Origin of the sequence: Limimaricola cinnabarinus (assembly GCF_047631075.1) — a bacterium.
Taxonomy (GTDB): Bacteria; Pseudomonadota; Alphaproteobacteria; order Rhodobacterales; family Rhodobacteraceae; genus Limimaricola; species Limimaricola cinnabarinus.
In genome coordinates, this window is sequence record NZ_JBLHYX010000012.1 from 53,588 (window position 1) to 109,839 (window position 56,252).

A 56,252-nucleotide genomic window follows, 5' to 3' on the forward strand; every position below is an offset into this window, starting at 1 on the left:
CGTGCCAGATCCGACAGCGCTCTTGGATCGAATCCATCGGCGTCAACGACTGCACGCCAAGCTCGGTGTCGATCCAGCGCCGGCTCAGATTGTCGACGATGTGGATCTCGTGGCCTTGTTCCGACAGGTGCAGGCAGGTCGGCCAGCCGACGAAACCGTCGCCGCCGAGGATCGCGATCTTCATGTGGTGCCCCCTTGTTCATGCCCGGAGCCTGACAAGCGCCGGTGACAGGGCGACGACGCCCCGTGCTATCGGATTGGCATGATGCATGGGCCGCGGCGAAACGCCAGTCCGCCTCGGCGATGCTCCGCTTACACAGGAGCCTGCACCTCGAGATGGGCGACGGCGACGGTGAAAAGGAAACGGATCGAGAGAACGATCAGCGCCAACGCGACCGCGACGACGCGACAGTAGTTCAGGGTCCTGCCGGTGATCGAATCCGCCACCACCGACTCGACGATCAGGATCTTCTCGTATGGTGCCGTCGGTCACCTATTCGAGGCCGAGCATCAGCCCCTCATGTGATTGCACGGCAGCAGCCTCAAGCGAGCGGGCCGGTCCTGCCATTGACATTGCCGGTGGGAATGTCGGCTTGGGCAGGCAAGGCACTTCCCGAGAGGATGCTCGTTGCCACGAGCATTCGTGTCAGTCTTGGTCTCCTTCCCGGTCGAAACAGGGCCCTCCTCAAGACCCGTCATATGGGAGAAGGTCAGGCTTGGCCGCCGTCACCGGTCGAGCATGACGGCGGCCAAGCCTACGGCATTCCGAGCGATTTACCTTCTGCGTGCAGGCTTTCGCAGGGCCGAGAGCGCGCCGACCAGCGCCGTGGCCCCAAGCCCGATGGTCGCGGCGGCCGCCGCCGTGCGCAGGTGCGGCGGCAACGGCTTGTAAAGATCCGCGATGCGGGCCAGCGCGGCCACCGGCGGCGCGGCCTTCCACAGATCCGCCTCGGCGCGGCGACCCGAACGCTGCGTAACCTCGCGCATCACACCGATCCCCGCCGCCATCGGCTTGAGCCGCGACGTGCTTTCGCGCTTTTTCGGCAGCCGGCCCTTGGAGACCGCCTCGAGTGCGTCGCCCAGCGCCTCGTCATCGCCTGCCCAGAGGCCGCGATAGACGATGGTGCCCTCGCGATCAGTGAGCCAGACGGCGTTGGGCTTCTCGTCGAGCAACCGGTGCAGTGTGCCATGCGTGTCATCCACCGCCACGGCCCAAGGCAGCTTGTCGCGCGACTTGAGAATGCCGGCGTTGCGGATCTTGGTGTCCATGTCGTGTGGCTGATCGAAAAGCTCGCCAGGATGCGCCTCGCGCACATGAAGCATCACGAAGACGATCTGACCGCCATAACGGCGGTGCAGCCGCTTCAGCGCCGGATTCGAGGACGCCGTCATCGGGCAGGTGTAGGACCCCGTGACGAGCAGCATCGGCTTGTTGCCGGTGATCGCGCTGCTACGGATGTGACCGCCATTGGCGGCAGGAAGATCGAACACGGGCAACCGGTCTCCCGGCCCCGGCGTGCCGGGTTGAAAGGCCATGTCCTTTTGCAGGGTGCTGCTCTGGACGTGGTCGTAGACATATTCGCTGGTCGAGGTCATCGCTGGTCTCCGCGTCTGGTGTGGCATCTGTCGAGGATACAACACACGAAAGCCTCAGCCGTTCGATCCGACCTCGTCTTGCCGCTCTTGCGTCTCGGCGGCGCGCGCTTCGAGCGCCGTGTTGAGGTCGAACACCGCGCCGATCAGGCCTGCATGGGCGAAGGCCTGCGGGATGTTGCCCAGCATCGCGCCGGAGCGCGGGTTCGCCTCCTCGGACAGGAGCCCCAGATCGTTGGCCTGCGCGATCCCGGCCTTGATGATCGCCTGCGCGCGCTCCAGATCGCCGCGCATCACCCAGTATTGCGCAACCCAGAACCCGGCGGCGAGAAACACCCCCTCGTCATGTCCGTCGGCGCATTCGAGGCGACGGTGATAGAGCAGCCCGTCGGGGCTCCAATCGCGCTCCAGCGCCGTCATGGTGGCGCGCATTTCGGGCGTGTCGGCGTCGCAGAAGTTCCAGACCGGGAACAACGCGGCGGTGACGTCCACCTCCTCCACCCCCGGATAGACGGCATAGGCCCCCTCCGAAGTCAGCCCGTGTGCCGTGATCCAGTCACGGATCTCGGCGGCCACCCGGCGCCATTGGGCGGCCTCCGCCGCGCTGCCATATTCGGCGGCCGATTCCAGCGCGCAGGCGGCGACGACCTTGCCCGAGACATAGTGCCGGGGGGGTGTCTCCTCCCAGATGCCATGGTCGGGCTCGGCCCAGTTCGCGCAGAGAAAATCGCAGATGTCCTGCACCACGTCCCAATGGGCGAGGCCCTCGGCGCTGCCCTCGCGGTACAGAAGCTTGGCCGCCAGCACCACGTTGGCATAGGCATCGAGTTGTAGCTGATCGGCCGCCCCGTTGCCGACGCGCACGGGCCGCGCACCGCGCCAGCCCTCGAGCGGCAGCTCGGTTTCGCGCGGCGCAGTTTCGCCGTCGAGATCGGTGAAGACCGCCATGGGATAGCGATCGGAGCTGCCCGAACCGCGGCAGATGAAGCGCAGATAGGCCTCGCCCTCACGGTCCCGGCCAAAGAGGCGCAGCAGCGCCGAAACGATCATGCCCGCGTCGCGCAGCCAGACATAGCGGTAATCCCAGTTGCGCGTGCCCCCCGGCACCTCGGGCAGGGAAGTGGTGACGGCAGCGACAGTAGCGCCGCTTTCCTCATGGGTGCACAGGCGGATCGCCCGGAGCGAGGCCGCTATCTCCTCGGCGAAGACGCCGGTGTAATCCAACGCGGCGTCCAACTCCTCCCAATGGCCCAGCGTGTGACCGCGCCAGTTGTCGATTGTGGCGCGCTCCGGGCGCGAGAGCGGCCCGTCCGACAGCGCCATCCAGCCTGCCTCGCCCTCGGGCAGCGACATGACCACGCTGTCACCCTCGGCCTTCAGCGGGTGCGAGCCGTGAAGCGCCATGCCCTCGATCGTCACGGTGTCGGCCTCGACCTTAATGTTGGGACGGCGGCGGCCATATCCGGGGCGCGGGTCGAGAACGATCCGCACCGGCGCGGGGGCGGTCGAGATCTCGCGCACCAGCACGCCCGTCGGGGCCTGCGGACCGGATGTCATCCAGTCGCACAGCAGCAGATTGCCATCGGCCGAAGTGAGCGTGGTCTCCAGCATGCCGCTGCCGTCGATATAGCGGCGCGGCCCTGCTTCGGCGCCGGCCATCTCGATGCGCCATTCGCCGCCTTTCGGGTCAAGCAATCCGGCAAACAGGCTCGGCCCGTCGAAACGGCAGGGGCAGTACCACAGGATACGGCCCATCCGGTCGAGCACGGCGGCAGATCGGCGATCGCCGATCACGCCGAGGTCTCGGATCGGCACGGTGTTGGAGGCCACAGCCCCGATCTGGTCTTCGGGGCGGTAACGGGTGTCGGTCATGCGGCTCTCCTTCCCGCAACAACCGAAAGCGTACGAACCGGGTTCCTGTGACGTAGCGGCGCGGCGTCTGGCTCGCCTAGAGCGGCACGTCCGTCGTGTTCTTGATCTCGCGCAGCGTCACGCTGGTCGAAATCGACAGTACATGCGGCAGCTGCACCAGTGCGTTCTTCACCGTGCTCTCGTAATGGCGGATCGAGCGCGCCAGCACGCGCAGCAGGTAATCGTGATCGCCAGAGACGGTGTAGCATTGCACCACCTCGGCAATACGCACCACGGCGGCCTCGAACTCCTCGAGATGGGTGCGGGAATGGCCGTTCATCCGCACCGCGCAGAATACGGTGATATCAAAGCCCGCCGCCACCGGGTCGACGATGTGGCGCCGCTCCTCGATCACGCCCGCCTCGCGCATCCGCGTGAGCCTGCGCCAGCACGGCGTATGCGACAGCCCCAGCCGCTCGCCGACCTCGCGCAGTGTCAGGTCCGGTTCGGCCTGCAGCAGGCGCAGCAGGCGGCGGTCGGTCTCGTCCAGCGTGATCTCGGTACCGCCCATCATGCCCCATCCCCGGCGGCGATCCTTTCGTCCGGCGGGGACCACGTCAATGGGCGCTCGCGTCATACCCAACGGGCCGGGCGTTTTTCGAGAAAGGCGGCAATGCCTTCCTCGGCCTCGGGGCTCTCCCATGCTTCGACCAGCCGGTCGATGCTGGCTTCGATCACTGCCTCGTCGATCCGCGGCCCGAGGCTGCGCGCCAGCGCTTTGGCCCGCGCCGCCGCACCGCGCGCGATCTTCAGATAGGGGACGACCTCGGCCTCGACAGCGGCGTCGAGATCGGCCAGCGGCACGGCGCGCGCAACGATGCCCAGACGCACGGCTTCGTCCGCGTCGAAAACCCGCGCCGACATGAAGACCTGCCGCGCCCGCCCCTCGCCCATCCGCGCCAGTACATAGGGGGAAATGGTCGCCGGGATGATTCCCAGCCGGGTCTCGGTGAACCCGAAAAGCGTGGTGTCGGCGGCCACCGCGACATCGCAGATGCAGGCCATCCCGATGCCGCCGCCATAAGCCCCGCCCTGTATCCGTCCGATCAGCGGACTCGGCATGGTGTTGAGCGCATCCAGCATCCCTGCGAGCCGCCGCGCCTCGACGCGCCGCCCCTCGCGGTCGGCCCGGATCTGCGCCTGCATCCAACTAAGGTCGCCGCCCGCGCAGAACACCTCCCCCGCCCCTTGCAGGACCACGGCGCGCGCACTGGCCCCTTCGGCTTCGGCCAGCGCCGTCAGCTCATTTATCATCCGCGCCGAAAGCGCGTTGCGCCGGGCCGGCGCGTTCAGCGTGACCGTGAGAACGCCGCGATCGTCCGTGGCGAGGGCCAATGTCTCGTAGTTCATGCCCCGAGCCCTCTTGCATAGGCCGCCGCTTGGGCGATCCTCCTGTGGTCGAGCCCGGTCTCGAAACCCCGCTCGGCCAGCATCAACGCCAGCGCCTCGGTCGCGACGTTGCCCGCGGCACCCGGCGCGAAGGGGCAGCCACCCAAACCGCCGATACTGGCGTCGAACACGCGCAGGCCCCGGTCGAGGCAGACGCCCACGTTGTCGAGGGCACGGCCCGAAGTGTCGTGGAAATGCCCGGCGAGCTTTTCGGCGGGCGCCCGCGCCAGCACCGCGTCGAGCATCGCGCCGGTATCCTTGGGCAGCGCTTGGCCCAGCGTCTCGCCAAGGGATATCTCAAAGCACCCCATGTCGAGCAGCCACATCGCGACATCCGCCACGGCCTCTGGCGCGACTTTGCCGTCATAGGGGCAATGCGTCACGCAGGAGACATAGCCGCGCACCGGCAGACCGGCGGCTTCGGCCGCCTCCATGATCGGCGCGAAGCGCTCCATGCTCTCGGCGATCGAGCAGCCGATATTGGCCCGGCTGAAGCCCTCCGAGGCCGAGGCGAAGACTGCGACCTCCCCCGCACCTGCCTCGCGCGCCGCCTCAAAGCCGCGCAGGTTCGGCGCCAGCGCCGCGTAACGGATCGCCGGGGCACGCGCGATAGCCGCCAGCACCTGGGCCGCGTCAGCCATCTGCGGCACGCGCTTGGGGTTCACGAAGCTCGTCACCTCGATCCGGGCGAAACCGCAGGCCGAAAGCCGGTCGACCAGCGCGATCTTGTCGGCAGTGGGGATGATCCGAGCTTCGTTCTGCAACCCATCACGGGGGCCGACCTCGACGATCTCGACGCGCTCACCCATCCTGCGCCTCCAATGTCAGCAGCAGGTCGCCATCGGAGACCCGCGATCCCTCCCGCGCCAGCACCTCGGCCACCACCCCGTCGCGCGGCGCGGTGAGGGTATGTTCCATCTTCATCGCCTCGAGGATGGCGAGCGGCTGTCCCTTTTCGACCTTCTGCCCGGCTTCGGCGCGCATGCGTTTCACGAGGCCCGGCATCGGCGCGGCGATGGCGTCGCCACCCGCCCCCGCCGCCTCTGCCTCTGCCGCCGAGAGTGGATCGGGGATGGCGAAGGTGAACGCCCGGCCTGCGTCCCAAACGGTGACTGCTTGGCCGTGCCGCGCAGCCTCCGCCCGGAAGCGGTGGTCCGCGACTGTCACTTCCAATCCCTTGGTGTCACGTGAAACGCCCGTTTCGGTGCCTTCTCGGTGCCAGCTTCCCGGCCCGTCCCGCAGAAGTGCCACGTCCAGCGTCTCGCCCTCGTGCTCAAGCGACACGTGGATCTCGGAGGCGCCCCAGTTTCGGAACCCCCTAAGCGTGTCCCATGGCCCCTCGCCCGCAGGCGGGTGGTCCAGCCCAGCGGCGGCGAGCGCGGCCAGTACCGGCACGTGATCGGGCATCGCCAGCTTGGCGGTCAGCGTGTCGAGATCCCGGCCGATCAGTCCGGTGTCGACCTCGCCCGCGGCGAAGCCCTCGTGGCGCAACAGCGCGGCGAGGAAGCCGAGATTGGTGACAGTGCCACCGACCTGCGTGGCCTCCAGCGCGCCCAAGAGTCGCGTCATCGCCTCCTGCCGCGTGGCACCATGCGCGATCACCTTGGCGATCATCGGATCGTAATGCGGGGTGATTGCGTCTCCCTCGGTCACGCCTGCATCCACCCGCAGCGCGCCGCGTTTGAAGCAGGCGGCATCGGGAAAGCGCAGCCGCTCCAGCCGCCCGGTGGCGGGGAGAAAGCCGCGCTCGGCATCCTCGGCATAGAGCCGTGCCTCGACGGCGTGACCGTCGATCCGCAGATCCTCCTGCGTCAATGGCAGGGTCTCGCCCCGCGCCACCCTGATCTGCCATTCGACGAGGTCGAGCCCGGTGATCGCCTCGGTTACCGGATGCTCAACCTGAAGCCGCGTGTTCATCTCCATGAACCAGAACCCGTCCTCGCGCAGCCCCTCGGAGCCGTCCGCGATGAACTCGATCGTACCCGCGCCCACGTAGCCGATCGCGCGCGCCGCCTCGACCGCCGCCGCCCCCATCGCGGCGCGGACCCGTTCGGGCATGCCCGGGGCGGGTGCCTCCTCGATCACCTTCTGATGACGGCGTTGCAGCGAGCAGTCGCGCTCGAACAGGTGCACGACGTTGCCATGGCTGTCGGCGAAGACCTGGATCTCGACATGGCGCGGCGCGGTCACGTATTTCTCGACCAGAACGGCGGCATCGCCGAAGCTCGCTTCGCCTTCGGCCCGCGCGCCGGTCAGCGCATCGGCGAAATCCGCAGCCCGCTCGACCAGCCGCATCCCCTTGCCGCCGCCGCCCGCCCGCGCCTTGATCAGTACCGGATAGCCTATGCGCCCGGCCTCTTCGGCCAACATCGATGCGTCCTGCCCCGCGCCATGATAGCCGGGCACGACCGGCACGCCCGCCTCCTGCATCCGCGTCTTGGCCGCGTCCTTGAGGCCCATGGCGCGGATCGCGCTCGCGGGCGGCCCGATGAAGACCAACCCCGCCGCCTCGACCGCCTCGACGAACTCGGGGTTCTCCGACAGAAACCCATAGCCCGGATGGATCGCGCCCGCGCCGCTGGCCCGCGCGGCCTCGATGATGGCTGCGGGCTTGAGGTAGCTTTCGCCCGCCGGCGCCGGTCCGATCCGTACCGCCTCGTCGGCCATGCGCACATGCACCGCGTCCGCGTCGGCATCCGAATACACGGCAACGGTCCCAAGCCCCATGCGACGCGCGGTAGAGATGACCCGTGCTGCGATTTCGCCCCGGTTCGCCACGAGTATCTTGTCGAACATCACTGCCTCACATCCTGAAGACGCCGAAGCGCGTGTCGGGAATGGGCGCATTCAGCGCCGCCGAAAGCGACAGCGCCAGCACCTCGCGGCTCCGGCGCGGATCGACGATGCCGTCGTCCCAGAGCCGGGCCGAGGCATAGAGCGGGTGCGCCTGCTCCTCGAACTTCTCGCGCAAGGGCTGCTTGAAGGCCCATTCCTCCTCTTCGGTCCAAGGGGTGCCTTGCCGCTCCAGCGCCTCCCCGCGCACCTGCGCCATGACGCCCGCCGCCTGCTCGCCGCCCATCACGCCGATCCGGCTCGCGGGCCATGTCCAGAGGAACCGCGGTGAGTAAGCCCGGCCACACATGCCGTAATTGCCCGCGCCGTAAGAGCCGCCGACGATCATCGTCACCTTGGGCACCTCGGTCGAGGCCACCGCCGTCACCAGCTTCGCGCCGTCCTTGGCGATGCCGCCCGCCTCGTATTTACGACCCACCATGAAACCGGTGATGTTCTGCAGAAACACCAGCGGTATCTTGCGCTGCGAGCACAGTTCGACGAAATGCGCGCCTTTCAAAGCGGCCTCGGAGAACAGCACGCCGTTATTGGCGATGATGCCCACCGGCAGGCCCATGATATGGGCAAAGCCCGTCACCAGCGTCTCGCCGTAACGCGGCTTGAACTCGTCGAGGCGCGAGCCGTCGAGCACGCGCGCCAGAAGCTCGCGGATGTCATAGGGTTTGCGCGGATCGGCCGGGACCACGCCGAGGATCTCCTCGGGGTCGTGGAGCGGCTCTTCGACTGCGCGCATCACCACGGTTTCAGGCTTGCGGCGGTTCAACCCCGCTACTGCCTGCCGCGCCAGCGCCAGCGCGTGCGCGTCATTGTCGGCCAGGTAGTCGGCCACGCCCGAGAGGCGGGTGTGCACGTCGCCGCCGCCCAGATCCTCGGCCGAGACGACCTCGCCGGTCGCGGCCTTCACCAGCGGTGGGCCTGCAAGGAAGATCGTGCCTTGCGCCTTCACGATGATGGTCACGTCCGACATGGCGGGCACATAGGCGCCGCCCGCGGTGCAGGAGCCCATCACCACGGCGATCTGCGGGATGCCCTTCCCGCTCATCCGCGCCTGATTGTAGAAGATCCGCCCGAAATGGTCGCGATCGGGAAAGACCTCGTCCTGGTTGGGCAGGTTGGCGCCGCCGGAATCCACGAGGTAGACGCAGGGCAGATGGTTCTGCTCCGCGATCTCCTGCGCGCGCAGGTGTTTCTTCACGGTCATCGGGTAGTAAGTGCCGCCCTTCACGGTGGCGTCGTTGCACAGCACCATGACCTCCTGGCCCTCGATCCGCCCGACGCCCGCGATCATGCCTGCGCCCGGTGCCGCCCCGTCATAGAGGCCATGCGCCGCCGTGGCGCCGACCTCCAGAAACGGGCTGCCGGGATCGAGCAGCCGGGTGACCCGGTCGCGTGGCAGCAGCTTGCCGCGCGAGACGTGTCGGTCGCGGGCCTTCGCGCCGCCCCCGACGCGCGCCGCCTCGACGGCCTTGCGCACCGTCTCGAGCGCGGCGAGCTGCGCGTCACGGTTCTCGCGGAAGGCGTCCGATGCGGCCGGAACGGCGGAGCGCAGCACCGCCATCAGCGCACCTTCGCCATCATCTCGCGCCCGATCAGCATGCGGCGGATCTCGCTCGTGCCCGCGCCGATCTCCATCAGCTTGGCATCGCGAAAGATCCGGGCCACCGCGCTTTCGTTCATGAAGCCGGCGCCGCCCATCGCCTGCACCGCCTGATGCGCGACCACCATCGCCTCCTCAGAGGCGTAGAGCACGCAGGCGGCGGCGTCGGCGCGGGTCACCCGGCCCTCGTCGCAGGCGCGGGCCACGGCATAGACATAGGCGCGCGCAGAGCCGAGCTTGGTGTAGATGTCGGCGATCTTGCCCTGCATCAGCTGGAAATCCCCGATAGGCTGTCCGAACTGCTTGCGCTCGGCGAGATAGGGCATGATTTCGTCGAGGCAGGCGGCCATGATGCCGGTACCGATCCCCGACAGCACGACGCGCTCGTAGTCGAGCCCACTCATCAGCACCTTCACGCCGCGCCCGACCTCGCCCAGCACGTTCTCGTCCGGCACCTCGACATTCTCGAACACCAGCTCGGCGGTGTTGGAACCGCGCATGCCGAGCTTATCGAAATGCTCCGAAGTGGAGAAGCCCGCCATGCCGCGCTCGACGACGAAGGCGGTGATGCCCTTGGAGCCCGCTTCGGGGTCGGTCTTGGCATAGACCACCAGCGTTTCGGCGTCGGGGCCGTTGGTGATCCAGTACTTGGTGCCGTTGAACGTCCAGCCACCGGAGGTCCGATCGGCGCGCAGGCTCATCGACACCACGTCGGAGCCTGCCCCGGCCTCGGACATGGCGAGCGCGCCGACATGCTCGCCGGTCACCAGCTTGGGCAGGTATTTCGCCTTTTGCGCGTCGTTGCCGTTGAGCGCGATCTGGTTCACGCAGAGGTTCGAATGCGCGCCGTAGCTCAGCGCCACGGAGGCGGAGGCCCGCGTGATCTCCTCGACCGCGACGACATGCGCGAGATAGCCCATGCCCGCGCCGCCATATTCCTCGGGCACGGTGATGCCCAGAAGGCCCAGATCGCCCATCTCGCGCCACAGATCGGCTGGGAACAGGTTGGACTTGTCGATCTCGGCGGCGCGGGGCTTCAGCCGCTCCTGCGCCCAGCGGTGCACCGTCTCTCGCAGGCTGTCGCCATCCTCGCCCAGATCGAACCTCATCGCGTGATCGAACATCGCACTCTCCCTATTCCGCCGCCACTTGGTGCGGCGTGTCGTTCTTGATCACGGCACGGAGCGCGTCGCGGATCGGCGCCGCCTGCTCCATCGCCGCCAGCTTCACCGGCCCGAAGCCGCGGATCTGGTCGGGCAACTCCAGAAGCTTGAGGATCTCGGCATCGTGCCCCCGGCCCAACCGCTCCTGCGCAAGATCCATGTCCGCTTCATAGGCACCGATCAGCGCCCGCTCGCGCTTGCGTTCCTCGGTGCGGCCAAAGACGTCGAACGCGGTGCCGCGCAGCCGTTTGCCCCGCGCCAGCACACCGAACGCCTTGAGGATCCATGGGCCGAACTCGCGCTTTTTCGGTCGGCCTTCGGCATCGGTGCCCGGTAGCCCCGGCGGCGCGAGGTTGAAGGCGATCCTGTAGTCGCCGTCGAACTGGTTCTTGAGATTCTCCGAGAATTCGGGCCGCGTGAACAGCCGCGCGACCTCATATTCATCCTTGCAGGACAAAAGCTTGGCATAGTTTTGCGCAACCGCGCGGGTGATCTTGTCGGCTTGCGCATGGCCCTCCACCGCCGCACGGACCCGTGCCACCCGGTCGGTGTAGCGCCGCGCGAGCCTTGCATCCTGATAGGCGGTCAGGTGCCCGGTGCGGTGCGCCACAAGCTGGCCGAGTGTCATCTGCGCCTGCGGCAGATGCGGCGGCTCGTCGGTCTCGCCCATCTCGGCGATCACCCGCTTGGGCTCTGCCGCCATGACCCTACCCCAGTTGAAGGCGTCGAGGTTCGACTGCACCGCCACGCCGTTGAGGCGCACGGCCTGCGTGATGGCCTCGCGACCCACCGGGATGAAGCCCTGCTGCCAGGCATAGCCCAGCATCATGATGTTTACCGCGATCTCGTCGCCGCACAGCTCGCGCGCGACATGGGCGAAATCGTGAAAATGCTCCGAGGAGCGCACCGTCTTTTCGACCGCGCGCATGACACCGGCCGAGCGAAAGTCGAAGTCGCGCTGCCGCACGAAATCCGAGGTGGGCGAAAGCTTGGTGCTCATCACCGCATGGGTGCGGCTCGTGTCGCATAGCGTCACCCCGTCCTTCGACGCCGCGACGACGCTGTCGGCAGCGAGCAGCAGGTCGGCGGTGCCGGTCGCGATGCGCGGCGCCGTCGCGGGCCGCTCATGCGTCGAGATGCGGATATGGCTCAGCACCGCGCCACCCTTCTGCGCGAGACCGGCCATGTCGAGGATCATCGGCGACAGACCCTCCATGTGCGCGGCCACGCCCAAGAGCGCGCCGATGGTCAGCACGCCGGTGCCACCCACCCCGGTGACGGCGATGTTCCACGGTCGGCTGATCTCGGGCAATTGCGGCTCGGGCAGCATCGACACGTCGGGGCCCTCCGCCGCCGGGCGCTTGTGCAGCTCGGCCCCGCGCACGGTGACGAAGCTGGGGCAGAAACCCTTGAGGCAGGAGAAATCCTTGTTGCAGGCCGACTGGTTGATCTGGCGCTTGCGGCCCAGCTCGGTTTCCAGCGGCTCGACCGCGATGCAGTTCGACTGAACCGAGCAATCGCCGCAGCCCTCGCAGACCGCCGGGTCGATATGCACCCGCATGTCGGGGTCGTCGGCGCGGCCCCGCTTGCGGCGGCGGCGCAGCTCGGCCGCGCAGGTCTGGACATAGACCATGACCGTGACGCCCTCGATCTCGCGCAGCTCCTTCATCACCGCGTCGATATCGTCGCGGTGTCGGATCTCGGTGCCGGGCGCGAGATCGACGCGGTCGTAGTTCTCGGGATGATCCGAGAGCAGCACGATCCTGGCCACGTTCTCATGCGCGACCTGGTGGGTCACCTGCTCGGGCGAGAGCGGGCCATCGACCTTCTGGCCGCCGGTCATTGCGACCGCGTCGTTGTAGAGGATCTTGTAGGTGATGTTGGCGCGGGCCGCGACCGACTGGCGGATCGCGAGATGGCCAGAATGAAAGAAGGTGCCGTCGCCGAGATTCACGAAGCGGTGCTTTTCCTCGGTGAACCTGCCGATCGAGGTCCATGGCACGCCCTCGGCGCCCATGTGGGTAAAGGTCTCGGTGTTCCGGTCCATCCACTGCACCATGTAGTGGCAACCGATCCCCGCCATCGCCTTGGAGCCTTCGGGCACTTTGGTCGAGGTGTTGTGCGGGCAGCCGGGGCAGTAATGCGGCAGCCGGGTGATCGGCGCCTCGTGCGCCTGCCCCCGCGCATGGCCCGCCTCGAGCCGACGCAGCTCGGCCTCGATCCGGTCGTGCAGCCCTTCGGGCAGGTCGATGTGCAGCAATCGGTCGGCGATGGCGCGACCGACCGAACCCACGGTGAGCCCTTGGCTCAGCGACAGGAAAGGCCGGTCCTTCTCGTCATGCTTGCCGATGATCCGCGGCCGCACGTCGGCGCGCCAGTTGAAAAGTTGCTGCTTGATCTGGTTCTCGATGATCTCGCGGCGCTCCTCGACGATCAGCACCTCCTCAAGACCTTCGGAAAAATGCCGGATGCCCTCGGGCTCCAGCGGCCAGGGCATGCGCACCTTGTAGAGCCTGAGGCCGATCGCCTGCCATTCATCAGGCCCCAGCCCCATCTCGGCCAGCGCTTGCCGGACGTCCTCATAGGCCTTGCCCGAGGCGACGATGCCGAAACGGGCATCGGGCGTGTCGATGGTCACCTGATCGACGCGGTTGGCGCGGGCGAAGGCCAGCGCCGCAAAGCCCTTGTATTCCTGCAGCCGCTCGTCCTGATCGAGTGGCGCGTCCGGCCAGCGCAGGTTCAACCCGCCCTCGGGCATCTCGAAATCCGTGGGCCGCAGGAACTGCCGCCGCTCTTGCCCGAGATCGACCACCGTGGAGGTCTCGACCGTCTCGGAGGTCACCTTGTAGCCGACCCAGCAGCCCGAGTAGCGTGACATGGCGATGCCGAGGAGACCCAGCTCGAGAAACTCGTGCACGGAGCTGGGATACAACATCGGCATCAGGGCCGAGATGAAGGCGTGGTCCGACTGGTGCGGGATCGACGACGACTTGCAGGTGTGGTCGTCTCCCGCAAAGGCCAGCACACCGCCATTGGCCGAGGTGCCCGCCGCGTTGGCGTGCTTGAGCACATCGCCGGAGCGATCAACGCCCGGTCCCTTGCCGTACCACAAGCCCAAGAGCCCATCCTTCCTCGCGCCCTCGGACAGGCCAAGCTGCTGGCTGCCCCAGACCGCGGTGGCGGCGAGATCCTCGTTGACGCCGGGCTGGAACACGATGTCGAGCGGGTCGAGACGCTTCCGCGCAGCCATCAGCTGCTGATCGTATCCGCCCAAGGGCGAGCCGCGATATCCCGAGATGAAGGTGCCGGTATTGAGCCCCGCCGCGCGGTCGCGCCGCATCTGGGTCATCGGCAGGCGCACCAGCGCCTGTATTCCGGTCAGGAAGACATGACCTGTCTCCGCCGTGTACTTGTCGTCGAGCGACATTCGCATCGTCATGCGCCCCTCCCCTGGCTAATGACATGCAAAGTCTAAACGCGATGCGGTGAAACGCAGTCCCTGTTTTTTACAGCTTGGCGACACAACGCCGTGACACTGGCAACCGCGGAGGCCAAAAGCAGAAACGGCGTCACTCTCCCGAGCAACGCCGTTTCTCTTCCTTGCCGTCACCTGCGCGCCATGCGTCGCGTAGATATCGAGGCGTTCAGGCTCCCGTCGTTCTCAACCGACGCTGGCCAGCAGGCTGGCGTTGCCGCCCGCTGCCGTGGTGTCGACGCAGACATGCCGCTCAAGCTGGAGCCGCAGCGCGAAATCCTCCTCGGAAAGGAGCGGGATGCGCTTGCCCTCGCGATTGGCCAGAGCCTGACGCAGGGGACGCAAGGCTTCGGCACCGCCGCGCAGGACGACGGCATCGAAGCCCGAAAGCCCCTCGAGGGCTACGGGATCGAGCGTGCCATCGAGAATGTTCTCGCCCGACAGCCCCGGAGCGATGCCCACGGCGGCGCAGCCCACGGCATGGGCGGCCTCGATCTGGGCCTGCGCCTCCTCGACCGAGGGGCCAAGGCACAGCACCGTGCCGCGCGGCACCACCGAAAGCCGGTTCGATTCGCCGGTCGGCCCCGGAAGGGTGACGGTATCGCGCCGGTCGAGATCGGGGGTGGCGGCATCCAGAAGCGTCTGTACCTTCCGGCTTGGAACTTCGCGCCCGTTCGCGGGCAGAGAGGCGATGCGCATCGGCTCGGTGAAGCGCGCGACGTAGCGCGGCCCGCCTGCCTTGGGGCCGGTGCCGGACAGGCCCTCGCCGCCAAAGGGCTGGGAGCCGACGATGGCACCGATCTGGTTGCGGTTGACGTAGAGGTTGCCGACCTCCACGCGCTGCGTCACCTGCTCGACCCGTTCGTCGATGCGGGTGTGCAGACCGAAGGTAAGGCCGTAACCGGTGGCGTTCACCGCGTCGATCACGGCGTCGATCTCGCCCGCCTTGAAGGTGGCGACGTGCAGCACGGGGCCGAAGATCTCGCGCTCCAGATCCTCGATGCCGCCCAGCTTGATCAGGGCCGGGCCAATGAAATGGCCCTTGGCAGGCGTGTCGAGCTGCCACATGAGGCGCCCCTCCCGCTTGGCCTTCTCAAGATGCTCGACGATGCCCTTCTCGGCGCGCGCGTCGATGACCGGCCCCACATCGGTGGCGTGGCTCCACGGATCACCGATGCCCATCTCCTCGGCCGCGCCCTTGAGCATTTCGAGGAAATGCTCGGCGATATCCTCCTGCAGGTACAGCATCCGGAGCGCCGAGCAGCGCTGACCGGCCGACTGGAAGGCGGAGTTGACGATATCGCGCACCGCCTGCTCGGGCAGCGCGGTGCTGTCGACGATCATCGCGTTGAGACCGCCGGTCTCTGCGATGAGCGGCGCGGTCGGGTCCATGTTGGCGGCCATGGCGCGGTCGATGCCGATCGCCGTCTCGGTGGAACCGGTGAAGCACACGCCTGCGATGCGCGGGTCGGAGGTGATCGCGGCGCCTACCACCTTGCCCGCGCCGGGCAGGAGCTGCAGCGCGTCGCGCGGCACACCGGCCTCGTGCAGCAGCCGCACGCCCAGCGCCGCGGTGAGCGGCGTGGATTCCGCCGGTTTGGCCAGCACGGCGTTTCCGGCAGCGAGCGCCGCGGCCACTTGGCCGGTGAAGATTGCCAGCGGGAAGTTCCAAGGGCTGATGCAGGCGAAGGTGCCGCGCGCCGGGTCCTTCAACTCCTCGCCGCGCGCCGCGTAGTAGCGCAGGAAATCGACCGCCTCGCGCAGTTCGGCCACGGCGTCCTTGGGCGTCTTGCCCGCTTCGCGCGCGGTGAGCGCGAAGAACTCGTGCGCGTTCTCTTCGAACAGGTCGGCTGCCCGACGCAGCGCGGTGCCGCGGGTCGAAGCCGGGGCTTGCCAGCGGCGCGCGTGGGCGATGGCATTCTCGACATCGGCTTCGGACGACATCATCACCTCGCCCACCACGTCCGACGGATCGGCGGGGTTGGTGACGGGCAGCACCTCGGCCCCTTCGGCGGCCTCCTCGGTGGCGAGGATCGGCTCGGAGCGCCATTTGGCATCGCGGAAGGCCGCGCGCCCGGCGTCGAATTCGGCCAGCGCGTCGACCGCGGTGAGATCCCAGCCACGCGAATTCTCGCGCTCGGGCTGGAACAGCGCACGCGGATCGCGCAGCACCTTGGGGCGCGGGCCGCCCAGCTTTTCGAACGGATCGGCGGCGACCACCTCGGCTGGCACCTTCTCGTCGACGATCTGGTTCACGAAGCTGGAGTTCGCGCCGTTCTCCAGCAGGCGACGCACCAGATAGGCGAGCAGGTCGCGATGCGCGCCGACGGGGGCATAGATGCGCAGTCGCGTCGCGTCCGACTCGATCTGCTTGTCATGAAGTGCCTCGCCCATTCCATGCAGGCGCTGGAACTCGAAATCGCGGCGTTCGCCCGCCATCTCCATGACGGCGGCGACGGAATGGGCGTTGTGGGTCGCGAACTGCGGATAGATCCGGTCGGTCATGTCCAAGAGCCGCTTGGCGCAGGAGAGCCACGCCACGTCGGTCGCGGCCTTCTCCGTGAAGACCGGGAAATCCTCGAGCCCCTCGACCTGCGCGCGCTTGATCTCGGTGTCCCAATAGGCGCCCTTGACGAGGCGGACCATGATCTTGCGATCGAGCTTTTCCGACAGGGCGTAGAGCCAGTCGATCACCGGGCCGACGCGGCGGCCGAAGGCCTGTACCACGACGCCGAAGCCGTCCCAGCCGGCGAGCTCGGGGGCCGACAGCACCGCCTCGATGATGTCGAGCGACAGGTCCAGCCGGTCGGCCTCCTCGGCATCGACGTTGAGACCCATGTTGCCCGCCTTGGCGGCGCGGGCCAGCTTGGTCAGGCGCGGCACCAGCTCGGCCATGACCCGCTCGCGCTGGGCCTCCTCGTAGCGCGGATGCAGCGCAGAAAGCTTGACCGAGATGCCCGGATTGTCGCGGATGTCGGGCGCGGTGGCCTCCTCGGAGATCCGCGCGATCGCGTTCTCGTAGCTCTTCATGAAGCCTGCGGCGTCCTTCGCGGTCAGCGCGGCCTCGCCCAGCATGTCGTAGGAATAGGTCACGCCGCTCTTCACCGGGCCTTGGCTGCGCTTGATCGCCTCGTCAATGTCGCGGCCCAGCACGAAGGTCTTGCCCATCTCGCGCATGGCGGCATAGGTCGCGGCACGGATCACCGGCTCGCCCAGACGCTTGATCGCGCGGCGCAGCACAAGGCCCAGCCCCTCACCCTTCTCGTCGAGCACCTTGCCGGTCAGCATCAGCGCCCAGGTCGAGGCGTTGACCAGCGGCGAGGCCGCCTTTCCAAGATGCGCGCTCCAGTCCGAAGGCGTGATCTTGTCGTCGATCAGCGCGTCGATGGTCTTGGCGTCGGGCACCCGCAAGAGCGCCTCGGCAAGGCACATCAGCGCGATGCCTTCGCGGGTCGAAAGGCCGTATTCGGCAAGGAACGCTTCCATGATGCCGGGGCGCGTGTCGTTGCGGATCGCGCGCACCAGCGCGGCACCGCGGCGGGTGGCGGCGGCGCGCAGACCCTCGGAGATCGGGTTGGCGGCCATCAGATCGGCAAGAACCGCGGTCTCGTCGCGACGATGATCGGCACGGATGCGGTGGCGCAGATCGACAAGCTCGCTCATTGGCGGACCCCCTTGAGTAAAATTCCGGATCATTCTACTCCTGATGAGCTAAGGCGCGTTTCCCGAAGATCGAAGGAAAACGCGCTTTTTGCGTTGAATACTTCGCCAATCGCGGGACGAAAGATGAGCAATTCCGACACTGGCAGCCATCTAGACCGCACGGACTACCGCATTCTCGCCGAATTGGCAGCAAACGCTCGGCTTCCGGTCACCGAGCTTGCGATCCGGGTGGGGCTGTCGAAGAGCCCCTGCCAGGTGCGGCTGAAGCGGCTGCAGGAAAAGGGTGTGATTCGCGGGTTTCGAACGGTGATCGACCCGGCCAAGCTCGGACTCGACCACGTCGCCTTCGTGGAGGTGCGGCTGGCCGACACGACCGAGAAATCGCTCAGCGCCTTCAACGCGGCCGTGCGGCTGATCACCGAGGTCGAGCAGTGCCACCTGATCGCGGGCAGCTTCGATTACCTGCTCAAGGTGCGCACCCGCGACATCCGCAGCTACCGCGAGGTGCTCGGCACCAAGATCTCGGCCCTGCCGGGGGTCGCGGGCACCTCCACCTATGTCTCGATGCAGCCGATCATCGACGACACGATGTGATCCTTTCCGACCGCCGCGACGCGGTGCGCAGCAGTTTCACCTGGCGTCGCGGCGTGACGCGTCCTCACCATCATGTCATCGCCGGGCACCGCGCTGGACGCCCCGGCGGCGCGGCGCGATGATGAAACGCCCCTTCAGAAAGCCGCCCAGATGCTCGACGCCGCCGCCCGCCGCCTGATCGATCCGCCGCTCAACGCCATCGGCGGGGCCTTGGCGCGCGCGGGCGTCACAGCCGACGCGGTGACGCTCGCGGGACTGACGCTGGGTTTGGTGGCGGCAGCGATGATCGCACTGGATGCGCCGTTGTGGGCCCTGGGGCCGCTTCTGGCGTCGCGGCTGGCCGACGGTCTCGACGGGGCGGTGGCGCGGGCGACCCGGCGCACCGATTGGGGCGGCTATCTCGACATCGCCGCCGATTTCGCCTTCTACGGTGCGATCCCGCTATCCTTCGTGCTGGCCGATCCCGGCGGCAACGGTGCCGCGGGCGGATTTCTGCTTGCTGCCTTCTACTTCAACGGCACGACCTTTCTGGGCTACGCGGTCCTTGCCGAAAAGCGGGGTCTGCGGACCTCGGCGCAGGGGGTGAAATCGCTCTATTTCTCGAACGGGCTGCTCGAAGGCACCGAAACGATCGGCTTTTTCGTTGCGCTGTGCCTGCTGCCGGGCTGGTTCGCGCCGCTGGCCTGGATCTTCGGATCGCTGTGCTATCTGAGCGGCACCTTGCGACTGATCGGGGCCCGCAAGGCATTCCCGAGCTAGCGGCATCTGGTTTTGCCGGCCTCGATCGGCTAGCCGAAACCATGGACACGGCTCCGCACCATACAGGCCCCCTGATTCTCGGAAGCACCGGCCGGCTTGGCCGGGCCTTGCGATGTCTTGCCGATGGCGGACACTGGCCCGAAGGCCGTGCCGCGCTGTGGCACGGCAGGCGGGGTGACTTTGCCTGGGACATGCGCGAGACGCCGCCACCGCTGCCGCGCCCGGTGCGCGGGGTCATCGTGCTCGCCGGGGTCACCGGCGGGACGTCCGAGGAACTGGCCGGGAATGCGTATCTCGCCCGTGCCGCGCTGCGGCTGGCCGCGCGGGACAGGCTCGGACCGGTGCTGCTGATGTCTTCGGCCGCAGTTTATGGCCGGGCGACGGATGCCTGCCGCGAAGAGAGCGCGAGCCCTGCGGCCGCCTATGGCGCGGCCAAGCTGGAGATGGAGCACGTGATCGCGCGCGAAATCGCAGCTATCGGCCCCGACGCCCCAGCCGCTTGCTGCCTGCGGCTTGCCAACGTGGCGGGCTGCGATCAGCTGTTCGGGTCGATGGGCACGGGTCCGGTGACCCTCGACCGCTTTGCCGACGGCGCGGCACCGCGCCGCGCCTATGTCGGCCCGCTGACGCTGGCTCGGCTGCTGTCGGTTCTGATCGAGGCCCCCGCCTTGCCCGCGATCCTGAACCTCGCCCAGCCGGGCGATGTCGGCATGGAGGAAATCCTCTCCTCCGCAGGGGCACGCTGGCAGTGGCGCCCCGCCCCCGAAAACGCGCTGCCCCGGACCCGGCTCGACACCGCGCGTCTCGCTGCGATCACGGGGCCCGTGGCCCCGGCCCGGGCCCCGGCGCTGGTGGCCGAGGCCCGGCTCGCTGGATGGAACCTCGCATGACAGCGGGCAAGCGGGCCTTCGATCTGGTGGTCTCGATCCTGTTGCTGGCGCTGCTCTGGCCGCTACTGGCGGCGCTGATGCTGGTGCTCCTGGCAGTCGAGGGCCGGCCGGTCTTCTACATTGCCGAACGGATGCGCACGCCCCATGAGGCGTTCGGTTTGATCAAGCTGCGCACGATGCGCCCCGCCGCCTATGGCACCCGCGCCACCGGCGTGACCGGCGGCGACAAGTCGGCGCGCATGTCACGACTGCACCGGCTGCTTCGCCGCAGCCGTGCGGACGAGTTGCCGCAGCTATGGAACGTGATCCGGGGCGACATCAGCCTTGTGGGGCCGCGCCCGCCGCTACGCATCTATGTCGACGCCTTTCCCGCGCTCTATGAGAGGGTGCTACGCTCGCGGCCGGGGATCACCGGATTGGCAAGCCTGCGCTACCACGCTACCGAAGAGCGCCTGCTCGCGGCCTGCCGGTCGCCAGAGGAGACCGACGCGGTCTATCGGCGCCGATGCGTGCCGCGCAAGGCCGCACTCGACATGCTGTACCAGCGCCATGCAAGTGTCGGCCTCGACCTGTGGATCCTGGCGCAGACCATGCGCGCGGTGCTGCGCCGGCGCGACGGACGCATGTTGCGCGAGGCCCCGGCCCACAGCACTCGGCGGGTTCCCGCCAACCGCGATTGATCTATGACGTGGCGTCGGATTAACATATGGGCAGAGTTGTCATGATGCGGCCGGACACAGCGAAAGCGGCCGCGGGGGATCACGGCGCTTGGGACGGCTTTTTCAGAAAAATGGGCAAAGCGATGGAAATGCTTGGCGTCATCACGCGCCTGTCGCGCGCCACGAAGCAATGGTTGATCCTGACCAACGACGTGTTGCTCGTGCCGGTTGCGATGCTTCTGGCAATGACGCTGCAGCTCAACGCACTTCCCGACAGCGCCCACATGATGCGTGGCTGGCTGCTGGTCCCGGTCCTGATGGCGCTCTGCGCGCTGATCGAGATCGGCATGAACATCCACCGCGTGCAGCTCAAGGCCTATGAAAGCCGGGCCATCGCGCTATCGGCGATCCATGCGGCGCTTCTGGGTCTCTCCGCCGGCCTGATCGAGCGGGCGGGCGGCGGCGTCACGCCGGGCGCCACCTTCGTCACGTTTTCCATGGTCTATCTGCTCTTGGTGGTCAGCAGCCGGGCGATGATGCTCAAGCTGGTGCTCAACGCCTATCGCCAGCGGCCCAAGCTCAGGGTGCTGGTCTACGGCGCCGGGCGCACCGGCCAGCAGCTCGTGGCAGCGCTCAGGACCGACGAAACGGTGCGCCCCGTGGCCTATATCGACGACAACAAGATGCTGCAGGGCGCAATCGTGCAGGGTCTGCACGTGCACGCCCCCGCCGCGATCGCACGCCTCGTGCGCACCAAGCGCGTGGACCGGGTGCTTCTGGCCATGCCCTCGGTGCCGCGGGCGCGGCTCGCGCAGCTATCGCATCAGCTCGAGGAAAAGGGCCTCAACGTGCAGACCCTGCCCTCCTTCGCCCAGCTCGCCGGCAATGGCGTGCCCTTGGTCGAACAGCTGCGCCCCGTGGTGCCCGGCCAGTTTCTTGGTCGCGCGCCGCTCGACGCGGAACTGCCCGGCGGGTCGGAGACCTATCGTGGCGGTTCGGTGCTGATCACCGGTGCCGGGGGATCGATCGGCTCCGAGTTGTGCCGCCAAATCCTGGCCTGCCGACCACGGCGGCTGGTGTTGTTCGAGCTGTCGGAACTGGCGCTCTACAAGCTCGATCAGGAGCTGTCGGCCTTGGCCATGGACCTTCGGGTCGAGATCGTCCCCGTGCTCGGCTCGGTCTGCGACGCGCCGTTGGTGCGGCGTGTTCTGGCGGATCACGGCGTCGACATCGTTCTGCATGCCGCCGCCTACAAGCACGTGCCGCTGGTCGAGCAGAACCCGGTCGCGGGTTTCGCCAACAACGTGCTGGGCACCCACACGCTCGCGCTTGCTGCCGGCGAGGCGGGCGTGACGCGGTTCATCCTCATTTCGACCGACAAGGCGGTGCGCCCCAAGAACATGATGGGCGCCTCCAAGCGCATGGCTGAGCTGGTCGTGCAGGACCTCGCCAACCGCTCCGAGGGTACGATCTACTCGATGGTCCGCTTCGGCAACGTGTTGGGCTCCTCGGGATCGGTGATCCCGCTGTTTCACGACCAGATCTGCAAGGGCGGGCCGGTCACGCTCACCCACCGCGAGGTGACGCGCTACTTCATGACGATCCCCGAGGCCGCGCGCCTCGTGCTCGTCGCGGGCACCTTCGCCACCGGTGGCGACGTCTTCGTGCTCGACATGGGGGCCCCGGTGCAGATCTACGATCTCGCGCGCCAGATGATCGAGGCGGCCGGCTACACCGTCCGCGACGAGACGCATCCCGACGGCGATATCGAGATCCACCTCACCGGCCTGCGCACGGGCGAGAAGCTGCATGAGGAGCTTCTCATCGGCAAGAACCAGATCGGCACGCCGCACCCCAAGATCATGCTCGCGCGTGAGGCGCATCTGAGCGAGATCGAGGTGGCCGCCGGGATGAAGGCGCTGCGCGCCGCCGTGGCCGAGAGCAATGACGACGCGCTACGCGCCGTGGTGGCGCGCTGGGTCGAGGGAGGCACGGTACTGGTCAACCGCCCCGTGCCCCGGCTCGACGGCCGCGATCAGATTCCCGCCACCTGATCCTCGTTCACGTCGGTGGCTGTGGCATAGCCCTGCGGGTTGGCGGACTGCCAGTTCCACAGGTCGCGCGCCATCTCTTCGATCCCGAGCTCGGCCCGCCATCCCAGATGATGCGCGGCGCGAGCGCAGTCGGATTGCATCTCGGCGATATCGCCCGCCCGGCGCGGCAGCACCTCAAAGGGCAGCTCGCGTCCCACCGCCCTGGAGAAGGCCTCGCGCATCTCCCGCACGGAATAGCCCTGCCCCGTCCCGATGTTGTAGGTTTCGGTACCTGCGGCCCGGCAGGCGCGTTCGAGCGCCGCGACATGGGCGCGGGCGAGATCGACCACGTGGATGTAATCGCGCACACCGGTCCCATCCGGGGTCGGATAGTCGTCGCCGAAGATCCGCAACTTGGCCTGTCGTCCGGTTGCCACCTGGGCGAGGAACGGCATCAAATTGTTGGGAATGCCTGCCGGATCCTCGCCGATCCGCCCCGAAGCGTGCGCGCCCACCGGGTTGAAATAGCGCAGCAGCATCACCGAGGCTTCGGTGCGCGCCACGGCCCAGTCCGTCAAAATCTGCTCGGCCATGCGCTTGGTATGCCCATAGACGCTGGTGGGGGCCAGCGGGTGCTCCTCCGTGTAGGGCAGGAATACCGGCTCGCCGTAAACCGTGGCCGAGGACGAGAAAATGATGCGCCCGCAGCCCGCGCGGTCCATCGCCCGCAGGAGAGACAGCGTGCCGGTAACGTTGACGTCGTAATACTCGACCGGCTTCTCGACGCTCTCGCCGACCGCCTTGAGGCCGGCGAAATGGATCACCGCCTCGGGGCGGAAGGCATCGAAGATGCGGTCGAGCGCCGCGGTGTCGCGGATGTCGGCCTCATGCGCCTCGATCTCGCCTTCGGGCACCAATTCGCCCACCCGGCGCAGCGCCTCGGGCGCGCCGTTGGAATAATTGTCGACGCAGGCCACCTCGTGGCCCTGCCTCAGAAGCTCCACCAGCGTATGGCTGCCGATGTAGCCTGCTCCACCTGTCACGAGAACGCGCATAACCAACTCTCCGATCCTGTTGCCCAAGGTCTAGCGAAGAGTTCCGAGACTGACCAGAACCGGGAAAACGGCAGGGCCCCTGAGGGCCCCGCCCGTCATGTTATTTCAGCGCTTCGTCGGTGATCCGGGAGGTCCATGCACCATCCGGTACCTGCGAGATCACCGGATCCGAGCCCCCGGCGAGCAGCGTGTCGACCGTGCGCTGATAGGCGGCCTCGTCGAGGCTGCCGTCCGACCCCTCGGTCAGCTTGGCGATCTCGCCCATCATCCGCACCTGATGCGCCTCTGTCTGCGCGCCGGTTTCATCATTGTCGAGCACGATCATCGCGGCCTCTTCGGGGTTCGTCTCCGCCCATTTCCACCCCTTCATCGAGGCGCGCACGAAGCGAGTCATCTTGTCGACGAACTCCGGGTCTTCGAGGTTCTCCTCAAGCACCCACATCCCGTCCTCGAGCGTGGCCACGCCCATGTCCTCGTATTTGAAGGTAACGAGCTCGTCCTCGGAGATGCCCGCGTCGAGCACCTGGCCGTATTCGTTGTAGGTCATGGTCGAGATGCAGTCGGCCTGCCGCTGGATCAGCGGGTCGACGTTGAAGCCCTGCTTGAGAACCGTCACGCCCTCCTCGCCGCCCTCGGTCGGGATGCCCTCCTGGCTCATCCAGCTCAGGAACGGATATTCGTTGCCGAAGAACCAGACGCCGATGGTCTTGCCCTTGAAGTCCTGCGGGCCGGTGATGCCCGTGTCCTTCCAGCAAGTGAGCATCAGCCCCGAGCTGGCGAAGGGCTGGGCGATGTTCACCACCGGCAGCCCCTTTTCGCGCGCGGCCAGCGCCGAAGGCATCCAGTTGAGCATCACGTCGGCCCCACCGCCGGCAAGCACCTGCGGAGGCGCGATGTCGGGGCCTCCGGGCAGGATCTCGACGTCGAGGCCCTCCTCTTCGTAGAACCCCTCCTCGAGCGCCACGTAGTAGCCCGCGAACTGCGCCTGCGTGACCCATTGCAGCTGCAGCCGGACCTCGTCGGGGTCCTGCGCCATGGCGGGCATCGTTCCCGCCATCAGCGCGCCTGCCGCTGCCGCGGCCATCATCATCCGTTTCATCCTAGTCGACCTCCGATTGCTGTTGATGGCCCGGTTCGCGGGCTCTGTAGGTTATCCGCGTTGCGAAGGATGCCAGAAGGTCACCCCCCGTTCGATAAGCGCCACCAGCCCGTAAAGGCCGGTGCCCGCCAACGCCGCGACGAGGATCGCGGCCCAGACCATGTCGAGCGCGAGCTGCCCCACCGAGGTGGTGATCCGAAACCCGAGGCCCAGCGTCGGCGAGCCGAAGAACTCGGCCACGATGGCCCCGATCAGCGCCAGCGTGGTGCAAATCTTGAGCCCGTTGAAGATGAAGGGCATCGCCGCCGGAAGACGCAGCTTCACCAGCCCCGACCAATAGCTCGCGCCCCAGCTTTTCATCAGGTCGCGCTGCATGGCGGAGGTCTCGGCGAGGCCCGCCACTGTGTTCACCAGCATCGGAAAGAACACCATGACCACCACCACGGCGGCCTTGGACTGCCAGTCGAAGCCGAACCACATCACCAGGATCGGCGCGGTGCCGACGATCGGCAGCGCGGCCATGAAGCTCGCCAGTGGCAGCAACCCGCGCTGCAGGAACACGAAACGGTCGACGGCGATCGCGGTGAGGAAGGCCGCGCTGCAGCCGATCGCATAGCCCGAGAGCGCGCCGCGCAGGATCGTCTGCACGAAATCACCCCAGAGCAGCGGCAGGCTTTCGGCGAAGCGCGCGCCGATCTGGCTCGGCGGCGGCAGGATGACCAGCGGCACCTGCAGCGCGCGCACCGCGATCTCCCACAGGATCAGGATGGTGATCCCGAACAGCAGGGGCACCGCCATGCGGGCCCAGATCCGATTCGACAGCGGTCCCGTGGCAAGCCAGACATTGAGCGCCCAGAGCCCGAGCCACAGGGCCAGCGCGAGGATCGCCGCGCTCATGCCGCCCCTCCCATGCGCCGCAACGCCAGCCGTTGTGCACCGCCGATCGCCGCGACGAGCCCGGCCGCCAGCGCCGCCGCCAGCAGCAGCGCCGCCCATATCTGCGCGGTCTGTCCATAGTAGCTTCCCGCGAGCATCCGCGCTCCAAGCCCCCCGCCCTGCACCGGCAACTCGCCGACGATGGCACCAACGAGGGCGGCGGCCACTGCGATCTTCAGCGATGCGAAGAGATAGGGCATCGAGGCGGGCAGCCTCAGCCGCGTCAACACCTGCCAGCCGGAGGCGTCCCATGTGCGCATCAGGTCGGTCTGCATCGCGTCAGGCGCGCGCAGCCCCTTCACCATGCCGACCACCACCGGGAAGAAGGACAGATAGGCAGAGATGATGGCCTTGGGCAGCAGCCCCTGCAGCCCGACCGAATAGAGCACCACCACGATCATCGGCGCCAGCGCCACGATCGGCACGGTCTGGCTGACGATGGCCCAAGGCATCACCGAACGTTCCATGGTGCGCGAATGGACGATGCCGACGGCCAGCAGGACCCCTGCCACGGTGCCGATGACAAAGCCCAGCGCGGTGGCCGACAAGGTGATCCAAGCGTGCAGCAGGAGGCCGCGATTCGACAGGCTTCCGGATTTCAGCAGCCCGCGCCGCCCCTCGATCTCCTCCATCACCACGCTCTGCCACAGCTCGCCCACGATCTGATGCGGCGCCGGCAGCCGGGGCCGGTCCTGTGCCCAAGCGGCAGGGATCTGCGCCGGGTTGACCGCGACGAGCCCCAAAGCGTTCGCGTCGCGCCGCTCGATCGCGGTGGCGGGTTCGACCACCACGCCGTTGCGCTCGGCGGCGCTGAGCGCCTCGCGGATGTTCATCGGTACGGCGGCGGCGTACCACAACGCAAAGAGCGCCGCGACGAGCACGAGGAGCGGTCCGTATCGGCTCATGCGCGCACCCGTGTGTCTTCATTCCTCAAATACTCGAACCGCGCCCTTTCACACCGGACCGCCGCCGGAACATCGGGACCGGTTCGACACGAGTGTTGTAAGAGTAAAGTAATCATCAGCTGCTTTCCTGAGCGCACGGTACAGGCTGGAGGGCCGATGACCGTGTGTGAAGTCACCCCGCCAAGGGTCCCTCGGGCCGTGTGGCCGGGGGGCTTTTCCTAGTGCTCGGCATGACCGGCCCTGAGCCCCTCCCGCACCCGATGCGCGATCTCGATGAATTCGGGGCTGTCGCGAATCTCGAGCGGACGCTCGCGCGGCAGCGGGCTGTCGATCACATCGGTGATCCGGCCGGGACGCGGGCTCATCACCACGATCTTCGTGGAGAGATATACCGCCTCGGGGATTGAGTGGGTCACGAAGAGCGTGGTCTTGCCGGTCGCGGCCCAGAGCCTGAGAAGTTCCTCGTTGAGCCGGTCGCGCACGATCTCGTCGAGCGCGCCGAAGGGTTCGTCCATGAGCAGGATCTCGGCATCGAAGGCCAGCGCGCGGGCGATGCTCGCGCGCTGCTGCATGCCGCCCGACAGCTGCCAGGGATACTTCTTTTCGAAGCCGCTCAGTTCCACCAACTGCATCACCTCGCGCACCCGCCGCGTCCGCTCGGCGCGATCGAAACCCATGATCTCGAGCGGCAGCGCGATGTTGCCGCCGATCGTGCGCCATGGATAGAGCCCCGCTGCTTGGAACACATAGCCATATGCGCGCGCACGCCGGGCCTCGTCCGGGGTCATGCCGTTGACCGACACCGTTCCCGCCGTCGGCGTCTCCAGCGCGGCGACCACCCGCAGGAAGGTGGTTTTGCCGCAGCCCGAAGGCCCGATGAAGGAGACGAATTCGCCCTTGCCGATGTCGAGATCCACGCTCCTGAGCGCATGCACCGACCCGTCATTGGTGTCGAAGGTGAGGTCGACGCCGCGCGCCGAGATGACGGTCTGGGGGATCGGCGCGTTCATCATCGGCACGCCCCCCGCTCCGCCATTCTCACACCCCGCTCGCCGGGATGCCCGAACGTTCGACCGGGCGCGGCGCGGTCAGCGCCTTCCACGAGGACAGCGCGCGGCTCACCGGGCCCTGTGACTCACGCGCGACGAATGCGCCGTGGCCCTCATGCGCATCCAGCGCGCCGTCGCGCAGCGAGACATGACCGCGGCTCAATACATAGCGCGGCAGGCCCTTGACCCGCTGGCCCTCGAAGACGTTGTAGTCGATCGCCGAGGCCTGCATCGAAACTGTGATGGCCTTTTCCTTCTGCGGATCCCACACGACGATGTCGGCATCGGCTCCGACGAGGATCGCGCCCTTCTTCGGGTAGCAGCCGAGGATCTTGGCGCTGTTGGTCGAGGTCACGGCCACGAACTCGTTCATGGTGATCCGGCCGGTGTTCACGCCATGCGTCCACAGAAGCGGCATCCGGTCCTCGAGCCCGCCGGTGCCGTTGGGGATCTTGGTGAAGTCACCCACGCCGTTGCGCTTCTGCTCGGTGGTGAAGGCGCAGTGATCGGTGGCTACGACCGAGAGCGTGCCGGAGGCGAGACCGGCCCAGAGGCTGTCTTGATGCTTCTTGTCGCGGAAGGGCGGGCTCATCACCCGGCGCGCGGCGTGGTCCCAATCGGGGTGGGCGTATTCGCCCTCGTCGAGAATCAGGTGCTGGATCAGCGGTTCGCCCCAGACCCGCTTGCCGTTCATCTTGGCCCGCCGGATCGCCTCGTGCGCTTCCTCGCAGGAGACGTGCACGACATAGAGCGGGACACCTGCCATATCGGCGATCATGATCGCCCGATTGGTCGCCTCGCCCTCGACGGATGAGGGTCGCGAATAGGCATGCGCCTCGGGGCCGGTGTTGCCTTCGGCCAGAAGCTTGGCCTGCAACTCGGCCACCACGTCGCCGTTCTCGGCATGCACCATCGGGATCGCCCCCAGCTCTGCGCAGCGGCGGAAGCTCGCGAAGAGCTCGTCATCATTGACCATCAAGGCACCCTTGTAGGCCATGAAATGCTTGAAGGTGGTGATGCCGTGGTCGCGCACCACAGCCTCCATCTCGTCGAAGACCTGCCGATCCCACCAGGTGATCGCCATGTGGTAGGAGTAGTCGCAGGCCGCCTGCCCCGACTTGTTGTGCCAGACCTTCAGCGCGTCGAGCAGGCTCTGACCGGGGCTCGGCAGGGCGAAATCGACCACCATCGTCGTGCCACCCGCCAATGCCGCGCGGGTGCCCGAGCCGAAATCATCCGTGGAATGGGTGCCCATGAAGGGCATCTCCAGATGCGTGTGCGGGTCGATGCCGCCGGGCATCACGTAGCAGCCCGTCGCATCGAGCGTCTCGTCTCCCGCGAGCCCCTTGCCGATCGCGGCGATGCGACCGCCCTCGATCAGCAGGTCCGCCTCGTAGGTCAGATCCGCCGTGACGATCGTGCCGTTCCTGATGACCGTGGAGCCCATGCCGTTTCCCTCTCTGCCATGGCCCGGCCCCTCGCATGAAGGCCGTGGCGCGTCCCGGGGCGCGATGACGCGCCCCGGCTCGAAGGAGGTGGCGGGCCGAAGGGGGCGGCGGCGCGAAACCGGCCGACATCGCCCCCGTTGCCCGGATCAGCTCGACGGGCGCGGTCCCACCGTGCCGTCGTCGTTTTCGCACAGCGGCGTGCCGCTGGAGTCGCGCACCGGGTAGCCGCTCAGCGGCTCGGTGCGTTCGATCGAGAACAGGTAGCAGCCGTCGCCGTTCTGGAACACGGCCGAGGGAGGGGTTCCGGGCAACAGGGCCCCCAGCACCACCGGCGGTGCCGAGACGTTTTCCTGCGGCGATGAGGCGACCACGGCGCCGGCTGCCGGTCGCGGTGCGACAGCGGCCTCGGTGACGGACGGCGCGGAGTTGGAAATTGGAGCGGTCGCAACCGGGGCCGGCGTCGAAAGGCGCGCAGAAGGCTGCGCCGCCGGCGTGGGGGCCGGGGCAGGCACGGGTGCAGGCGCAGGCGCGGGGAAGACCGGCGCGGGTTGCTCGACGGCCATGGTACCGACCTCCTCGCAGGCGGCAAGCAGCGGCAGCAGCGCCAGCGCGGGCAACAGTCTGGACATTCTCGGCATCGGTCTCTCCTGGAAAATTCGGCTTCCCGATCCAGAGAGGCTGGATGGGGGGCAGGTCAAGCCCCCTATGCGCCGGGATGGCTTCACGATACCACTTCCGCCGCCTCGATCACCGCGTGCAAAAGCACATCGGTGCCCTTGGTGGCCCAGTCCTGCGTGATGTCCTCGGCCTCGTTGTGGCTCAGCCCGTCCTTGCAGGGACACATCACCATCGCCGTGGGCGCGACGCCTGCGACCCAGCAGGCGTCGTGCCCCGCGCCAGAGACGATGTCGCGATGCGCATGGCCCAGCCGCTCGGCGGCGGCGCGCACCATGGCGACGCACTCCGGATCGAAGGTGACGGGATCGAAATGGCCCACCGGCTCGATCTCGATCCCAAGACCCAGTTCCCGAGCGATCCGCTCGGCCTCGGCCTCGACCGCCGCGCGCATCGCGTCGAGCTTGGCCTGTTCAGGCGAGCGGATGTCGACGGTGAACACCGCGCGGCCGGGGATCACGTTGCGCGAGTTGGGCCAGACATTGGCCTGTCCCACGGCCCCCACCGCGTCGGGCTGGTGCTCCATGGCGATGCGGTGCACGGCCTCGGTGATCCGCGCCATGCCGAGCCCGGCATTGACGCGCATGTGCATCGGCGTGGAGCCTGTATGGCTCTCCCTGCCGGTGAGTCGGATCTCCAGCCACCACAGCCCCTGCCCATGAGTGACGACGCCGATCTCCTTGCTCTCGGCTTCGAGGATCGGCCCCTGCTCGATATGCAGCTCGAACAGCGCATGCATCCGCCGTGCGCCGACCTCCTCATCGCCCTTCCAGCCGATCCGCTCAAGCTCGTCGCCAAAACGCTTTCCCTCCGCGTCCTCGCGCGCATAGGCCCAGTCGAGATCGTGTTGCCCGGCATGGACGCCAGAGGCCAGCATCGCGGGGGCGAAACGCGTACCCTCCTCGTTGGTCCAGTTCACCACGACGATCGGACGGCGGGTTTCGATGGCCATGTCGTCGAGCGTACGGATGATCTCCAGACCACCGAGCACGCCGAGCACGCCATCGTACTTGCCGCCCGTGGGTTGGGTGTCGAGATGCGAGCCCACATAGACCGGCAGCGCGTCGGGCTCCCTCCCCTCGCGCCGCGCAAACATCGACCCCATGGCGTCGACGCCCATCGACATCCCCGAGGCCGCGCACCACTCTGCGAACAACTTGCGCCCTTCGGCATCGGCATCGGTGAGGGCCTGACGGTTGTTGCCGCCCGCCACGCCGGGGCCGATCCGGGCCATTTCCATCAGGCTGTCCCAAAGCCGCGCGCCGTCGATCCTGAGGTTCTCACCGGGTGCGGACATGTGGGTCTCCTTGACGCGCTGCGGGTCTCAGGGGGGCCTGCGACTTCGATTTGACCACCCGGTAAAATTCACGCTATCAAAGTCCCGAAACCAGTCAAGGATCGCGTGCCCTTCGCCTCGCATCGATTACGAAACGCTGCGAAACGGGGCGGCGCCGGGTCGGGTTGCCCGTTCCACAGGACCATACATGACCGACACCCCCCCGCGCACGCGCATTCAGGCCCGCAACAGGGCCACCATTCTCGAAGCGGCCTTGGAGGTCTTCGCCTCCCGCGGGTTTCGCGGCGCGACGCTCGACCGGATCGCGCAGACGGCCGGCCTGTCCAAACCCAACCTGCTCTACTATTTCCGCTCCAAGGAGGCGCTGCACCTCGCAATCCTCGAAGATCTGATGGATCTGTGGCTGGCACCCCTGCGCGAAATGGACCCGGAGGGCGAGCCGCGCGAGGAGATCCTGCGGTACATGCGGCGCAAGCTCGACATGAGCCGCCATCACCCACGCGAAAGCCGGCTCTTCGCCAACGAGATCCTGCAAGGCGCGCCGCGCGCGCGTCCCGTGATAGAGGGTGAGCTGAAATCATTGGTCGACGAGAAGGCCGCGGTGATCGCAGCGTGGTCGGAAACAGGCCGGATCGGGCCGGTCGATCCCCATCACCTGATTTTCTCGGTCTGGGCGCTGACGCAGCATTATGCCGATTTCGACGTGCAGGTGCGCACCATCATGGGCGGCGCCGATCCCTATCCCGCCGCCGAAGCCTGGCTCGAGCGGGTCATCGACGCGGTACTGGAACCGCTGCGCGCGGCGCCCTGATCCGTTGCCCCGTTCTCGCAGGCGCCTTGCCCGCGCCCCGGCGGGATGCCCCATGCCGCGCATGATGGACAGCGACGGCCCTACTCGGCCGCCTGTGCCATCGGGTTGTTGGGGTGGGTGGTCCAATCGGCGTGATCGGGCGAGACGACCCGGCCGGTGCGTGGATCGACGCTGCCCGCCGACATCTGCACCATGTCGATGCAGTTCTCCACCGGGCAGACATCGACGCACAGGTTGCAGGCCACGCATTCCGCGTCGATCACCTCGAACATTCGGTCCGGCGTCATCGCGATCGCCTGATGGCTGGTGTCCTCGCAGGCGGCATAGCAGCGGCCACACTTGATGCAGAGATCCTGATCGATCTTCGCCTTGGCGACGTAGTTGAGGTTGAGGTTCTTCCAATCGGTGACGTTGGGCACGGCCTTTCCGACGAAATCGGCGGTCGAGCGGTAGCCCTTCTCGTCCATCCAGTCCGACAGCCCCGCGCACATCTCCTCGACGATCCGAAAACCATAGGTCATGGCGGCGGTGCAAACCTGCACGTTGCCCGCGCCCAGCACCATGAACTCGGCCGCGTCGCGCCATGTGGTGACACCGCCGATGCCCGAGATTGGCATCCCGCGCGTCGCCTCGTGCCGCGCGATCTCGGAGACCATCGACAGCGCGATCGGCTTGACCGCCGGGCCGCAATAGCCGCCATGGCTGCCCTTGCCGTCGATCGAGGGCTCGGGGCTGAAACTGTCGAGATTGACGCTGGTGATCGAGTTGATCGTGTTGATCAGGCTCACCGCGTCGGCCCCACCGCGCCGCGCCGCCTCGGCGGGCTTGCGCACATCGGTGATGTTCGGCGTCAGCTTCACGATGACGGGCCGGTCGTAATACTGCTTGCACCAGCGCGCGACCATCTCGATGTATTCGGGGACCTGCCCGACCGCCGCGCCCATGCCGCGTTCGCTCATGCCATGCGGACAGCCGAAGTTGAGCTCGATGCCGTCCGCGTTCGTTTCCTCGACCCGTGGCAGAATCGCCTTCCACGCCGCCTCTTCGCAGGGCACCATGATCGAGGCGATCAGGGCCCGGTCGGGATAGTCGGCCTTGACCCGCGCCATCTCCTCGAGATTGGTCTCGAGGTCGCGGTCGGTGATCAGCTCGATGTTGTTGAGGCCCAGAAGCCGCCGATCGGCGCCGTAGATGGCGCCGTAGCGCGGGCCGTTGACGTTGACCACCGGCGGCCCCTCGGCCCCGAGGGTCTTCCAGACCACCCCGCCCCAACCGGCCTCGAAGGCACGGCGGACGTTGTATTCCTTGTCCGTAGGCGGCGCCGAGGCGAGCCAGAACGGGTTGGGGCTCTCGATGCCCAGGAACCGGGTGGTCAGGTCGGCCATCTCATCATCCTTCCGGTGGTGTGGCGTGTATCACGACGGTGTTGCCCTCGCTGTCGAGGAACATCGCGAAGCGCTCGGTATCGCTCCAGGGAAGCTCGGTGGGGTTCATCAGAAAGCGCACCCCCTCGCCCTTCAAACGCTCGGTCTCGGCATCGACATCGGCGCATTCCAGGTAGAGCGCCGGCACTTCCTCGGAGTAGCGGACCTCCTGGCGGCGCGCGAACTGGATCTTGGTCTGGGTGTCGGGCAGCTTCATCATGATCATGCGCCAGTCGTCGTCGAGATCGGCGTCGAGCGCGACCTCCATGCCGATCCTGTCGCGGTAGAAGGCCAGCGCGCGGTCCTGATCGTCGACCGGAAGCGGCAGAATGAAAATGCCCGTAAATGCCATTTTATTAATCCGTCAGTGTGCCGTGAATGTCTTCGGCGGCATCCCGACCCTGCGCCACAGCCGTAACGGTCAGGTCGTCGCCCCCCACCCCACAGTCTCCACCGGCCCAGACCTTGTCCATATCGGTGCGTCCACTACCCTGCGTCACAACTTTTCCACGTACGGTTTTCAACCCGCTCGCGTCGCCGAGGCGTTGACCAACGGCACGGAACATCTGATCCGCCGGCAGGGTGAAACGGTCGCCGGTGGGCGCCAGCCCCTCGGATCCCTCGCCCATCCGCTCGAACACTACGCCGCTCAGACGTCCCTCGCCCTCGACCGCCACGGGCGCAGCTTCGAAGATCAGCCGGACGCCGCGCTGCGCGGCGAGATCCTGCTCGAACCGGCTCGCGCCCATGCGCTCCCGCGCGCGGCGATAGACCAGCGTCACGGTCTCGGCCCCCAGCCCCTTGGCCTGCACCGCGCAGTCGATCGCCGTCATGCCGCCACCGATCACCACCACGTCGCGGCCGATCGGCAGCGTCGAGAGATCCTCGCACTGGCGCAGCGCCGAGATGAAGGTGACGGCGTCGTGCATCCCCTCGACCTCAGGGCCATCGAGGCCCAGCGCGTTGACGCCCGACAGGCCGATACCAAGGAACACCGCGTCATATTCGTCCCGAAGCGTCTCCAGCGTGATCTCGCCTCCGAGCCATTGGCCGTGGCGCAGTTCGATGCCGCCGATCTCCATGATCCATGCCGCCTCGCGCGCCGCGAACTCATCGACCGACTTGTAGGCGGCGATGCCGTATTCATTGAGCCCGCCGGGTTTCGGCGCGCCCTCGAAAATCACCACGTCATGCCCGTGCCGCGCCAGCCGGTGCGCGCAGGACAGCCCCGCGGGGCCCGCCCCCACCACCGCCACGCGCTTGCCGGTGCGGGCTGCGCGGGTGAAGGGATGGCCCTGCCGCGCCATCAGGCTGTCCGTGGCGTGGCGTTGCAACAGCCCGATCTGCACCGGCTTGCCCTCGGCGGCCTCGCGGACGCAGGCGCCCTCGCAGAGCACCTCGGTCGGGCAGACCCGGGCGCACATGCCACCCAGAATGTTCGCCTCGAAGATCTCGCGCGCCGCGGTTTCCGGGCGCCCGGCCTGAATCTCGCGGATGAAGAGCGGGATGTCGATCTCGGTGGGACAGGCGGTGACGCAGGGCGCATCATGGCAGAAATAGCAGCGATCCGCGGCCACCCGCGCCTCGTGCGCGCTCAGCGGCGGGTGCAGGTCCGCGAAGTTCCGTGCCAGCGTATCGGCAGGCAAGCGACCGGCGACCGGTCCGGTCTGTGGCTGGGCAGGCATGTGGCGTCCCCCGTGGCGGCATTCCGTTTCCCCGAGCCTGACACGGTTTCATTTTTTATCAAACGGTAAATTTTGTGCGATCTGCGAATCCGGTTTTCCTTGACCGTCGGCAGGCGCCGCGCAGAGTGGGGGCGACATCCCCCAGCGAGGCCCGCCATGGAAGACCTGATGCACAACGACCCCGCCCGCGTCATCGAGGCCGACCGGGCCCATGTCTGGCACCACATGATCCAGCACCGTGCGCTGGAGACCACCGATCCGCGCATCATCGTCGAGGGGCGCGGCATGCGGGTGTGGGACATCACCGGCAAGGAGCATCTCGACGCTGTTTCGGGCGGCGTGTGGACTGTCAATGTCGGCTACGGGCGGACGCGCATAGCCGACGCGGTGCGCGAGCAGTTGGTGAAGATGTGCTACTTCGCGGGCGCGCAGGGCTCGGTGCCCGGCGCACGTTTCGCCGAGGCGCTGATCGGAAAGATGCTGGGGCTTTCCCGCGTCTACTTCGCCAATTCCGGCTCGGAGGCCAACGAGAAGGCCTTCAAGATGGTGCGCCAGATCAGCCACAAGCACCACGGCGGTCGCAAATCGAAGATCCTCTACCGCGAGCGCGATTACCACGGCACCACCATCGCCTGCCTCTCGGCAGGCGGGCAATTGGAGCGTAACGCGCAATACGGCCCGTTTGTTCCTGAATTCGTAATGGTGCCGCATTGCCTCGAATACCGCGCGCAGGACGGGCTCGCGGGCGAGGAATACGGGGTCCGGGCCGCGGAGGCGATCGAGGAGGTGATCCTGCGCGAGGGCCCCGACACGGTGGGCGCGCTGTGCCTCGAGCCGATCACGGCGGGCGGCGGCATCATCGTGCCGCCCAAGGGCTATTGGGAGAAGGTGCAGGAGATCTGCCGCAGATACGACATCCTGCTGCATATCGACGAGGTGGTCTGCGGCATGGGGCGCACCGGCACGTGGTTCGGCTACCAGCAGTTCGGGGTGCAGCCCGACATCGTTACCATGGCCAAGGGCGTGGCCTCGGGCTACGCCGCGATCTCGTGCTGCGTCACCACCGAGGCCGTGTTCGAGAGGTTCAAGGACGCCTCGGATCCGATGGCGCATTTCCGCGACATCTCGACCTTCGGCGGCTGCACCTCCGGCCCCGTCGCGGCGCTGGAGAACCTCGCGATCCTCGAGGAGGAGAACCTGCTCGAAAACTCGACCCGCATGGGGGCCTACCTGCATGACGGGCTGTCGGCGCTGATGGAAAAGCACGCGCTGATCGGCGACGTGCGCGGCATGGGGCTCTTCGCCGGGGCCGAGTTGGTGGCGGATCGTGACACGCGCGAGCCGGCGTCCGAAAAGCTGGTGCAGGCGGTCGTGGCCGATTGCCTCAAGCAGGGCGTGATCATCGGCGCCACAAACCGCTCGGTGCCGGGCTTCAACAACGTGCTCTTGTTCGCGCCCGCGCTGATCGCCGGGAAGGCCGAGATCGACGAGATCCTTGGTGCGGTGGATGGCGCGCTGGGCCGGGCCGCGGGCTAGGTCGCGCTTGACCGACAGGGGTAGCGGCGGTTTCCTGAACCCCCGCCACCTTGATCGGCGGGCCAACCGGGAGACCCGCCATGCCTCGCTTTCTTGTCCATATCCACACCGGCCCCGCCGATGCCAACAAGGCGACGCTGGGCTGCCTCGTCGCCCTTGCCGCCGCCCGCAAGGGGCACGACGTGACCGTGTTTCTCGCGGGCGACGGGGTGCACCTGCTCGCCCCCGCCCATGCCGGGATCGAGGGCGAGGGCACGGGCCGTCTGTCGGAGCATCTCACCGCGCTTTCGGAGATGGGCGTCCGGTTTCGCGTCTCGGGCCTCTCGGCCAAGGCGCGCGGCTATGACGAGACGCTGCTCGAAGGCCATGCGGCCGAGTTCGCCATGCCCGACGCGCTGATCGACCTCGCGCAGGCCGCCGACACGGTGCTCTGCTACTGATCCCAACATGTGAAACCGCTGTCCAAAATATGGCCCCACCTCTTGTAAAGGGCGCGGATCGGGTGACAGTCTGCCGTCACCGCGAAACAGCAGTGAGTGAACCAGATGACGGTCGCAGACGCGATTCATCCCGACCTCGAGGAAGCGTCGGTCTTCGTGACGGGCGGTGCCAGCGGCATCGGCGCCGCGCTGGTCGAGGGGTTCTTGCGGCAAGGCGCGCGAGTGGCCTTCTATGACCGCGCCGATGCGAGCGCCACGGTCGAGGAGATGGAGGCCCGCACCGGCAACCGCCCGCTCTTCTTGCAAGGCGACGTGACCGACACACCTGCGTTGATGGCCGCGATCGACACAACGGCCACCACGCATGGCCCTGTCACGGTGCTGGTCTCGAACGCCGCCGACGACACCCGCCACGACGCGCAGGCGCTGACAGAGGCCGAATGGGACGCCTGCCTCGCGGTCAATCTCAAGCCCTATTTTTTCGCCGCCCAGAAGGTCGCGCCGATGATGGAGGCGGCGGGCGGCGGTGCGATCGTCAACATGTCCTCGGGCAGTTACCTCATGGGAGTACCGCGCCTGTCGGCCTATGTCGCCTCCAACGCCGCGATCATGGGGATGACCCGCAGCCTCGCGCGTGAATGGGGCGGGCGCGGCATCCGCGTCAACGCCGTGGCGCCCGGCTGGGTGATGACCGAACGGCAAAAGACCCTCTGGGCGACGCCCGAGGGCGTGGAGAAGCACCGTCAGAGCCAGTGCCTGCCCGAACTGATGCACCCCGAGGATCTCGTGGGCGGCGTGCTGTTCCTGACCTCGAACGCCGCGCGGATGATAACCAGCCAGATGCTGGTGATCGACGCGGGCGTGAGCGTGACGGGATGAGCCGCCCAGACTGGATTGCCCTAGACTGGGGCACGACGCATCTGCGCGGCTGGGCGATGGCCGCCGACGGCACGGTGATCGAAGAGCGCGGCTCCGACAGCGGCATGGGCAAGCTCGGCCCCGAAGGCTTCGAGCCTGCCCTGCGCGCGATGTGCGGCGACTGGCTCGACCACGGTTCGGTGCCGATGATCGCCTGCGGCATGGTCGGCGCGCGGCAGGGCTGGACCGAGGCCGACTATGCGCGCGTTCCCTGCCCGCCGCTCTCGCCTGCGCTGACGCGCGCGCCGGGCGATCTCGACGTGTCGATCATCCCCGGTCTGTCGCAGCCCGACCCCGCCGACGTGATGCGCGGTGAGGAGACGCAGATCGCGGGCTTTCTCGCGCTCAACCCCGGCTGGGACGGGGTGCTCTGCCTGCCCGGCAGCCATTCGAAATGGGCGCATGTCAGCGCCGGTGAGGTGGTGAGCTTTCGCAGTTTCATGACCGGAGAGTTGTTCGCCGCACTCTCGACCCATACGGTGCTGCGCCATTCGATCCCGGCCGAGGGCTGGGACGAGGCCGCCTTCGACGCGGGCGTCGCCGAGACGCTGTCGCGCCCCGAGCGGATGGCGTCGGCGTTGTTCACGATCCGCGCCTCGGACATCCTGCACGGCGCGGCGGGGGCCGCGGCGCGGTCGCGGCTCTCCGGGCTCTTGATCGGCGCCGAGCTGTCTGCCGCAAAACCCTACTGGCTCGGCCAGCAGATCGGCGTGATCGGCGCGGGCGGGCTCGGCTCGCTCTATGTACGCGCGCTGGGCGCGCAGGGCGCGCCGGCCACGCAGGCCAACGGCACCGCCGTGACGCTGGCGGGTCTCATTGCCGCATGGAAGCAAAGGACCACCGCATGACCCGACCGCTCATCGCCATTTTGCGCGGCATCATGCCCGAGGACGCCGTCGCCGTGGCCGAGGCGTTGATCGCCACGGGCATCACCGTGATCGAGGTACCGCTCAATTCGCCGCGCCCGTTCGAGAGCATCCGCGCCATGGCCGAAGCCTGCAAAGGCCGCGCGACCATTGGCGCGGGAACCGTGCTGACCACCGATCAGGTCGCGCAGCTCAAGGCGGCCGGGGGCGCGCTGGTCGTGTCGCCCAATGCCGATGCAGAGGTGATCCGCGCCACCTGCGCGGCGGGCATGGAAAGCTGGCCCGGCGTGATGACCCCGACCGAGGGCTTCGCGGCGCTTGCCGCTGGGGCCACGGGGCTCAAGCTGTTCCCGGCGAGCCTGATCGGCCCGGACGGCCTCAAGGCAATGCGCGCGGTCTACCCCAAAGAGGTCCCGATCTACGCCGTGGGTGGCGCGGGCGCGTCGAATTTCGGCGACTGGATCGGGGCGGGAGCGGACGGCTTCGGGCTCGGCACCGCGCTCTATACCCCGGGCCTCACGATCGAGGAGGTTTCCACCCGCGCCCGCGAGATCGTCGCGGCCTATGATGAGGCGGTCGTATGAGCGAACGATCCCCCTTCAAGGTCTTCGACGACACCTCCTGCGTGCTTGGCGAAGGCGCGCTCTGGCATCCCGAGCGCGAACAGCTCTACTGGTTCGACATCCTTGGGCGGCGGCTGCACACGCCGGGCCGGCACTGGGCGTTCGAGGACATGCCCTCCTGTGCGGGCTGGGTCGACCGCGACACGCTGCTGGTCGCCACCAACAGGGCGCTGGTCACCTTCGACCTCGAAACCGGCCGGAGCGAGCCGGTCTGCGACTTCGACAGCGAGAACCCGGTCACCCGCTCCAATGACGGGCGCGCCGATCCGCATGGCGGGTTCTACATCTCGACCATGGGCATCGACGGCGAGGTGAGCGCGGGCGCGCTCTACCGCTATTATCGCGGCGAGCTGCGGCAGATCCGCTCCGGCATGACCATTCCCAACGCGATCTGCTTCCCGCCCGAGGGCGGGTTCTTCCATTACTCCGACACCCCCACCGGGATGATCATGCGCCAGCGCACCGACAAGGAGGGTTGGCCCGTGGGCGAGGCCGAGGTCTTCGTGGATTGCAAGCGGTCGGGTCACAACCCCGACGGCGCGGTGATCGACGCCCAAGGCACGCTTTGGAGCGCGCAATGGGGATCGGGCCGCGTCGCGGGCTATGACCGCGGTGGCCGTGAGGTGGCACATCACCCCTGCGCCACCGCGCCGCAGCTCACCTGCCCGGCCTTTGGCGGCGAAGACATGAAGACGATGTTCGTCACCTCCGCCACCGCCGGCCTGTCGGAGGCCGAGATCGCGAATGGCCCGGATTCGGGCCGGACCTTCAGCACCCGCGCCGACGCCCCCGGCCAAGCCGAACACAAGGTGATCCTGTGACCCCCCTTGCCACCGACGCGCAAGGCCGCGACGTGCACCGCCTGGCGCTCTCGGGAGGCGGACTCTCGGTCGACCTGCTGACGCGCGGCTCGATCCTGCGCGAGGTGCGGCTCGACGGGGTGGATCGTAACCTGACGCTCGGCTCTGACGACCTCGCCGATTACGACGGGGCGATGAAGTATTTCGGCGCCATCGTCGGCCCCGTCGCCAACCGCATCGCCGGCGCCCGCGCCACCATCGACGGCGCCGAGTACCGCTTTACCGCCAACCACCACCGCGCGCTCCTGCATTCGGGGCGGCATGGCACGCAGTTCAAGGTCTGGGAGGTGGTCGAGGAAACCGCCGACGCCGCGACGCTGGCGATCGACCTGCCCGACGGGGCCGACGGTTTTCCCGGCAATCGACGGATCGTGGCGCGCTGGTCCTTGCACGCACCCGCGACGCTGCGGCTGGAACTGACCGCCACCACCGACGAGCCGACGCTGATGAACCCGGTGAATCACAGCTACTGGAACCTGACCGGCGCACCCACGACCGAAGGCCAGCTGTTGCGCGTCGCGGCCGAGCACTGGCTGCCCATCGACGACGAATCGCTGCCCACTGGCGAGATCGCGCCTAGCGCCGGGAGCAACCGCGATTTCCGCGCGCCGCGCCCCCTGACGCCCGGCGATCCGCCGCTCGACCACAATTTCTGCCTGTCGCAGGAGGATGTAGACCTGCGCGAGGTGATGGAGTTGACCGGCGGCGGCATCGCGCTGCGCATCGCGACCACCGCGCCGGGGCTGCAGGTCTATGACGGGCGCGACGCCGACAATGCCGGGCTGGCACCCTACGCAGGCCTCGCCGTCGAGGCGCAGCGTTGGCCCGACGCACCGCATCACCCGGCCTTTCCGACGATCCGCCTCGCTCCGGGAGAAACCTTTCGGCAGGTCACCGAATGGCGGTTTGCCACCACCTGAGACGCTTTCGGCGTAGGGGCGACGCCTTCGGCTGGTGTAGGGACGGCCCCTTCGGCGCAGAGGCCATCATGCCCGATTGACAAACCCGACAGATTTCATCAGCTTCTCGGAAGACGCATGCCAGCCCGATTGCGGCAAGCCGCGCCATCCGCGACCGAGGAGTTTGCCATGACGCCCATGACCACCCTGCCCCATCCGATCCGCGCCGAAGAGGCCGAGTTGCCCGTGCATGACGCCCGCGCCTTGACCGGCAACGGCATCCGCGCCCGCATCGAGCTTGACGGGCAGAGCTACACGCTGCGCATCACCCGTGCGGGCAAGCTGATCCTGACCAAATAGATGGCCAAGCTACCCTCCCCCTGCATCGGCGTGTGCAGGTTCAAGCGTGACGATCACTGTATCGGCTGTTCGATGACGCGCGACCAGAAAGCCCTGTCGAAGCAGGCAAAGAAACCGAAGGCCCGGCGCGCCTTCGTGACGCTGGTGATGGCCCAGCAGGCGGTGATGGGCCGTTATCGCCACTGGGATGAGGCCTATGCGAAGCGTTGCGCCAAGAAGGGCGTCGAGCCGCCCGAGCGCCCGAAGGCAGCCTGACCTTTCGACAGGTGCCGTCGCGACGCCCTAGGCAGATCACCGTTATCTGTTAGACATTCCGGGTCCACCTTCATGGCCGGAGCCCGACCGATGACCACAGCCGCGCTGCCAGACCAGCCCGAGAGCCTTCCGAACCACGCCCGCAACCTCGGCACGCCGCTCGACGCGGTGATGTTCGAGGGCCATGCCGTCAACCGCTCGGCCGCCGAGCGCCGCGCCGCCTCGCTGACCACGCGCCGATCGGTCAAGAAGACCCACCAGGCCGCCTGGCTCGTCAACGCGATCCGTTGCATCGACCTGACGACGCTGGCAGGCGACGACACCGAGGGCCGGGTGCAGCGGCTTTGCGCCAAGGCGCGTCAGCCGATCGCGCCGCGCATCATGGACGGGCTCGGCATCGCCGAAATGGGCCTGACAACCGGCGCGGTCTGCGTCTATCCGACCATGGTGCCGCACGCCGTGAAGGCCCTGCGCGGCACCGGCATTCCCGTGGCCTCGGTCGCCACCGGCTTTCCCGCCGGCCTGATGCCGCTGCATCTGCGGCTCGAAGAAATCCGCTGGACCGTCGATCAGGGCGCGCACGAGATCGACATCGTCATCACCCGCGAGCACGTCCTCAAGGCCGATTGGCCCGCGCTCTACGACGAGGTCGCGGCGATGCGCGAGGCCTGCGGCGACGCGCATCTCAAGGCAATCCTCGCCACAGGCGACATCGCGACCTTGCGCAACGTCTACTCGGCTTCGATGGTCGCGATGCAGGCCGGCGCCGATTTCATCAAGACCTCGACCGGCAAGGAAGGCGTCAACGCCACACTGCCCGTCTCGCTCACCATGGTGCGGGCGCTGCGCGATTACGGCGACGCCACCGGGCACCGCGTCGGCTTCAAGCCCGCGGGCGGCATGAAATCCGCCAAGGATGCGCTCGCCTGGCAGTATCTGATGAAGGAAGAGCTGGGCAATGACTGGCTCCAGCCCGACCTGTTCCGGCTCGGGGCCTCGTCGATGCTGGGCGACATCGAGCGCCAGTTGGAGCACCATGTCACCGGGCGCTACGCCGCCGCCCACCGTCATTCGCTGGCCTGAGGGAGAGCGCGTCATGAACACGATCACGGACATTCTTGCGACCATGGATTACGGCACCGCCCCCGAGGACAGCGCCATCGTGCGCGATTGGCTCAAGAAGAACGAAGCGGGCTTCGGCCATTTCATCGACGGCGCCTTCACTGCGCCGGGCGAGACCTTCGAGGTCCGCTCCCCCGCCTCGGGCGAGCTGCTGGCCTCGGTCACGCAAGGCAGCGATGAGGACGTCGACATCGCCGTTAAGGCCGCTCGCGCGGGGCAGCCGGGCTGGGCGTCGCTGCCGGGCCACGAGCGGGCCAGGTATCTCTACGCCATCGCGCGCCACGTGCAGCAGCACGCGCGCTTTCTCGCCGTGCTGGAGAGCCTCGACAACGGCAAGCCGATCCGCGAGAGCCGCGACGCCGACGTGCCATTGGTGGCGCGCCACTTCTATCACCATGCCGGCTGGGCCGAGATCATGGAGGACGAGCTTCCGGGCACCGCGCCGCATGGCGTCTGCGGCCAGATCATCCCGTGGAACTTTCCGCTTCTGATGCTGGCCTGGAAGGTCGCGCCCGCGCTCGCCGCCGGCAACACCGTGGTGCTGAAGCCGGCCGAGTACACCCCGCTCACCGCGCTGGCCTTTGCCGAGATCGCGGCCGAGGTGGGGCTGCCCAAGGGCGTGCTCAACATCGTCACCGGCGACGGTCGCACCGGCGCGGCCATCGTCGCGCATGATGGTCTGGATAAAATTGCCTTCACCGGCTCGACCGAGGTGGGCCGCCGCATCCGCCGCGAGACGGCCGGCACCGGAAAGTCGCTGACGCTGGAGCTGGGTGGCAAGTCGCCCTTCGTGGTCTTCGCCGATGCCGATCTGGACGCGGCGGTTGAAGGCGTGGCGGACGCGATCTGGTTCAATGCGGGTCAGGTCTGCTGCGCCGGCGCGCGGGTCCTGGTCGCCGAAAGCGTGGCGAAGCGTTTCGAGGACCTGCTGGAGAAGCGGATGCGCCAGCTGCGCGTCGGCGATCCGCTCGACAAGAACACCGACATGGGCGCGATCGTGCACCCGGTGCAGCTCGAGCGCATTCGCGGCCTCGTCGAGAAAGGCGTGGCCGAAGGCGCCGAGCTGGTGCAGGGCACCGCCCCCGAGGGGTGCTTCTTTCCGCCGACCATCGCGATGAAGGTCGAGCCGGCCTCGACGCTGGCGACCGAGGAGATCTTCGGCCCGGTCGCGACCGTGACCACCTTCCGCACCCCCGAGGACGCGGTGGCGCTGGCCAACAACACCCGCTACGGCCTTGCCGCCTCGATCTGGTCCGAGAACGTGAACCTCTGCCTCGACATCGCGGCGCAGGTGAAGGCGGGCGTGGTCTGGATCAACTGCACCAACGTCTTCGACGCGGGCGCGGGCTTTGGCGGCTACCGCGAGAGCGGCTTTGGCCGCGAGGGCGGGCGCGAGGGCATGATGGCCTACCTCACCCATCCCAAGCCCAAGGCGCGCAAGCCCGAGGCCTCGCCCGCTGTCCCAGTGGGCCAGCCCGGCGAGGCGCTGCCCGGCGCGGGCGCATGGATCGATCGCACCGCCAAGTTCTACATCGGCGGCAAGCAGGCGCGGCCCGACTCGGGCTACTCCTACCCCGTACAGGGGGCGAGTGGGCCCGTGGGCCTTGCCGGTCTCGGCAACCGCAAGGACATCCGCAACGCGGTCGAGGCGGCGCACAAGGCCAAGGGCTGGGGCAAGGCGACGGGCCACAACCGCGCGCAGGTTCTCTATTACCTGGCCGAGAACCTTTCGGCGCGGGCGAGCGAGTTCGCCGATCGTCTCGTCTCCTTCGGGGCGGGCAAGTCGGCAGCGCAGGCCGAGGTCGACACCGCGATCCGCCGCACCTTCTGGTACGCGGCGCAGGCCGACAAATTCGACGGCGCGGTGCACCAGACCAAGAGCGCGCATGTCACGCTCGCCATGCACGAGCCTTTGGGCGTGATCGGCATCGCCTGTCCCACGGCCCAGCCGCTCTTGGGCGTCGTCAGCCTCGTGCTGCCCGCGATCGCCATGGGCAACGCGGTGGTCGCGATCCCGTCGCAGAGCCATCCGCTGGCAGCGACCGATCTCTACCAGGTGCTCGACACCTCGGACCTGCCGGGCGGCGTCGTCAACATCGTCGCGGGCGAGCGCGACGCGATGGCCAGAACGCTGGCCGAGCACGACGACGTGGCAGGCATCTGGTATTTCGGCACCAAGAATGGCGGCCGGATGATCGAAGAGGCCTCGGCCGGCAATCTCAAGCAATCCTGGGTCGAGGACGGGGCGGCGCGCGACTGGCTCTCCAAGGACGGTCAGGGCCGCGGCTTCCTGCACCGCGCCACGCAGATCAAGAACATCTGGGTGCCCTACGGCGAGTGATCGCCCGATGTCTCGGGAGGCACCGGTTTCGCCTCTTCTCCACGCCCGGCCTCAGGCCGGGCGTTTTCGCTGCCGCTCCACCGGCCCAGAAGCTTGCCACCGACCAGTTTTGCCCCCTGCCACAGCCCGCGCCCCGACCGCACGATCTGCGCATCACCCGAGCGCGCATGGCGCGTGGCGGTGAGGCGCAGGCGGTTGCGTTGCACCAACAGCCCTTCGCTTACCGCGCCTGACAATGCGCTACGCACCGCGTCGAGGTTCCATTCGGGCTCTCCGGCGCTGACGGGACGCGGGCGCAGGCCCTTCATGTCATTCGCAATGGCATCCATCGCCTCGCTCACCCGGTCCCGCACCTCGCGCGGCATCTGATGTTCGGGATAGGGCCAATCCGGGGCCAACCGGTCCACCGCCGTCGCCACCGGTAGCACCGGTGGCCGCCGCCTGTCGGAATGCTCGGCGAACCACGCCTCGAAGGCCGCGTACAATGCCACGTCCGCCGCGCGCCCGGGGCGGTTGGCGCGCAGCACCCATAGCACCATGTCGCTCTGCGTCATTTCGTCGAGAAGCATCCGCTGCCGAGCCTCGGTGCCATCGAGGCCTTGGGTGTCGAGCAGCACGCAATCCGTCCCGTCGATCGCCGCCTCATAGGCCAGAACGCCCTCGGTGGTGGCCGCCATGTCGGTCTCGGTGCGCTCCTCGCCCAAGAGCGCGTTGATCAGCGTCGATTTCCCGGCGCTGACCTGTCCCAGCACCAGCACGCGCAGCGGTGCGTCGGGCTGCGCGAGACGGGCCTTGTCGGCCCGGGTTTCGTCGAGCTGGAACTGCAACAGCTCCGCATCCGAGAACCTGAGCCGCCCCGAGTAGAGTTCCACGGCGGCATGGGCCACCTCCTCGAGCAGCACCGCCTGCAGCACCCCCATCATCTGCGTCCCGAGATAGGAGGAGTTGCCGCCTGCCATCAGCCATTCGACCTCTCGCAGCACCCCCTTGGCGGGGTTGAGCGCGAAACGCAGCACCCGGTGCCCGGCAAAGGCCGCGTCCATCGCCAGCTGCGCCCTCCCGCGATGCTTCCAGATCCAGTGGATCGTATGCAGCGAGATCCGGTCCGAGAACGGCACGTGGCGGCGCAGGTGATCGCGGTAGCGCGACGCGGCGCGTTCGGTCAAAAGGAGCGCCTCGGGGAGCGTGAAGTCGAGCGCCTTGCGGTCCGCCTGCCCCATGCCTTTGGCGATATCGTCGATCACCGAAAGCGCGAGATCCGGCAATTCGGTCCAGGCCACAGGCTCGGTGGTCTCGCGTTCGATCCGGTCGCGGGCGGCGCGGAAGGTCGCGCGCTCGGTGTCGGACCAGACCGGGTCGGATTCGACCTTCATCTCGCCCATGAGCATCGAGGGCGCCTCGCCCCCGCCGGGGCGGCGCCGCGCAAACCAGCGCATCCCGAAGGCCAGCGCCGCGATGGCGATGGACACGCCGAGATAGGGCAGCAGCCATTCGTGTTCGGTCAGCCACAAAAAGCCCAGCAGGAACGGCACGAGGAACGGCAGCGCCAGTGACACCGCGATCAGCAGTCGGTCCCAGCGCAGCAGCGCGCCGCGCATCCGGGCAAGCGGGCGGCGTTTCACCGCCGTCCCGCCCGGCCCAGCGCCTCGCGGTAGATCGCACGCAGCTCGGCTTCGGGCACCGGCGTCCCCGCCGCCGCCCCGGCGAGCCAGCGATGCGCGGCGCGGCCCAGGGCATAGGTGGCGGCGAAACTCGCCGCCCCGGCGGCCGCGGCTCCCAGCGTCTGCCCCGCGACCGGCACCAGCTTGAACGCCTGCCGCAGCGCATAGCTCGCGCCGAACCGCAGCGCCGCGCCGAGCCCGAGGGCGGCGGCGAACTCGGCGGCCCGCGCGCCGCTCCAATCGACCTTGTGATGGCGCGCCAGCGACTGCAGCATCGCCGCTTGCAGCCCCGGTACCGTAACGACGCCGAGGAGCGGCGCGAGATCCGTCGCCGCTGCCGCCCCGGCAAAACGCAGCACCTCCGAGCGCACCGCCGCGAAACCGTCGCCCTGCTCATCCGCCGAAGCTTGCCCTAGGAGCAGCGCGACATCGGGCATGGTTTCGCCCAGCAGGTCGCACAGCGCCTCGAGACCTCGCGTCTCCTTCGGCCCGAGCGATATCTCCAGCCCCGGAAGCTGACCACCCGCCGCTGCCTCGAGCCGGGCCTGCATGGCGGCGCGGGCCCGGAACCGGGTCTGTTCGTCTGGCACCTCGTCTGCCGCCGTGTGCAGCACGATGATCCGGATATTCGGCTTGCGGCGCCGCACCTCGCGCAGCGCCGCCTCGAGATCCGACTGCGCCGGATCGTCGAGTCTTGCGAGGGCGAGAATCGCATGGCTGCGCGCCTCGCACTGCGCCAGATCCTCGGCGGCGTCATAGCCCGCCTCGCCCAAGCCCCGCGTGTCGAGAAACTGCATCAAGGGCCGGTCTTGGGGAAAATCGAACACATCCGCGTTGCGCGTGCAGGGTGCGAAGCCAGACCCAAGCTCGATCTCGTCAACCCCGGTCAGCGCCCGGACCAGCGAGGATTTCCCGGCGCCCGTCTTGCCCAAGAGCCAGACCACCGGAAGCGGTCGCGCGGTCGGGTCTGTGTCGGTCAGAGGGTCGGACATGGAGCGGATGGGCCTTTGGCGGGAACGGGAGACGGCACTCAAGCACGGCCGCCTTGCCTGAACAACTCACCGCCGCCCCGCCCGGTTCGCGACCTGGATATTTTCCGCGGTTTTCGACTTGACGCCCCCGCCATGCTGTCATACTTCCGGCCTCGCTTCAGGCGGAGTAGCTCAGTTGGTTAGAGCAGCGGAATCATAATCCGCGTGTCGGGGGTTCAAGTCCCTCCTCCGCTACCATCCTTTCCCCAATGTTTTCGGCGACTTCCTCCTATATAGGGGTGATACACGTTCTGCGGAAACCTTTCCGGGGTGGCGCCGGGGTGGCGAGATTGATCGACTGCTGAACGTCGCCCGATTCCATACGCAAGATGGTCCGATGGCAGGGTGGCCACGGCAACCGCTCGCAGCGGTCGGCGAACCCATGGAAAGAAATTTTCTCTAAGCTGTCCTGAGTTCTTTTGCATCGCCCAGAGTTGGACCGATCTCCCCGTCGCATAGATACAAGGAGGTCATCATGCAGACGACATCGCCCATGCCCGAAACCCTGGTTGGCATCTCGACCCTCGTGCAAATGCTTCAGCGGTCACGTGCCAGCATCTACCGCGACATCCAGAACAAGGCGTTCCCGAAGCCGCTGAAGCTTGGCGGCTCTTCTCGCTGGAAGCTGACCGAGGTCCAAGCCGTCATTGAGCGCCTGTCCGAGGATCGCCCAGGCAACTGAAATCTACCCACGATCGTTGCAAGGTAGGTGCGGGAGACTGCACCTCCTTTGCCAGACCCAGACATAGCTGCCAGTCTCTGAAACCATGGGATTTTGACTCTCCGGCGCAACCATTTGCCGCGAGCATTTTCCGTTACATAGCGCCGTAGCTATGATCCGGCTCGGTTCTACATGAGCAGTGATGCCGCCGTTTCGACGATAGGCCGAGTTTGAGCGGTTCATGCTTTGGTCAAGAGGCGTGCCGATCGGAGCAGAGAAGAGAGTCCGACACGCCAACCCGTGGTGATCCTGCCTCGGGTGGGGCTCACGCCCCTCAAGTGGACGGCACCCAATACTGGATGCCGTCATTTCTCAGCTGTCGATCAGCGCCCCGGCTTGCCGCACTGCATGAGCGGCGGAAAGCGTTGCCAAGATCATGTCAGCGAGCAGCGCCAGTTCGGCTACGACCTCCGCAAGCTCGCAGGCGTCGTCCTCGCGATAGACAGACACGTAGCCGCCGCGAACATGGTTTTCGTCGCCGTGCCAGAAGCTATGGGTCCCCGCTGCGATCTGCTGGGCCAGAATGCTTTCGAATGTCTCGATGTCGCGCAAGAGGCTTTCCTCGAAGATCGGCCCGCGCTCGATACGTCGAGCGATACCTTCGGCGAAGGTCCTCTTTACCGGCGGGAGAAGCGGAACGACGACCTCGCGGATAGCACTTGCCACATGGTGCGCTTGCATGATCGCCACGGTCGCCAGCTTTGCGACAACCTCTTCGGTCATCTCTACCCCGTCCACGAGATCGGAGAACCGAGGCAGATCCCGGATGTGCGCCCTCATGCCGCCACCTGCGACGGTCGCATCGGCTGCTGGGCGGCTTCGTCGAGGTAGTCATGGAGGACGTTTTTGAAGCCATCGGCCAGCAGACAGATGTCCTCGACCACGGGCCAGGCGGGGTCGAGAGCCGCAAAGCGCTCCGCCTCGATCCGAGACGGGTCGTGAACGTGCTCGAGCGTCAGCAGATCGAGCATCTCGCCACAGGCCTTGAGGGTCCGATCGGTCGGCAGGTGTGGCCGTGCAACACCTTCGATAACGGATTGGGCCAAGCGTAGCCCATCACGTCCGCCGAGCAGTTCGGCGGCGTGCAGCAGCCCATCGTGCTGCACCTCGACATAGACGCGCAGTGCATCGAACGCCGAGGTAAAATCGGGATAGAGGTCGAACATGTCATCTCCTGTGTTCGGAGGGTCCGGCACTCGGCCGGGTCAAGTTCGATCGACCTTTCTCATCTCCTGCGCTGCTGCTCTCTGTCCACGGCTCTCGCAACGAGGAGCCGGGACCAGAGAGGTGCTGCGCCGCTCACTCCTTAGGGGTCATGGATCTCGCATTGCTGCGCTTCCCAACGAGTGAGCCGCCGACTGCCAGAAGGCCAAGACTTGTAGGCGCCGACGAGAAATCCAGCCGTCTTTTCATTCCCTCGAGGATCTGGATGCGTTGATGGTTTGACCCCTGTTCGAGGACCTCGAGCAAGTCGATCAGCACCGTCGTGTAGATCTCTGCCACTTCATCCGCACTGCCCGGCTCCGAAGGCGCGATGGTCGTTAGGAAGACATTGCCGCAGTAGAACTCCAGCCTCCGCGCGGCGATGCATTGGATGACGGTTAGCGCGAGACGTGGGTTTCCTTCGCCCTGAGCTCGGTCTCGTTGGCCATTCCGCGGCACGCGGGTGTCCCAGTCGTTCATCGCAGAGTTTGATTGATCTTTCACGGCACGCCTCCAATCGCCAAGCTTCTTCCTTGGAGAGGAGCTGGGCGATTGGAGGTGCCGAAGGGCACCAGCAGATGGACGAATGCCACGAGTGTATCGGCGCCGGCAAAATTGCCAGATGGGGTAGTAGAGGTGCGGGAGGGGCATGCGGTTCAGTCGCAGGAGCCATCGAGGGCCGACCGGCTGGAAGCTACCGATCACCCGCTCTCTTCGCTTGTCAAGGACGGCCAGAAGTTAGGCCAAGGCCCCCCGCTCATCTCCGCGAATGGCTCATGTCATGTCGGGTTAAGGGCGGCATCCTGCTCGCCGAACAAGGACCAGGAAAAATCTCCAGATCGTTTCCGGGGTGAATCGGTCGGACCAAGATCATGAGCATTACCACATCTCAGATCGAGGAGACGATAATGATCACAACTGGCATTCACATCCCGGATGCGGTTCTCAAAAAACTTGGTGCAGCCGTTGCAGGGGTTCATCGCGAGACGATTGGCATGACGATGGATGAATTTCGTAAGGCCTACCGTGAGAAGCCCGGCGCAACGCTCGGCTGTTACATCCATGTCGAATTTACAGCGAAAGGCGCGGTGAAATCCTTTGACGCATGCCCGACTGATGGATCTCGGAAGAAATTTCGGGAGCACGGCTTTCAGGCCGATGTGCCTATGCTCGGTCCTGCACGTTATGCCGCAAAACCCATCGCCGACAATTGCGCCGAGTTTCTTCTGCGGCGCGAAATCGCACGCCGCCGCAAGGCAGGTCAGCGTGAGCTCGTAGGCTTGACGGACGATGAGCTCTCTGCGGCCGCCGAAGAGCTCTCGCCGCTCGAAAACTGGCTGGCTGTGAGGGCAAACTCCTGCGGGTCTCTCAGCGAGCAGCTCCGGATGCGGCTCATTGAAGACGAGGTCCAAACTCGCAGCAACGAGTCGAACCACCAGCGGCTTGAAGCACAGTCGCATAACGCTGACTATCTGACTGCCTGCGCCAAGATCGTCGAAGCACAGCATACGGCGGCCCGGGAATGGCGCGAGGCTAAAGAAGCCACTCGCTACTACAATTTTTTCGTGCACCGCGATTTCGACAACCGCTCTGAACCGGACCAGACGCTGATCGCCTATCGCGACGCACAGGGGTGGCAAGTCTGAGCGATCCGCTCAGTTTCTGAGCCGTTGGCGTTCGTGTGTGACCCTTACCACCCGGAGCCTTTCTCCGGGTGGCGGAGGGCCATCCTGGTCCGCAGGGGCCTCCAGGTCGACATCCCTGTCGAACTCGCCTTCGCCTCCATCCGGCAACTCTTCCGAACTCGTAGCCCATCGCTTGGCCGCTTCCAGTGGACACATGTGGCCCGGCGCGTCAATCGATCCGGCGTCAGCAACGGCCGCCGCGCGGTCCTCGTCGGTTTGCGCTTCCCGGATCTTCTTCTTGTCGAGCGCAGCCTGCTCCCGCCGCTGTCTCTCATTTTCTTCGGCGATACGGGCCGCCTCCCCTTCGAGACGTGCCTTCTCGCGCGCCAGATGGCGCAACTCGAACCAGCTGTCCCACCGCTGTTCGTTCTCAGCCCGCAAAATAGCGTTGCGCACGGCCACCATGGGTTCGTCCATTACGTTGACCTCCGCGCGGATCTTGGCCGTCCTCCGCGGTCCGACGTGCTCCTGTGCTCGCAGGCCTTCCGGGGCGTCACCGGCGGTCGCCATAGCCTCGTAGGATCGCAAGTCGATACGAGCAGGCGACCCAATCCTTTTCAGCGCTGCGTTTGTTCGCTTCTCCCACTCGGCCCGGATGACTTTGACCTCCTCGGGGCCGATTTTGCGATCGTCGAGCTCACGAGTTTTCTTGCCGAACGCACCGGTCTTCCTGTCGACCCTTCGTGTGGTCCACCGGATGTGAGCGTGGAAATTTAGGTTAGTAACGGCGGGGTCGTAGAGTGCTGCCTCGTATGCCTCCTTCCCCGCCTTGTCGCCCTTGTCGGGCCAGAGACATTTCCCGATAGCCTTGTCTTTGAACGTCGGCGCGTGGATCACCCAGTGGCACGCCACGCCGTATCTATCCTTGAGAAAGAGAGCAAAGCCTTGAACAAGGCGGTGCTGGTGGTCGAGCGGCAGCTCGGCAGGCAGTGCCGGCCGCAGTTCCCGAGCAACGCGTGCGTTGATGCGTGTTTCGCTCGCTTCAGCAGCGTTCCATAGATCTTCAGCGCTTCCATCCCAATGCACGAGACCTTCGCGCAACAGGCCGTGGAGGTTCTTGTAGTTGTAGATGAGCCCGGTCCGCTGATCCGTCATGCGGGAGCGCGACGCATAGGCCGCAGCCGCGACCGAAGAGCGCCCGTCTGACCGGGACATGACGATGAGCGGGCAATGGCTCGCGGGGTGAAGCTCGAACTGTCTCATGGAGGGGAGATCGCGCCCGCGGCCGATCTCCGCTGAAAAAAGCCCGCGGCAGGCGCGCTGCAAACTCCACGAGTTTGCGTAATTGCGCCCTTGAAATTCTTCGCGGGTCCGGCGGGGTCACCCAACAGGGCAGCGCGAGATGTCTTCGATCAAGGTGCGATCCCGGTTCGCAGGCACGATTTCCTCCAAGCAAAACATCCAACCAAAGGACAGATCATGCCGAAAATCACCGCGCAAATCGAAGATATTGAACGAAAGATGGAGCAACATCGCAACCGCCTACGGGGTCTCAAGGCGCAAGCGACCAAGCAGGAACGCAAAGACGATACGCGCCGAAAACTGCTTTATGGAGCTGCATACCTTTGTGGATTGGAGACGCTGACTGCCGACGCTCGGCAGCGCAGTTTAGACCGGGTCGAAAGCCACATCACGCGTCCCAAGGATCGCGAGTTTTTGGGGCTGGCACCACTGCCAGCCATGGAAGAAATGAGCAAAAACGCCGAGCCGAAAGACGAGGGCGGCACAGCTAATCTACCCTTCCCCAGTTCCAGCGACTGCAAATGATCCTAAGCTCGGCGGACAATCTTTCCTTGCTCGGCGCGATACTCGTGCTGGTGCAAGGTTCTGTTCTGAAGCAAGTCGACCGCTTCGTGGATCACATCCAATGGCACAATAAACCACTCTCTCGGGTGAACGGGCGTGCCGAAGCGATCCTGGATTGTGATGTCGAGCCGGCCTGGCGCAAAGAAGCGGTGCAGGAGGTTCTCCAAGGCGACCCGGTTGATGTCGATGAGATCGAATTTGCCGACGACCTCGACCGGGGCCATGAGGAAGGTCGACTCCTTCGCGGCATTGGCGAAGCGCCGTTCGATCTGACCTCCGGTGACGCCGATCTTATGGATGACGGCCCGGTTTTCGGCAACCAGCGAATGATCCGATAGGCTTCGCAAAACGTAGATGGTGCCGGTGTCGCTGCCCTCGCCTTCGATGGCATTGTTGAAAAGGGGCCCGACGTCGGAATCGGTAACACGCCGACCGGCTGGGTCCTGCGTGAGCGCCTTTTGCAAGGATCTGGACAAGAGATTGCTCTCCGTTCCATTGCCGAAGACAACTCTCAAGCGGCTATCGCGATTGCCGGACTCGTTTGTGAACGGATCGCCCGCTTCGGCGACATAGGCCATGAGTCCGTCGACGATGAAAAATCTCCCCGGTTCGATCTCGGATTTCCGACCGAACTTGAGGGTCTGACGAGCCCCGCGGTCGATGTCGGCCTTCACGGCCTCGAAAAGCGGTTTGAACGTTTCGAAATCCTGACATTGCTGCCGAGTCGCGATATCTTCGGCAGCGGCGCGCCGTTCCGCTTGAGGGCGAACATGCTTCAATTCTGTCAGGCCGGACGTCCCGCCAGCCTCGACGCCGAGCGATGCCAGCAATGCGTCGTCGTCGAGGTCTGACGGATCGATCTCCTGTCCGTCCCCGCCCTGGTTATCAGTAAGCAGGCCCCAGGTATCCAAGTCGGCCAGCATTTTCCTGCAATCGGCCTGGGCGCGAAGGCGTTCGAGGCGGGCTGCATAGAGACGCTCGAAGATGTCGCGATCCTGTCCGTGTTGGGGGACACCCCCATGTTCCTCAACGAACTTCTGGATGTCTTCGAAGCCGGCGATGATCCTCGCCTCGCGCGGGCTGAGCGCGGCCTGCTTGCGTTCGATCGGATCGAGGCCGAGGTCCGAGAGGATATCGAGATCGGAACGGTCAGACATTCGCGGTCGCCTTTCGCTGGAGGAAGGCGACGCCTTCAGCCATCTGACGCTCCCAGGCATCGGCAGAGTTGATCGACGGGAGGCGTCCGTGCTCCTTCTTGAACCGGACCGCACGCTCGGCGAGCATCCTGGCTTCCTCATGGGACAGGTTGATGCGCTTTTTCGCGATAATTGCCGCCACCTCCTTCAGCGTTCCCTCATCCATAGACTTCGCGAGGATGGCCCGTGCTGCTTGGAACGGGTTGATCCGGTCGATCAGGTCGATCTCAAGCTCTTTCACGTCGGTGACATATTGCCGGACGCCATTGATGAAGGCGGTGTTGGCTCTCGGCTCGTCGCTCGGCTGATGAGCCGGGGCGTTTCGCTTGCCCTGCTGCGTCATCGTGATCGCCGCAACGGCATGCTGCCGCACCGCCTCCCGATCCTCCTCCGACAGCTCTGGATACTTGCCAGCGACGATCCGGCCCATCTTGACTTGGGTCAGGTCTTCTGCCGGGGTCTCCTCGTCGAAGACCCCTCTCTCGACGGTCTGGCGATCCTGAACGAAGGCCGCGAGAACCTCATTGATGTCCTGCTCGCAGATGCGCTTGGCCTCTGCGCTTTTCGGTGGCACGAGCCCGTTGATCTCCATATGGAACTGACCGGTGGCCTCATTGAATCCGACATTGGTCTGACCATCTTGGTATCCACCCTCCCCATAGTCGAACCCTTCCCTCTGGCCGGCGGCCTTCGCGGTGAAGGTGAACTTGGGCGCCAGAACCTGCTCCATGAGCAGGCTGGCGGCGATAGCCTTTAGCGTGTCGTTGACGGCTTCGTTGACCGTCTCCTCGGACGCATCGGGCTCCGCGATGAGGTTGGTGAACTGAGCGCTAATTTTGCCAGGGGCGTCGCGGGTCGCGCGACCGATGATCTGGACGATCTCAGTCAGAGAGGAGCGGTAACCCACCGTTAGAGCATGCTCGCACCAGATCCAGTCGAAGCCCTCCTTGGCCATGCCGAGCGCGATGATGATATCGACATGGTCGCGGTCGCTGGCGTGAGCTGGGTCTTTCAACGATCCGATCACCCGATCACGCCGCGCGCCGTCGTCATCGACGATGTCGGCGATCCTGAGGACGGTGCCATCCGGTCGCTCAACGAGTTGGAAGCCGGTCTCCGGATCGGCGCCCTTCCAGGTGCCGAGCGCTTGCATGATGTCCTCAGCCTCGCGGATTTTGTCACCGAGGCTCTCGCGGGCGTTCACGTTCGGGATGTGCACGATCGTCTTGCGGACCGGGTCCAGCACCTCGGCGATCGCGTCGATATAGCGCCCGGCGTAAAAATAGTAGCCGATATCGAGCGACTTCAGATAGTCGTATCCGTTGAGTTGTTCGTAGTAGGTGTAGGTCACCGTCTCGAACCGCGCCTCATCCTCGGGCATAAGCACGGCCACGGCATCGCCCCGGAAGTAGCTACCAGTCATCGCGACAACATGAACCCTGTCGCGCGCCATGAAATCTCGAAGGTGGGCCCCAAGCTTATTGTCCGGATTGGCGCTGATGTGGTGGAATTCGTCAATGGCGATCAGGCAGTCGTTGAAAGCCTCCACACCCATCTCGTCGACGGCGAAGCGAAAGGTGGCGTGCGTGCAAACGAGGACCCTGTCGCTACTCTTGAGGAACGCGCGCACAGCGGCCACCTTACCCTTTGCAACCTTCGGGTCATCGGCGCCGGGAGCGTTGCACAGGTTCCACTGCGGCGCGACCGTCCAGTCGGCCCAGAAGCCGTATCGCGACAGCGGCGTGTCCTTGAACGACGCCCCGATG

At 66.7% G+C, this 56,252-nt stretch carries 51 protein-coding genes and 1 tRNA gene (2 of these 52 running past the window's edge); 21 read left to right on the forward strand and 31 right to left on the reverse strand.

Going from position 1 to position 56,252, the window contains the following annotated elements; translation table 11 throughout:
- From ACJASC_RS11280 to putA, 12 genes are all read right to left on the reverse strand, one after another.
- On the reverse strand, positions 1–184 hold the 5' portion of the coding sequence (locus tag ACJASC_RS11280) for an NAD-dependent epimerase/dehydratase family protein (protein WP_415146069.1). It extends 1,037 nt beyond the left edge of the window; only the first 184 of its 1,221 coding nucleotides appear in the window; it begins with the start codon at positions 182–184; its stop codon lies off the left edge, out of view.
- A 128-nt stretch (positions 185–312) separates the two neighbouring features.
- Entirely contained in the window at positions 313–447 is a 135-nt protein-coding gene (locus ACJASC_RS11285; RefSeq protein ID WP_415146071.1) for a hypothetical protein, read from the reverse strand.
- A 327-nt stretch (positions 448–774) separates the two neighbouring features.
- Positions 775–1,596 carry a deiodinase-like protein gene (locus ACJASC_RS11290; protein WP_021692624.1) on the reverse strand — a complete coding sequence of 274 codons (822 nt, stop codon included), beginning with the start codon at positions 1,594–1,596 and terminating at the stop codon, positions 775–777.
- A gap of 54 nt (positions 1,597–1,650) precedes the next feature.
- Positions 1,651–3,465, reverse strand: coding sequence for a glycoside hydrolase family 15 protein (locus ACJASC_RS11295; protein ID WP_415146073.1), 1,815 nt, complete (start codon positions 3,463–3,465; stop codon positions 1,651–1,653).
- A gap of 76 nt (positions 3,466–3,541) precedes the next feature.
- Complete coding sequence (locus ACJASC_RS11300) at positions 3,542–4,018, reverse strand: Lrp/AsnC family transcriptional regulator (RefSeq protein ID WP_021692626.1); 477 nt, start codon at positions 4,016–4,018, stop codon at positions 3,542–3,544.
- A 59-nt stretch (positions 4,019–4,077) separates the two neighbouring features.
- A complete protein-coding gene (locus ACJASC_RS11305) occupies positions 4,078–4,854 on the reverse strand; it encodes a crotonase/enoyl-CoA hydratase family protein (protein WP_415146076.1) in 777 nt (258 codons plus the stop codon).
- A complete protein-coding gene (locus ACJASC_RS11310) occupies positions 4,851–5,702 on the reverse strand; it encodes a hydroxymethylglutaryl-CoA lyase (protein ID WP_415146078.1) in 852 nt (283 codons plus the stop codon). The genes ACJASC_RS11305 and ACJASC_RS11310 overlap by 4 nt, the downstream gene beginning before the upstream one ends.
- Positions 5,695–7,689, reverse strand: a complete 1,995-nt coding sequence (locus ACJASC_RS11315) for an acetyl/propionyl/methylcrotonyl-CoA carboxylase subunit alpha (protein ID WP_415146080.1) — start codon at positions 7,687–7,689, stop codon at positions 5,695–5,697. Before ACJASC_RS11315 ends, ACJASC_RS11310 begins: the two co-directional genes overlap by 8 nt.
- A 7-nt stretch (positions 7,690–7,696) precedes the next feature.
- Positions 7,697–9,304 carry a carboxyl transferase domain-containing protein gene (locus ACJASC_RS11320; protein ID WP_415146082.1) on the reverse strand — a complete coding sequence of 536 codons (1,608 nt, stop codon included), beginning with the start codon at positions 9,302–9,304 and terminating at the stop codon, positions 7,697–7,699.
- Positions 9,304–10,467, reverse strand: a complete 1,164-nt coding sequence (locus ACJASC_RS11325) for an isovaleryl-CoA dehydrogenase (protein WP_415146084.1) — start codon at positions 10,465–10,467, stop codon at positions 9,304–9,306. The genes ACJASC_RS11320 and ACJASC_RS11325 overlap by 1 nt, the downstream gene beginning before the upstream one ends.
- A gap of 10 nt (positions 10,468–10,477) precedes the next feature.
- Complete coding sequence (locus ACJASC_RS11330; RefSeq protein ID WP_415146086.1) at positions 10,478–13,945, reverse strand: indolepyruvate ferredoxin oxidoreductase family protein; 3,468 nt, start codon at positions 13,943–13,945, stop codon at positions 10,478–10,480.
- A 222-nt stretch (positions 13,946–14,167) separates the two neighbouring features.
- Positions 14,168–17,644 carry a bifunctional proline dehydrogenase/L-glutamate gamma-semialdehyde dehydrogenase PutA gene (putA, locus tag ACJASC_RS11335; protein WP_415146088.1) on the reverse strand — a complete coding sequence of 1,159 codons (3,477 nt, stop codon included), beginning with the start codon at positions 17,642–17,644 and terminating at the stop codon, positions 14,168–14,170.
- 123 nt (positions 17,645–17,767) lie between these two features.
- Between putA and ACJASC_RS11340 the strand changes: the two genes are divergently transcribed.
- From ACJASC_RS11340 to ACJASC_RS11360, 5 genes are all read left to right on the forward strand, one after another.
- Positions 17,768–18,238, forward strand: coding sequence for an Lrp/AsnC family transcriptional regulator (locus ACJASC_RS11340; protein WP_415146090.1), 471 nt, complete (start codon positions 17,768–17,770; stop codon positions 18,236–18,238).
- A gap of 150 nt (positions 18,239–18,388) precedes the next feature.
- A complete protein-coding gene (locus tag ACJASC_RS11345; RefSeq protein ID WP_415146161.1) occupies positions 18,389–18,997 on the forward strand; it encodes a CDP-alcohol phosphatidyltransferase family protein in 609 nt (202 codons plus the stop codon).
- A 41-nt stretch (positions 18,998–19,038) separates the two neighbouring features.
- Complete coding sequence (locus ACJASC_RS11350) at positions 19,039–19,887, forward strand: NAD-dependent epimerase/dehydratase family protein (protein WP_415146092.1); 849 nt, start codon at positions 19,039–19,041, stop codon at positions 19,885–19,887.
- Positions 19,884–20,567 carry a sugar transferase gene (locus ACJASC_RS11355; RefSeq protein WP_021692637.1) on the forward strand — a complete coding sequence of 228 codons (684 nt, stop codon included), beginning with the start codon at positions 19,884–19,886 and terminating at the stop codon, positions 20,565–20,567. The genes ACJASC_RS11350 and ACJASC_RS11355 overlap by 4 nt, the downstream gene beginning before the upstream one ends.
- A gap of 128 nt (positions 20,568–20,695) precedes the next feature.
- Positions 20,696–22,600, forward strand: coding sequence for a polysaccharide biosynthesis protein (locus ACJASC_RS11360; RefSeq protein WP_415146163.1), 1,905 nt, complete (start codon positions 20,696–20,698; stop codon positions 22,598–22,600).
- Here ACJASC_RS11360 and galE read toward each other — a convergent pair.
- The 8 genes from galE to ACJASC_RS11400 form a co-directional block, all read right to left on the reverse strand.
- Positions 22,582–23,634 (reverse strand): UDP-glucose 4-epimerase GalE, encoded by a 1,053-nt coding sequence (galE, locus tag ACJASC_RS11365; protein WP_415146095.1) that lies wholly within the window; start codon positions 23,632–23,634, stop codon positions 22,582–22,584. The genes ACJASC_RS11360 and galE overlap by 19 nt on opposite strands.
- Before the next feature lie 100 nt (positions 23,635–23,734).
- Positions 23,735–24,733, reverse strand: coding sequence for an ABC transporter substrate-binding protein (locus ACJASC_RS11370; protein ID WP_415146097.1), 999 nt, complete (start codon positions 24,731–24,733; stop codon positions 23,735–23,737).
- A 51-nt stretch (positions 24,734–24,784) separates the two neighbouring features.
- Positions 24,785–25,630 carry an ABC transporter permease gene (locus ACJASC_RS11375; RefSeq protein ID WP_415146099.1) on the reverse strand — a complete coding sequence of 282 codons (846 nt, stop codon included), beginning with the start codon at positions 25,628–25,630 and terminating at the stop codon, positions 24,785–24,787.
- Positions 25,627–26,574, reverse strand: a complete 948-nt coding sequence (locus ACJASC_RS11380; protein WP_415146101.1) for an ABC transporter permease — start codon at positions 26,572–26,574, stop codon at positions 25,627–25,629. The genes ACJASC_RS11375 and ACJASC_RS11380 overlap by 4 nt, the downstream gene beginning before the upstream one ends.
- A gap of 218 nt (positions 26,575–26,792) precedes the next feature.
- On the reverse strand, positions 26,793–27,587 hold the full coding sequence (locus ACJASC_RS11385) for an ABC transporter ATP-binding protein (RefSeq protein WP_110546299.1): 795 nt from the start codon (positions 27,585–27,587) through the stop codon (positions 26,793–26,795).
- A 25-nt stretch (positions 27,588–27,612) separates the two neighbouring features.
- Entirely contained in the window at positions 27,613–29,070 is a 1,458-nt protein-coding gene (gene hydA, locus ACJASC_RS11390) for a dihydropyrimidinase (protein ID WP_415146103.1), read from the reverse strand.
- A 147-nt stretch (positions 29,071–29,217) separates the two neighbouring features.
- Entirely contained in the window at positions 29,218–29,700 is a 483-nt protein-coding gene (locus tag ACJASC_RS11395; RefSeq protein WP_415146105.1) for a hypothetical protein, read from the reverse strand.
- A gap of 92 nt (positions 29,701–29,792) precedes the next feature.
- Positions 29,793–31,043, reverse strand: a complete 1,251-nt coding sequence (locus ACJASC_RS11400; protein ID WP_415146107.1) for a Zn-dependent hydrolase — start codon at positions 31,041–31,043, stop codon at positions 29,793–29,795.
- A 187-nt stretch (positions 31,044–31,230) separates the two neighbouring features.
- Between ACJASC_RS11400 and ACJASC_RS11405 the strand changes: the two genes are divergently transcribed.
- Positions 31,231–31,854 (forward strand): TetR family transcriptional regulator C-terminal domain-containing protein, encoded by a 624-nt coding sequence (locus ACJASC_RS11405; RefSeq protein ID WP_415146109.1) that lies wholly within the window; start codon positions 31,231–31,233, stop codon positions 31,852–31,854.
- Between the two features lie 80 nt (positions 31,855–31,934).
- Here ACJASC_RS11405 and preA read toward each other — a convergent pair whose 3' ends face one another.
- The 3 genes from preA to ACJASC_RS11420 are packed head-to-tail and all read right to left on the reverse strand — an operon-like array spanning position 31,935 to position 34,963.
- Positions 31,935–33,239 carry an NAD-dependent dihydropyrimidine dehydrogenase subunit PreA gene (gene preA / locus ACJASC_RS11410; RefSeq protein WP_415146111.1) on the reverse strand — a complete coding sequence of 435 codons (1,305 nt, stop codon included), beginning with the start codon at positions 33,237–33,239 and terminating at the stop codon, positions 31,935–31,937.
- Positions 33,240–33,243: 4 nt separating this feature from the next.
- Positions 33,244–33,630, reverse strand: coding sequence for a VOC family protein (locus ACJASC_RS11415; protein WP_021692649.1), 387 nt, complete (start codon positions 33,628–33,630; stop codon positions 33,244–33,246).
- A gap of 4 nt (positions 33,631–33,634) precedes the next feature.
- The gene (locus ACJASC_RS11420; protein WP_415146113.1) at positions 33,635–34,963 is read right to left on the reverse strand and encodes an NAD(P)-dependent oxidoreductase; all 1,329 of its coding nucleotides are present in this window, start codon (positions 34,961–34,963) and stop codon (positions 33,635–33,637) included.
- 156 nt (positions 34,964–35,119) lie between these two features.
- Between ACJASC_RS11420 and ACJASC_RS11425 the strand changes: the two genes are divergently transcribed.
- The 11 genes from ACJASC_RS11425 (at position 35,120) to ACJASC_RS11475 (ending at position 45,183) form a co-directional block, all read left to right on the forward strand.
- On the forward strand, positions 35,120–36,499 hold the full coding sequence (locus tag ACJASC_RS11425) for an aminotransferase family protein (protein WP_415146115.1): 1,380 nt from the start codon (positions 35,120–35,122) through the stop codon (positions 36,497–36,499).
- An 80-nt stretch (positions 36,500–36,579) separates the two neighbouring features.
- Complete coding sequence (locus ACJASC_RS11430; protein WP_021692654.1) at positions 36,580–36,939, forward strand: DsrE family protein; 360 nt, start codon at positions 36,580–36,582, stop codon at positions 36,937–36,939.
- A 105-nt stretch (positions 36,940–37,044) separates the two neighbouring features.
- Positions 37,045–37,818 carry an SDR family NAD(P)-dependent oxidoreductase gene (locus tag ACJASC_RS11435; RefSeq protein WP_415146118.1) on the forward strand — a complete coding sequence of 258 codons (774 nt, stop codon included), beginning with the start codon at positions 37,045–37,047 and terminating at the stop codon, positions 37,816–37,818.
- Positions 37,815–38,705 (forward strand): 2-dehydro-3-deoxygalactonokinase, encoded by an 891-nt coding sequence (locus tag ACJASC_RS11440; RefSeq protein ID WP_415146120.1) that lies wholly within the window; start codon positions 37,815–37,817, stop codon positions 38,703–38,705. The genes ACJASC_RS11435 and ACJASC_RS11440 overlap by 4 nt, the downstream gene beginning before the upstream one ends.
- A complete protein-coding gene (locus tag ACJASC_RS11445; protein WP_415146122.1) occupies positions 38,702–39,307 on the forward strand; it encodes a 2-dehydro-3-deoxy-6-phosphogalactonate aldolase in 606 nt (201 codons plus the stop codon). Before ACJASC_RS11440 ends, ACJASC_RS11445 begins: the two co-directional genes overlap by 4 nt.
- Positions 39,304–40,167 (forward strand): SMP-30/gluconolactonase/LRE family protein, encoded by an 864-nt coding sequence (locus ACJASC_RS11450; protein WP_415146124.1) that lies wholly within the window; start codon positions 39,304–39,306, stop codon positions 40,165–40,167. The genes ACJASC_RS11445 and ACJASC_RS11450 overlap by 4 nt, the downstream gene beginning before the upstream one ends.
- A complete protein-coding gene (locus tag ACJASC_RS11455; RefSeq protein WP_415146126.1) occupies positions 40,164–41,126 on the forward strand; it encodes an aldose epimerase family protein in 963 nt (320 codons plus the stop codon). The genes ACJASC_RS11450 and ACJASC_RS11455 overlap by 4 nt, the downstream gene beginning before the upstream one ends.
- A gap of 177 nt (positions 41,127–41,303) precedes the next feature.
- Positions 41,304–41,465 (forward strand): hemin uptake protein HemP, encoded by a 162-nt coding sequence (hemP, locus tag ACJASC_RS11460; RefSeq protein ID WP_081698471.1) that lies wholly within the window; start codon positions 41,304–41,306, stop codon positions 41,463–41,465.
- On the forward strand, positions 41,466–41,720 hold the full coding sequence (locus tag ACJASC_RS11465; protein WP_045319618.1) for a DUF1289 domain-containing protein: 255 nt from the start codon (positions 41,466–41,468) through the stop codon (positions 41,718–41,720).
- A 90-nt stretch (positions 41,721–41,810) separates the two neighbouring features.
- Entirely contained in the window at positions 41,811–42,803 is a 993-nt protein-coding gene (gene deoC, locus ACJASC_RS11470; protein WP_415146128.1) for a deoxyribose-phosphate aldolase, read from the forward strand.
- A 13-nt stretch (positions 42,804–42,816) separates the two neighbouring features.
- Entirely contained in the window at positions 42,817–45,183 is a 2,367-nt protein-coding gene (locus tag ACJASC_RS11475) for an aldehyde dehydrogenase family protein (protein ID WP_415146130.1), read from the forward strand.
- On the opposite strand, the gene ACJASC_RS11480 is transcribed toward ACJASC_RS11475, so the two are convergent.
- On the reverse strand, positions 45,171–46,805 hold the full coding sequence (locus ACJASC_RS11480; protein ID WP_415146132.1) for a GTPase family protein: 1,635 nt from the start codon (positions 46,803–46,805) through the stop codon (positions 45,171–45,173). The genes ACJASC_RS11475 and ACJASC_RS11480 overlap by 13 nt on opposite strands.
- Positions 46,802–47,836, reverse strand: coding sequence for a GTPase (locus ACJASC_RS11485; RefSeq protein ID WP_415146134.1), 1,035 nt, complete (start codon positions 47,834–47,836; stop codon positions 46,802–46,804). Before ACJASC_RS11485 ends, ACJASC_RS11480 begins: the two co-directional genes overlap by 4 nt.
- Before the next feature lie 160 nt (positions 47,837–47,996).
- Between ACJASC_RS11485 and ACJASC_RS11490 the strand changes: the two genes are divergently transcribed.
- Positions 47,997–48,073, forward strand: a tRNA-Met gene (locus ACJASC_RS11490).
- A 277-nt stretch (positions 48,074–48,350) separates the two neighbouring features.
- Positions 48,351–48,557, forward strand: a complete 207-nt coding sequence (locus tag ACJASC_RS11495; protein WP_415146136.1) for a helix-turn-helix transcriptional regulator — start codon at positions 48,351–48,353, stop codon at positions 48,555–48,557.
- A 351-nt stretch (positions 48,558–48,908) separates the two neighbouring features.
- Here the strand turns inward: ACJASC_RS11495 and ACJASC_RS11500 are convergent, their stop codons facing one another.
- From ACJASC_RS11500 to ACJASC_RS11510, 3 genes are all read right to left on the reverse strand, one after another.
- Positions 48,909–49,376, reverse strand: coding sequence for a hypothetical protein (locus ACJASC_RS11500; RefSeq protein WP_415146138.1), 468 nt, complete (start codon positions 49,374–49,376; stop codon positions 48,909–48,911).
- A complete protein-coding gene (locus ACJASC_RS11505) occupies positions 49,373–49,762 on the reverse strand; it encodes a hypothetical protein (RefSeq protein ID WP_415146140.1) in 390 nt (129 codons plus the stop codon). The genes ACJASC_RS11500 and ACJASC_RS11505 overlap by 4 nt, the downstream gene beginning before the upstream one ends.
- Positions 49,763–49,895: 133 nt before the next feature.
- Positions 49,896–50,279, reverse strand: coding sequence for a hypothetical protein (locus ACJASC_RS11510; RefSeq protein WP_415146142.1), 384 nt, complete (start codon positions 50,277–50,279; stop codon positions 49,896–49,898).
- A gap of 392 nt (positions 50,280–50,671) precedes the next feature.
- Between ACJASC_RS11510 and ACJASC_RS11515 the strand changes: the two genes are divergently transcribed.
- Complete coding sequence (locus ACJASC_RS11515; RefSeq protein ID WP_415146144.1) at positions 50,672–51,445, forward strand: hypothetical protein; 774 nt, start codon at positions 50,672–50,674, stop codon at positions 51,443–51,445.
- 9 nt (positions 51,446–51,454) lie between these two features.
- Here ACJASC_RS11515 and ACJASC_RS11520 read toward each other — a convergent pair whose 3' ends face one another.
- Positions 51,455–52,687, reverse strand: a complete 1,233-nt coding sequence (locus ACJASC_RS11520; RefSeq protein WP_415146146.1) for a MobA/MobL family protein — start codon at positions 52,685–52,687, stop codon at positions 51,455–51,457.
- A 216-nt stretch (positions 52,688–52,903) separates the two neighbouring features.
- On the opposite strand from ACJASC_RS11520, the gene ACJASC_RS11525 reads away from it, so the two are divergent.
- Positions 52,904–53,251, forward strand: a complete 348-nt coding sequence (locus tag ACJASC_RS11525) for a hypothetical protein (RefSeq protein WP_415146147.1) — start codon at positions 52,904–52,906, stop codon at positions 53,249–53,251.
- 2 nt (positions 53,252–53,253) lie between these two features.
- On the opposite strand, the gene ACJASC_RS11530 is transcribed toward ACJASC_RS11525, so the two are convergent.
- Both ACJASC_RS11530 and ACJASC_RS11535 read right to left on the reverse strand, forming a co-directional pair.
- Positions 53,254–54,447, reverse strand: coding sequence for a GIY-YIG nuclease family protein (locus tag ACJASC_RS11530; RefSeq protein ID WP_415146149.1), 1,194 nt, complete (start codon positions 54,445–54,447; stop codon positions 53,254–53,256).
- Positions 54,440–56,252, reverse strand: the 3' portion of a protein-coding gene (locus ACJASC_RS11535; protein WP_415146151.1) for a DEAD/DEAH box helicase. Its footprint extends 248 nt past the window's final position; 1,813 of the gene's 2,061 nt are visible here — the last part of the coding sequence; its start codon lies beyond the right edge, outside the window; it ends in the stop codon at positions 54,440–54,442. Before ACJASC_RS11535 ends, ACJASC_RS11530 begins: the two co-directional genes overlap by 8 nt.

What these genes read in the sequence shown, in the direction of transcription:
- ACJASC_RS11290 (WP_021692624.1), bottom strand. Translation starts at nt 1,596, where the DNA reads ATGACCTCGACCAGCGAATATGTCTACGACCACGTCCAGAGCAGCACC.
- ACJASC_RS11295 (WP_415146073.1), bottom strand. Translation starts at nt 3,465, where the DNA reads ATGACCGACACCCGTTACCGCCCCGAAGACCAGATCGGGGCTGTGGCC.
- ACJASC_RS11300 (WP_021692626.1), bottom strand. Translation starts at nt 4,018, where the DNA reads ATGATGGGCGGTACCGAGATCACGCTGGACGAGACCGACCGCCGCCTG.
- ACJASC_RS11305 (WP_415146076.1), bottom strand. Translation starts at nt 4,854, where the DNA reads ATGAACTACGAGACATTGGCCCTCGCCACGGACGATCGCGGCGTTCTC.
- ACJASC_RS11310 (WP_415146078.1), bottom strand. Translation starts at nt 5,702, where the DNA reads ATGGGTGAGCGCGTCGAGATCGTCGAGGTCGGCCCCCGTGATGGGTTG.
- ACJASC_RS11315 (WP_415146080.1), bottom strand. Translation starts at nt 7,689, where the DNA reads ATGTTCGACAAGATACTCGTGGCGAACCGGGGCGAAATCGCAGCACGG.
- ACJASC_RS11320 (WP_415146082.1), bottom strand. Translation starts at nt 9,304, where the DNA reads ATGGCGGTGCTGCGCTCCGCCGTTCCGGCCGCATCGGACGCCTTCCGC.
- ACJASC_RS11325 (WP_415146084.1), bottom strand. Translation starts at nt 10,467, where the DNA reads ATGTTCGATCACGCGATGAGGTTCGATCTGGGCGAGGATGGCGACAGC.
- ACJASC_RS11330 (WP_415146086.1), bottom strand. Translation starts at nt 13,945, where the DNA reads ATGACGATGCGAATGTCGCTCGACGACAAGTACACGGCGGAGACAGGT.
- putA (WP_415146088.1), bottom strand. Translation starts at nt 17,644, where the DNA reads ATGAGCGAGCTTGTCGATCTGCGCCACCGCATCCGTGCCGATCATCGT.
- ACJASC_RS11340 (WP_415146090.1), top strand. Translation starts at nt 17,768, where the DNA reads ATGAGCAATTCCGACACTGGCAGCCATCTAGACCGCACGGACTACCGC.
- ACJASC_RS11345 (WP_415146161.1), top strand. Translation starts at nt 18,389, where the DNA reads ATGCTCGACGCCGCCGCCCGCCGCCTGATCGATCCGCCGCTCAACGCC.
- ACJASC_RS11350 (WP_415146092.1), top strand. Translation starts at nt 19,039, where the DNA reads ATGGACACGGCTCCGCACCATACAGGCCCCCTGATTCTCGGAAGCACC.
- ACJASC_RS11355 (WP_021692637.1), top strand. Translation starts at nt 19,884, where the DNA reads ATGACAGCGGGCAAGCGGGCCTTCGATCTGGTGGTCTCGATCCTGTTG.
- ACJASC_RS11360 (WP_415146163.1), top strand. Translation starts at nt 20,696, where the DNA reads ATGCTTGGCGTCATCACGCGCCTGTCGCGCGCCACGAAGCAATGGTTG.
- galE (WP_415146095.1), bottom strand. Translation starts at nt 23,634, where the DNA reads ATGCGCGTTCTCGTGACAGGTGGAGCAGGCTACATCGGCAGCCATACG.
- ACJASC_RS11370 (WP_415146097.1), bottom strand. Translation starts at nt 24,733, where the DNA reads ATGAAACGGATGATGATGGCCGCGGCAGCGGCAGGCGCGCTGATGGCG.
- ACJASC_RS11375 (WP_415146099.1), bottom strand. Translation starts at nt 25,630, where the DNA reads ATGAGCGCGGCGATCCTCGCGCTGGCCCTGTGGCTCGGGCTCTGGGCG.
- ACJASC_RS11380 (WP_415146101.1), bottom strand. Translation starts at nt 26,574, where the DNA reads ATGAGCCGATACGGACCGCTCCTCGTGCTCGTCGCGGCGCTCTTTGCG.
- ACJASC_RS11385 (WP_110546299.1), bottom strand. Translation starts at nt 27,587, where the DNA reads ATGATGAACGCGCCGATCCCCCAGACCGTCATCTCGGCGCGCGGCGTC.
- hydA (WP_415146103.1), bottom strand. Translation starts at nt 29,070, where the DNA reads ATGGGCTCCACGGTCATCAGGAACGGCACGATCGTCACGGCGGATCTG.
- ACJASC_RS11395 (WP_415146105.1), bottom strand. Translation starts at nt 29,700, where the DNA reads ATGTCCAGACTGTTGCCCGCGCTGGCGCTGCTGCCGCTGCTTGCCGCC.
- ACJASC_RS11400 (WP_415146107.1), bottom strand. Translation starts at nt 31,043, where the DNA reads ATGTCCGCACCCGGTGAGAACCTCAGGATCGACGGCGCGCGGCTTTGG.
- ACJASC_RS11405 (WP_415146109.1), top strand. Translation starts at nt 31,231, where the DNA reads ATGACCGACACCCCCCCGCGCACGCGCATTCAGGCCCGCAACAGGGCC.
- preA (WP_415146111.1), bottom strand. Translation starts at nt 33,239, where the DNA reads ATGGCCGACCTGACCACCCGGTTCCTGGGCATCGAGAGCCCCAACCCG.
- ACJASC_RS11415 (WP_021692649.1), bottom strand. Translation starts at nt 33,630, where the DNA reads ATGGCATTTACGGGCATTTTCATTCTGCCGCTTCCGGTCGACGATCAG.
- ACJASC_RS11420 (WP_415146113.1), bottom strand. Translation starts at nt 34,963, where the DNA reads ATGCCTGCCCAGCCACAGACCGGACCGGTCGCCGGTCGCTTGCCTGCC.
- ACJASC_RS11425 (WP_415146115.1), top strand. Translation starts at nt 35,120, where the DNA reads ATGGAAGACCTGATGCACAACGACCCCGCCCGCGTCATCGAGGCCGAC.
- ACJASC_RS11430 (WP_021692654.1), top strand. Translation starts at nt 36,580, where the DNA reads ATGCCTCGCTTTCTTGTCCATATCCACACCGGCCCCGCCGATGCCAAC.
- ACJASC_RS11435 (WP_415146118.1), top strand. Translation starts at nt 37,045, where the DNA reads ATGACGGTCGCAGACGCGATTCATCCCGACCTCGAGGAAGCGTCGGTC.
- ACJASC_RS11440 (WP_415146120.1), top strand. Translation starts at nt 37,815, where the DNA reads ATGAGCCGCCCAGACTGGATTGCCCTAGACTGGGGCACGACGCATCTG.
- ACJASC_RS11445 (WP_415146122.1), top strand. Translation starts at nt 38,702, where the DNA reads ATGACCCGACCGCTCATCGCCATTTTGCGCGGCATCATGCCCGAGGAC.
- ACJASC_RS11450 (WP_415146124.1), top strand. Translation starts at nt 39,304, where the DNA reads ATGAGCGAACGATCCCCCTTCAAGGTCTTCGACGACACCTCCTGCGTG.
- hemP (WP_081698471.1), top strand. Translation starts at nt 41,304, where the DNA reads ATGACCACCCTGCCCCATCCGATCCGCGCCGAAGAGGCCGAGTTGCCC.
- ACJASC_RS11465 (WP_045319618.1), top strand. Translation starts at nt 41,466, where the DNA reads ATGGCCAAGCTACCCTCCCCCTGCATCGGCGTGTGCAGGTTCAAGCGT.
- deoC (WP_415146128.1), top strand. Translation starts at nt 41,811, where the DNA reads ATGACCACAGCCGCGCTGCCAGACCAGCCCGAGAGCCTTCCGAACCAC.
- ACJASC_RS11475 (WP_415146130.1), top strand. Translation starts at nt 42,817, where the DNA reads ATGAACACGATCACGGACATTCTTGCGACCATGGATTACGGCACCGCC.
- ACJASC_RS11485 (WP_415146134.1), bottom strand. Translation starts at nt 47,836, where the DNA reads ATGTCCGACCCTCTGACCGACACAGACCCGACCGCGCGACCGCTTCCG.
- ACJASC_RS11495 (WP_415146136.1), top strand. Translation starts at nt 48,351, where the DNA reads ATGCAGACGACATCGCCCATGCCCGAAACCCTGGTTGGCATCTCGACC.
- ACJASC_RS11500 (WP_415146138.1), bottom strand. Translation starts at nt 49,376, where the DNA reads ATGAGGGCGCACATCCGGGATCTGCCTCGGTTCTCCGATCTCGTGGAC.
- ACJASC_RS11505 (WP_415146140.1), bottom strand. Translation starts at nt 49,762, where the DNA reads ATGTTCGACCTCTATCCCGATTTTACCTCGGCGTTCGATGCACTGCGC.
- ACJASC_RS11510 (WP_415146142.1), bottom strand. Translation starts at nt 50,279, where the DNA reads ATGAACGACTGGGACACCCGCGTGCCGCGGAATGGCCAACGAGACCGA.
- ACJASC_RS11515 (WP_415146144.1), top strand. Translation starts at nt 50,672, where the DNA reads ATGAGCATTACCACATCTCAGATCGAGGAGACGATAATGATCACAACT.
- ACJASC_RS11520 (WP_415146146.1), bottom strand. Translation starts at nt 52,687, where the DNA reads ATGAGACAGTTCGAGCTTCACCCCGCGAGCCATTGCCCGCTCATCGTC.
- ACJASC_RS11525 (WP_415146147.1), top strand. Translation starts at nt 52,904, where the DNA reads ATGCCGAAAATCACCGCGCAAATCGAAGATATTGAACGAAAGATGGAG.
- ACJASC_RS11530 (WP_415146149.1), bottom strand. Translation starts at nt 54,447, where the DNA reads ATGTCTGACCGTTCCGATCTCGATATCCTCTCGGACCTCGGCCTCGAT.